This is a genomic window from Streptomyces sp. NPDC014864 (assembly GCF_043081525.1).
Classification (GTDB): Bacteria; Actinomycetota; Actinomycetes; order Streptomycetales; family Streptomycetaceae; genus Streptomyces.
This window is the reverse complement of record NZ_JBIBWT010000013.1, coordinates 1-56,840: the sequence shown is the minus strand read 5'-3', so window position 1 is coordinate 56,840 and position 56,840 is coordinate 1. Positions and strand designations below refer to the sequence as shown.

At 73.5% G+C, this 56,840-nt stretch carries 48 protein-coding genes (1 of these 48 running past the window's edge); 21 read left to right on the top strand and 27 right to left on the bottom strand.

Annotation, left to right across the window (positions count from 1 at the left end):
* Positions 1-845 carry the 3' portion of an aminoglycoside phosphotransferase family protein gene (locus tag ACF1A5_RS23150; RefSeq protein ID WP_392194757.1) on the top strand. 100 nt of this gene lie to the left of the window's left edge, so 845 of the gene's 945 nt are visible here — the last part of the coding sequence; its start codon lies off the left edge, out of view; the stop codon is at positions 843-845.
* Between the two features lie 338 nt (positions 846-1,183).
* On the opposite strand, the gene treZ is transcribed toward ACF1A5_RS23150, so the two are convergent.
* A complete protein-coding gene (treZ, locus tag ACF1A5_RS23145; RefSeq protein WP_392194756.1) occupies positions 1,184-2,938 on the bottom strand; it encodes a malto-oligosyltrehalose trehalohydrolase in 1,755 nt (584 codons plus the stop codon).
* Positions 2,939-3,110: 172 nt separating this feature from the next.
* Here treZ and ACF1A5_RS23140 point away from each other — a divergent pair, with 172 nt between their 5' ends.
* The 3 genes from ACF1A5_RS23140 to ACF1A5_RS23130 all read left to right on the top strand — a co-directional run bounded on the left by ACF1A5_RS23140 (position 3,111) and on the right by ACF1A5_RS23130 (position 5,736).
* Complete coding sequence (locus tag ACF1A5_RS23140; RefSeq protein WP_356184415.1) at positions 3,111-3,662, top strand: DUF1707 and FHA domain-containing protein; 552 nt, start codon at positions 3,111-3,113, stop codon at positions 3,660-3,662.
* Between the two features lie 287 nt (positions 3,663-3,949).
* The gene (locus tag ACF1A5_RS23135; RefSeq protein WP_392194755.1) at positions 3,950-5,314 is read left to right on the top strand and encodes a M14 family zinc carboxypeptidase; all 1,365 of its coding nucleotides are present in this window, start codon (positions 3,950-3,952) and stop codon (positions 5,312-5,314) included.
* Positions 5,311-5,736: an SSI family serine proteinase inhibitor gene (locus ACF1A5_RS23130; protein WP_392194754.1), complete on the top strand. Its 426-nt coding sequence runs from the start codon at positions 5,311-5,313 to the stop codon at positions 5,734-5,736. Before ACF1A5_RS23135 ends, ACF1A5_RS23130 begins: the two co-directional genes overlap by 4 nt.
* Before the next feature lie 141 nt (positions 5,737-5,877).
* Here ACF1A5_RS23130 and ACF1A5_RS23125 read toward each other — a convergent pair whose 3' ends face one another.
* From ACF1A5_RS23125 to glgX, 3 genes are all read right to left on the bottom strand, one after another.
* Entirely contained in the window at positions 5,878-7,128 is a 1,251-nt protein-coding gene (locus ACF1A5_RS23125) for a M14 family zinc carboxypeptidase (protein WP_392194753.1), read from the bottom strand.
* Between the two features lie 162 nt (positions 7,129-7,290).
* On the bottom strand, positions 7,291-9,666 hold the full coding sequence (gene treY, locus ACF1A5_RS23120) for a malto-oligosyltrehalose synthase (protein ID WP_392194752.1): 2,376 nt from the start codon (positions 9,664-9,666) through the stop codon (positions 7,291-7,293).
* A 151-nt stretch (positions 9,667-9,817) separates the two neighbouring features.
* Positions 9,818-11,935, bottom strand: a complete 2,118-nt coding sequence (gene glgX / locus ACF1A5_RS23115; protein ID WP_392194751.1) for a glycogen debranching protein GlgX — start codon at positions 11,933-11,935, stop codon at positions 9,818-9,820.
* Between the two features lie 830 nt (positions 11,936-12,765).
* Here glgX and ACF1A5_RS23110 point away from each other — a divergent pair.
* The gene (locus tag ACF1A5_RS23110; protein ID WP_392194750.1) at positions 12,766-14,004 is read left to right on the top strand and encodes an SAV2148 family HEPN domain-containing protein; all 1,239 of its coding nucleotides are present in this window, start codon (positions 12,766-12,768) and stop codon (positions 14,002-14,004) included.
* A gap of 104 nt (positions 14,005-14,108) precedes the next feature.
* On the top strand, positions 14,109-14,831 hold the full coding sequence (locus ACF1A5_RS23105) for a 3'-5' exonuclease (RefSeq protein ID WP_392194749.1): 723 nt from the start codon (positions 14,109-14,111) through the stop codon (positions 14,829-14,831).
* 69 nt (positions 14,832-14,900) lie between these two features.
* Here the strand turns inward: ACF1A5_RS23105 and ACF1A5_RS23100 are convergent, their stop codons facing one another.
* Together ACF1A5_RS23100 and ACF1A5_RS23095 are read right to left on the bottom strand one after the other, a co-directional pair.
* Positions 14,901-15,764 (bottom strand): phosphotransferase enzyme family protein, encoded by an 864-nt coding sequence (locus ACF1A5_RS23100; protein ID WP_392194748.1) that lies wholly within the window; start codon positions 15,762-15,764, stop codon positions 14,901-14,903.
* A gap of 335 nt (positions 15,765-16,099) precedes the next feature.
* The gene (locus ACF1A5_RS23095) at positions 16,100-18,349 is read right to left on the bottom strand and encodes an MMPL family transporter (protein WP_392194747.1); all 2,250 of its coding nucleotides are present in this window, start codon (positions 18,347-18,349) and stop codon (positions 16,100-16,102) included.
* A 381-nt stretch (positions 18,350-18,730) separates the two neighbouring features.
* Between ACF1A5_RS23095 and ACF1A5_RS23090 the strand changes: the two genes are divergently transcribed.
* A complete protein-coding gene (locus ACF1A5_RS23090; RefSeq protein ID WP_392194746.1) occupies positions 18,731-19,279 on the top strand; it encodes a DUF1697 domain-containing protein in 549 nt (182 codons plus the stop codon).
* A 115-nt stretch (positions 19,280-19,394) separates the two neighbouring features.
* Positions 19,395-20,012: a DsbA family protein gene (locus ACF1A5_RS23085; RefSeq protein ID WP_392194745.1), complete on the top strand. Its 618-nt coding sequence runs from the start codon at positions 19,395-19,397 to the stop codon at positions 20,010-20,012.
* A gap of 524 nt (positions 20,013-20,536) precedes the next feature.
* Here ACF1A5_RS23085 and ACF1A5_RS23080 read toward each other — a convergent pair.
* The 15 genes from ACF1A5_RS23080 to ACF1A5_RS23010 all read right to left on the bottom strand — a co-directional run bounded on the left by ACF1A5_RS23080 (position 20,537) and on the right by ACF1A5_RS23010 (position 35,528).
* Positions 20,537-21,286, bottom strand: a complete 750-nt coding sequence (locus ACF1A5_RS23080; RefSeq protein ID WP_392194744.1) for a sirohydrochlorin chelatase — start codon at positions 21,284-21,286, stop codon at positions 20,537-20,539.
* A gap of 6 nt (positions 21,287-21,292) precedes the next feature.
* Complete coding sequence (locus tag ACF1A5_RS23075; protein WP_392194743.1) at positions 21,293-22,177, bottom strand: ABC transporter permease; 885 nt, start codon at positions 22,175-22,177, stop codon at positions 21,293-21,295.
* Positions 22,164-22,943, bottom strand: a complete 780-nt coding sequence (locus tag ACF1A5_RS23070; RefSeq protein WP_392194742.1) for an ABC transporter ATP-binding protein — start codon at positions 22,941-22,943, stop codon at positions 22,164-22,166. Before ACF1A5_RS23070 ends, ACF1A5_RS23075 begins: the two co-directional genes overlap by 14 nt.
* A 35-nt stretch (positions 22,944-22,978) precedes the next feature.
* Positions 22,979-24,085, bottom strand: coding sequence for an aliphatic sulfonate ABC transporter substrate-binding protein (locus tag ACF1A5_RS23065; protein WP_392194741.1), 1,107 nt, complete (start codon positions 24,083-24,085; stop codon positions 22,979-22,981).
* Between the two features lie 225 nt (positions 24,086-24,310).
* Positions 24,311-25,666, bottom strand: coding sequence for a sulfate adenylyltransferase subunit 1 (locus ACF1A5_RS23060; RefSeq protein WP_392194740.1), 1,356 nt, complete (start codon positions 25,664-25,666; stop codon positions 24,311-24,313).
* A gap of 2 nt (positions 25,667-25,668) precedes the next feature.
* Positions 25,669-26,604 (bottom strand): sulfate adenylyltransferase subunit CysD, encoded by a 936-nt coding sequence (gene cysD / locus ACF1A5_RS23055; protein WP_392194739.1) that lies wholly within the window; start codon positions 26,602-26,604, stop codon positions 25,669-25,671.
* Positions 26,601-27,170 carry an adenylyl-sulfate kinase gene (gene cysC, locus ACF1A5_RS23050; protein WP_392194738.1) on the bottom strand — a complete coding sequence of 190 codons (570 nt, stop codon included), beginning with the start codon at positions 27,168-27,170 and terminating at the stop codon, positions 26,601-26,603. Before cysC ends, cysD begins: the two co-directional genes overlap by 4 nt.
* Before the next feature lie 2 nt (positions 27,171-27,172).
* Positions 27,173-27,883 carry a phosphoadenylyl-sulfate reductase gene (locus ACF1A5_RS23045; protein ID WP_392194737.1) on the bottom strand — a complete coding sequence of 237 codons (711 nt, stop codon included), beginning with the start codon at positions 27,881-27,883 and terminating at the stop codon, positions 27,173-27,175.
* Complete coding sequence (locus tag ACF1A5_RS23040) at positions 27,880-28,062, bottom strand: hypothetical protein (RefSeq protein ID WP_392194736.1); 183 nt, start codon at positions 28,060-28,062, stop codon at positions 27,880-27,882. The genes ACF1A5_RS23045 and ACF1A5_RS23040 overlap by 4 nt, the downstream gene beginning before the upstream one ends.
* The gene (locus ACF1A5_RS23035; protein ID WP_392194735.1) at positions 28,059-29,756 is read right to left on the bottom strand and encodes a nitrite/sulfite reductase; all 1,698 of its coding nucleotides are present in this window, start codon (positions 29,754-29,756) and stop codon (positions 28,059-28,061) included. Before ACF1A5_RS23035 ends, ACF1A5_RS23040 begins: the two co-directional genes overlap by 4 nt.
* 157 nt (positions 29,757-29,913) lie before the next feature.
* Complete coding sequence (locus ACF1A5_RS23030) at positions 29,914-29,997, bottom strand: putative leader peptide (protein WP_309486338.1); 84 nt, start codon at positions 29,995-29,997, stop codon at positions 29,914-29,916.
* Positions 29,998-30,124: 127 nt separating this feature from the next.
* Positions 30,125-30,697, bottom strand: coding sequence for a GNAT family N-acetyltransferase (locus ACF1A5_RS23025; RefSeq protein WP_392194734.1), 573 nt, complete (start codon positions 30,695-30,697; stop codon positions 30,125-30,127).
* Positions 30,698-30,774: 77 nt separating this feature from the next.
* Positions 30,775-32,109 carry a hypothetical protein gene (locus ACF1A5_RS23020; RefSeq protein WP_392194733.1) on the bottom strand — a complete coding sequence of 445 codons (1,335 nt, stop codon included), beginning with the start codon at positions 32,107-32,109 and terminating at the stop codon, positions 30,775-30,777.
* Positions 32,110-32,270: 161 nt separating this feature from the next.
* Positions 32,271-33,572 carry a GAF domain-containing protein gene (locus ACF1A5_RS23015; protein ID WP_392194732.1) on the bottom strand — a complete coding sequence of 434 codons (1,302 nt, stop codon included), beginning with the start codon at positions 33,570-33,572 and terminating at the stop codon, positions 32,271-32,273.
* A 321-nt stretch (positions 33,573-33,893) separates the two neighbouring features.
* Entirely contained in the window at positions 33,894-35,528 is a 1,635-nt protein-coding gene (locus ACF1A5_RS23010) for an acyl-CoA dehydrogenase family protein (RefSeq protein WP_392194731.1), read from the bottom strand.
* A 143-nt stretch (positions 35,529-35,671) separates the two neighbouring features.
* On the opposite strand from ACF1A5_RS23010, the gene ACF1A5_RS23005 reads away from it, so the two are divergent.
* Both ACF1A5_RS23005 and ACF1A5_RS23000 read left to right on the top strand, forming a co-directional pair.
* Positions 35,672-36,832 carry a YihY/virulence factor BrkB family protein gene (locus ACF1A5_RS23005; RefSeq protein ID WP_392194730.1) on the top strand — a complete coding sequence of 387 codons (1,161 nt, stop codon included), beginning with the start codon at positions 35,672-35,674 and terminating at the stop codon, positions 36,830-36,832.
* Positions 36,833-36,992: 160 nt separating this feature from the next.
* Positions 36,993-37,709, top strand: coding sequence for a helix-turn-helix domain-containing protein (locus ACF1A5_RS23000; RefSeq protein ID WP_392194729.1), 717 nt, complete (start codon positions 36,993-36,995; stop codon positions 37,707-37,709).
* On the opposite strand, the gene ACF1A5_RS22995 is transcribed toward ACF1A5_RS23000, so the two are convergent.
* The 3 genes from ACF1A5_RS22995 to ACF1A5_RS22985 all read right to left on the bottom strand — a co-directional run bounded on the left by ACF1A5_RS22995 (position 37,689) and on the right by ACF1A5_RS22985 (position 39,889).
* Positions 37,689-38,093 carry a VOC family protein gene (locus ACF1A5_RS22995; protein WP_392194728.1) on the bottom strand — a complete coding sequence of 135 codons (405 nt, stop codon included), beginning with the start codon at positions 38,091-38,093 and terminating at the stop codon, positions 37,689-37,691. The genes ACF1A5_RS23000 and ACF1A5_RS22995 overlap by 21 nt on opposite strands.
* Positions 38,094-38,151: 58 nt before the next feature.
* Complete coding sequence (locus tag ACF1A5_RS22990; protein ID WP_392194727.1) at positions 38,152-38,781, bottom strand: VOC family protein; 630 nt, start codon at positions 38,779-38,781, stop codon at positions 38,152-38,154.
* 130 nt (positions 38,782-38,911) lie between these two features.
* A complete protein-coding gene (locus tag ACF1A5_RS22985; RefSeq protein WP_392194889.1) occupies positions 38,912-39,889 on the bottom strand; it encodes a hydroxyacid dehydrogenase in 978 nt (325 codons plus the stop codon).
* 391 nt (positions 39,890-40,280) lie between these two features.
* On the opposite strand from ACF1A5_RS22985, the gene ACF1A5_RS22980 reads away from it, so the two are divergent.
* Complete coding sequence (locus ACF1A5_RS22980) at positions 40,281-41,861, top strand: carboxylesterase/lipase family protein (protein ID WP_392194726.1); 1,581 nt, start codon at positions 40,281-40,283, stop codon at positions 41,859-41,861.
* A gap of 129 nt (positions 41,862-41,990) precedes the next feature.
* On the opposite strand, the gene mmuM is transcribed toward ACF1A5_RS22980, so the two are convergent.
* Complete coding sequence (gene mmuM / locus ACF1A5_RS22975) at positions 41,991-42,917, bottom strand: homocysteine S-methyltransferase (RefSeq protein ID WP_392194725.1); 927 nt, start codon at positions 42,915-42,917, stop codon at positions 41,991-41,993.
* An 854-nt stretch (positions 42,918-43,771) separates the two neighbouring features.
* Here mmuM and ACF1A5_RS22970 point away from each other — a divergent pair.
* The 9 genes from ACF1A5_RS22970 (at position 43,772) to ACF1A5_RS22930 (ending at position 53,032) form a co-directional block, all read left to right on the top strand.
* Complete coding sequence (locus ACF1A5_RS22970) at positions 43,772-44,977, top strand: ATP-binding protein (RefSeq protein WP_392194724.1); 1,206 nt, start codon at positions 43,772-43,774, stop codon at positions 44,975-44,977.
* Positions 44,974-45,375: a roadblock/LC7 domain-containing protein gene (locus ACF1A5_RS22965; RefSeq protein WP_356184518.1), complete on the top strand. Its 402-nt coding sequence runs from the start codon at positions 44,974-44,976 to the stop codon at positions 45,373-45,375. Before ACF1A5_RS22970 ends, ACF1A5_RS22965 begins: the two co-directional genes overlap by 4 nt.
* Entirely contained in the window at positions 45,372-45,746 is a 375-nt protein-coding gene (locus ACF1A5_RS22960; RefSeq protein ID WP_392194723.1) for a DUF742 domain-containing protein, read from the top strand. The genes ACF1A5_RS22965 and ACF1A5_RS22960 overlap by 4 nt, the downstream gene beginning before the upstream one ends.
* Positions 45,721-46,323: an ATP/GTP-binding protein gene (locus ACF1A5_RS22955; RefSeq protein ID WP_392194722.1), complete on the top strand. Its 603-nt coding sequence runs from the start codon at positions 45,721-45,723 to the stop codon at positions 46,321-46,323. Before ACF1A5_RS22960 ends, ACF1A5_RS22955 begins: the two co-directional genes overlap by 26 nt.
* Positions 46,324-46,421: 98 nt before the next feature.
* Positions 46,422-47,723 carry a cytochrome P450 gene (locus tag ACF1A5_RS22950; protein ID WP_392194721.1) on the top strand — a complete coding sequence of 434 codons (1,302 nt, stop codon included), beginning with the start codon at positions 46,422-46,424 and terminating at the stop codon, positions 47,721-47,723.
* A gap of 102 nt (positions 47,724-47,825) precedes the next feature.
* Entirely contained in the window at positions 47,826-49,091 is a 1,266-nt protein-coding gene (locus ACF1A5_RS22945) for a cytochrome P450 (protein WP_392194720.1), read from the top strand.
* Positions 49,088-49,888 carry an enoyl-CoA hydratase/isomerase family protein gene (locus ACF1A5_RS22940; RefSeq protein ID WP_392194719.1) on the top strand — a complete coding sequence of 267 codons (801 nt, stop codon included), beginning with the start codon at positions 49,088-49,090 and terminating at the stop codon, positions 49,886-49,888. The genes ACF1A5_RS22945 and ACF1A5_RS22940 overlap by 4 nt, the downstream gene beginning before the upstream one ends.
* 157 nt (positions 49,889-50,045) lie before the next feature.
* Complete coding sequence (locus ACF1A5_RS22935; RefSeq protein WP_392194718.1) at positions 50,046-51,365, top strand: radical SAM protein; 1,320 nt, start codon at positions 50,046-50,048, stop codon at positions 51,363-51,365.
* Positions 51,366-51,565: 200 nt separating this feature from the next.
* Positions 51,566-53,032, top strand: coding sequence for a cellulose binding domain-containing protein (locus tag ACF1A5_RS22930; RefSeq protein WP_392194717.1), 1,467 nt, complete (start codon positions 51,566-51,568; stop codon positions 53,030-53,032).
* A 74-nt stretch (positions 53,033-53,106) separates the two neighbouring features.
* On the opposite strand, the gene ACF1A5_RS22925 is transcribed toward ACF1A5_RS22930, so the two are convergent.
* Both ACF1A5_RS22925 and ACF1A5_RS22920 read right to left on the bottom strand, forming a co-directional pair.
* Positions 53,107-54,888: a DEAD/DEAH box helicase gene (locus tag ACF1A5_RS22925; protein WP_392194716.1), complete on the bottom strand. Its 1,782-nt coding sequence runs from the start codon at positions 54,886-54,888 to the stop codon at positions 53,107-53,109.
* A gap of 88 nt (positions 54,889-54,976) precedes the next feature.
* Positions 54,977-55,180, bottom strand: coding sequence for a cold-shock protein (locus tag ACF1A5_RS22920; RefSeq protein WP_023544341.1), 204 nt, complete (start codon positions 55,178-55,180; stop codon positions 54,977-54,979).
* Between the two features lie 454 nt (positions 55,181-55,634).
* Between ACF1A5_RS22920 and rsgA the strand changes: the two genes are divergently transcribed.
* Entirely contained in the window at positions 55,635-56,750 is a 1,116-nt protein-coding gene (gene rsgA, locus ACF1A5_RS22915) for a ribosome small subunit-dependent GTPase A (protein ID WP_392194715.1), read from the top strand.
* The last annotated feature ends 90 nt before the right edge of the window (positions 56,751-56,840 follow it).

Sequence of the window (56,840 nt, the reverse complement as noted above, 5' to 3'; positions counted from 1 at the left end):
CCGTCGCCGAGGGCGGCGGGCACTCCACGTGGTGGGTCGGCGCCCGCCATGTGCTGCGGCTCGCCCCCGATCGCGAGGCCGCCGCGCGCCAGCGCCGCGAACTGCGCCTGCGCGACCTGGTCCGCCCGCACCTGCCCTTCGCCGTACCGGCGAGCGTCGCGCACGGCGAGTGGGCGCCGGGGCTGACGTACACGCTGGACACCAGGGTCGCCGGCGGCACGGCGGGGGACCACGAGGTCTCCGCCGTCGGCGAGGACGACCTGGCAGGGCTGTTCACGGGGCTGCGCGAGGTTCCCGCGCGCCAGGCGGAGACGCTCGGCGTCCCGCGTGTGGCGCCGCGCTCCCTGGAGGCGCTGCGCCGGATGGCGGTGCACGCCGCCGAGCGCCTCGGCGCCGCCGACGAGTTCGACCCGGCGCGGATGACCCAGCTCCCCCGGACCGCCGCGGCCCAGCTCGCCGCCCAGCCGGGCACCGCGGTGCTCATCCACCACGACCTCGGCGGCGATCACCTCGTGGTGAGCGCGGACGGCCGGGTGCGGGGCGTCCTGGACTGGACGGCGGCGGTCGTCGGGGACCCGGCCGAGGACATCGCGGGCCTCGCCCGCGCCGTCGGTTCCCCCGCCGCGGTACGCGCCGCCACCCTGGCGGGATACGGCGCCCGGCCGTGCCTGCGCGGTCTGTGGCTCGCCCGCTGCGACACCGTGATCCGCCTCGCCGACCGCCTGGAGGGCCGCGACGACACCCCACTGCCGCCGCTCAGGTCCCAGCTCCGCCACGCCTGGGAGGCGATCCTGCTCGAACGGGTGACGGAACTGCGGGAGGACGGCGGAAGCGAGCACTCCTGACCGCGCGGGTGACGGCGGGGACCCGGGCGCCCGGGGCGACAGGCGAAGCGGCGAAGGGCCGCGGGAGGCCCTGGGGTGCCGCGACGCCGTCGCGGGCCTGGTGGTCCTGCGGGTCGGGCGGAGTCCTTGCGGCCTGGTGGTCCTGGGGTCGGGCGGAGCCCCTGCGGCCTGGTGGTCCTGGGGTCGGGCGGAGCCCCTGCGGTCCGGTGCCCCTCCGGCCCCGTGAAAGCCCTCCGTCCCGGTCGGCCCCGCGATCCCCGGGGGAGGGGGCCCCGCGACACCCGTGGGAGGGCCCACGACCCCCGTGGGCGGCGCGAGGGCCGCGTCCGGCCCGCGGGTCAGCTTTGCAGCAGCACCACGCACGACTCCCCGGGCACGTGCAGCATCCCGGCCGCGTCCGGCGCCTCCACCTGGTCCCATGCCGCCAGCACGCGGGCCGGGTGGGTGCCCAGCGGGATCGCCGCCGGCTCCTTGCCCAGGTTGACCGCCACCCGCACGTCCCCCCGCCGGAAGGCGAGCCAGCGGGCCTCCTCGTCGTAGGCCACCTTGGTGTCCGCGAGGTCGGGATCGGTCAGGTCCGGCTGCTCGTGCCGCAGGGCGATCAGCCGCCGGTACCAGTCCAGCACGCGCGCGTGCGGCTCGCGGTCCGGCTCGGACCAGTCCAGGCAGGACCGGTCCCGGGTCGCCGGGTCCTGGGGGTCGGGCACGTCCTCCTCCGCCCAGCCGTGCGCGGCGAACTCCCGTCGCCGGCCCCGGCGCACCGCCTCCGCCAGCTCCGGGTCGGTGTGGTCCGTGAAGAACTGCCACGGCGTCCCCGCCGCCCACTCCTCACCCATGAACAGCATCGGCGTGAAGGGGGCCGTCAGGGTGAGCGCGGCCGCGCAGGCCAGCAGCCCGGGGGAGCCGGACAGGAGCATGGACAGGCGGTCCCCCTGGGCGCGGTTGCCGACCTGGTCGTGGGTCTGGCTGTAGCCGAGCAGCCGGTGTGCCGCCACCCGCGTACGGTCCAGCGCGCGGCCGTGGTGGCGGCCCCGGAAACTGGAGTACGTCCCGTCGTGGAAGTAGCCGCCGGTGAGCGTCTTGGCCAGCGCGGCGAACGGGGCGCGCCCGAAGTCGGCGTAGTAGCCCTGTCTCTCGCCGGTCAGGGCGGTGTGCGCGGCGTGGTGGAAGTCGTCGTTCCACTGGGCGTGCAGGCCGAGGCCGCCCTCCGCGCGCGGGGTGACCAGCCGCGGATCGTTGAGGTCCGACTCGGCGATCAGGAAGAGGGGGCGGCCGAGGTCGGCGGAGAGCGCGTCCACCGCCGTCGACAGCTCCTCCAGGAAGTGGCACGCGCGCGTGTCCACCAGCGCGTGCACCGCGTCCAGCCGCAGCCCGTCGATCCGGTACTCGCGCAGCCAGGCCAGCGCGCTGCCGAGGAGGAACGCGCGCACCTCGTCCGAGCCGGGCGCGTCCAGGTTGACCGCCGAGCCCCAGGGGGTGTGGTGCGTGTCGGTGAAGTACGGCCCGAACTCGGGCAGGTAGTTGCCCGACGGACCCAGGTGGTTGTGCACCACGTCCAGGACCACGCCCAGACCCAGCTCGTGCGCCCGGTCGACGAAGCGCTTCAGCCCCTCGGGGCCGCCGTACGGCTCGTGCACCGCCCACAGAGACACCCCCTCGTATCCCCAGCCGTGCCGGCCGGGGAACGGGCACACGGGCATCAACTCGACGTGCGTGACACCCAGTTCGGCCAGGTGCTCCAGCCGTGCGGCGGCCGCGTCGAAGGTGCCCTCGGGGGTGTACGTGCCGACGTGCAGCTCGTACAGCACGGCACCCGGCAGCGGGCGCCCGGACCAGCCCGCGGCCCGCCACGCGTAGCGCTCGTGGGCGACGACCGCGCTCAGCCCGTCCGGGCCGTCCGGCTGCCGCCGGGAGCGCGGATCGGGCAGCACGGGACCGTCGTCCACCGCGAACCCGTAGCGCGAGCCGTCGCGCGCGTCGGCCTCCCCGATCCACCAGCCCGGCCGTTCCGGATCGTGCTCCAACGCGCGCGTGACGTCGTCGCAATGGAGTGTCACTCGGCCGGCCTGCGGTGCCCACACCTCGAACTGCACGGACGGTTCCCCTTCGTCTGCTCACCGTGATGTAGCCCGTCCATGGTGCTTGAAACGAGATCAATCCGCCTGCGCATCCCCGCTTTTGCGGCGGGTGTCGTCGAAACCCCACACCCGGGGCGGTTTCCGCGTGTGCTGGACACCCGGGACGCGCTGGCGGACAATCGCCAGCGTGACGTCGTCCTCCGAGTTCTCCACCTACCCCGCGCGGTTGTCGGACGCGGAGCGCGACAAGGCGCTGCGGGTGCTCCGTGACGGCGTCGCCATGGGCAGGCTGTCGCACGACACGTTCGTCCGGCGCCTCGAGCTGGCCCTGGCCGCCCGCCGCTCGGACGAACTCGCCGCGCTCACCTCGGACCTGCGCGCCGAGGGCCGCGTCTCCCGTCTGGTGTTCGGCACCGTCGAGGCCGTCTCCGGCTTCACGGTACGGCTGCGCAGGTCCTGGCAGGCCGAACGGCTGCCCAAGCTGCTGCTGCCGCACCCCGGGACGGGCCACCCGCTGCGCATAGGCCGCGACCCCGCCAGCGGCCTGCGGCTGAACCACGACACGGTCTCGCGCGTGCACGCCGAACTGCGTCATCAGGGCGGGATGTGGGTCCTGCGGGACCTGGGCTCGACCAACGGCACGACCGTCAACGGGCGGCGCGTGATCGGCGCGGCCGTCGTCCGCGCGGGCGACCAGGTCGGCTTCGGGCGGGTCGCCTTCCGGCTAGCCGCCCCGTGAGCCTGCGGCGCCGTGAGCCACGCCGCTCCCTGAGCGCGGCCGGCCCCCGTATGCCGGGGGCCCTGAGCCAGGCCGCCACCCGAATCCCGCCGCTCGCTGAGCCGGGTCGCCCCCTCGGCCCCGCCGCTCCCGTGCCCGCCGCCGACCGCGCCGCTCCTCACCTCTGGCCCGTGCATCACCCAGCGCGGTTGGTCAAGTCCTTTTTCGGACGGCACTGTTGACGTACTCCACAAGTCGTGACTGACTGTGCTTACCTCCTGCACACCAGGTGAACCGACGGCACCACATTGTGGAGGTGTGCCCTGCCGCCCCTCCTCCGCTACCCGTCCGTCGACGAGCTGGGCGCCCGCGCGGCCGCACTCGTCGCCCGCAGCCCCGAGAAGGCCCGGCTGCGCCGCGTGGGCACCTCCCGCGCGGGGACGCCGATGTGGCTGCTCTCCGTCGGCCACGGCGACCGGCAGGCCCTCGTCGTCGCCGGGCCCCACGCCAACGAACCCGTGGGCGGGGCCACCGTCCTCCGGCTGGCCGAACGGGTCCTCGCCGAACCCGGCACCGGCGAGGACTCCGACGTCACCTGGAACCTGCTGCTCTGCCTGGACCCCGACGGCTCCCGCCGCAACGAGGGCTGGCTCACCGGCCCGTACAGCCTCGGCCGGTACTTCCGAAACTTCTTCCGCCCGGGTTTCCTCGAGCAGCCCGAGTGGCTGCCCGACGGCGCCGGTGCCGCCGCGCTGCCTGAGACCCGTACCCTGCTCGACCTCCAGGACGAACTGCGGCCCTTTCTGCAGTGCTCGCTGCACGGCGTGGACGTCGGCGGCGGCTTCGTCGAGCTGACCCGCGACCTGCCGGGCCTGCCGCAGCGCGTCGCGCACACCGCGGCCCGCCTCGGCATCCCGCTCGAACTCGGCGCCTACGACGCCCTGTACTGGCCCGGTCTGGGGCCCGCCGTCTACCGGATCCCGCCGCCGCGCCGGGGCGACCTGGCCGCCGCCATCACGGAGGCCGCCGTGGAGTCGACGTGGTTCCACCCGGTCCGGCACGGCACGGTGACCGCGGTGGTGGAGGCCCCCATGTGGGGCGTCGCCTCGGTGGCGGACGGCGCCCCGCACCCGGACCCGGACGCGGTGCTGCGCACCGTGAGCCGCGGCCTGCGCCACGACACACGGCTCCTGGAACGGCTGCTGGCGCGCATCCGGCCGCACCTGGCCGACACGCCGGACGCGGCCCGGCTGCTCGCTCCCGTGGACGACTATTTACTGGTCTGCCCCGGACTCGCCGACGCCTGGGACCCCGGCACCCTGGGCGGGGAGCGCCCGCTCCCGCCGCTGACCACCGCCCACCTGGCCGCCCTGCGCATCGCCGGGCGGCGGCTGGCCCTGCGCACCGCCGGGCTGCTGCACCGGCTCGTGCGCGGCGCCGGACGCGATCCGGCCGGCGCCCTGCCGGAGCTGGAGCGGCTCATCGAGGAGTGGTGCGCCGACTACCGCGACGGCTTCGGGGCACGCTGGATACCGGTCGCCCGGCAGGCCGAGTACCAGACCCGGGTGGTGCTCGCCGCCGCCCGGCTGGCCGGGCGGTTCCCGCACCCCTGCTCCCGTTCGGGTGAGTCGGACTGGGGTCCGCAGGCCGCCGTGCCGATACACCGGGAATGACATCCTTCACCAAGGCGACCGCGAAGCGGCTGCGGCGCGTCCTGCCGGCCGCGGCCGCCCTGCTCCTCGCCTGCCCGGCCCCGGCCCAGGCGGCGCACCGGCACTCCGGCCGGGGCGACTGGCTCTACGTCACGGTCACCCGCGGTGACGTCCGGGCCGGCGACACGCGCCGCGCGCTGCTGCTGTGCGACCCGCCCCGGGGCCACGTCCACGCGGCCGATGCCTGCTCGCAGCTCCGCTCGGCGCGGGGCGACATCCGTGGCATCCCGCGCCGGGCGGTGTTCTGCACGATGGTCTACGCACCCGTGACCGTCCACGCGCAGGGCCGCTGGCAGGGGCGGGCGGTCACCTACACGCAGACCTTCGCCAACACCTGCGAGATGAAGGCGCGTACGGGCGAGGTGTTCGCGCTGGAGCGGTGACGGCGGACCCACGGGCGGCCGCCGCACCCGCGCGCGTGACGGTCCCCCCGGGCCCTCGCGCCCGGCGGTCGCCGCCGGGCCGGCGCGCACGAAGACAGCCCCCGGGCCGCCCGATCGCGCGCCCGCGCCCGGCGGCCACCGTCAGGACGCCCGGTCGCGGGCGTGCCGTGCGGTGGCGAGGACCGTACGGCACTGGTGCTCTACCTGGTGCTCCAGCGGCACCCATCGGGCCCGGAAGCGCTGCGCGAACTCCTCGCTCCAGGACGCCACCAGCCGCTCCAGCCGCGGCGCGCCCGGGTCGCCGGCCTCCCGGAGCACGCGCCGCAGCATCGCCGCGGTGCGCAGGGGCAGCCGGCGGCCGAAGGCGTCCACGCTGCCGACGTACGCCCGCGTCGTGTCGGCCGGCGGAATGTGGACCCAGTCCGAGGCCAGGCCCGGCATCAGGCTCTGCACCCACATGGCGGCCCGGAGCAGCGGCCCGTCGGCCCCCGCCAGCCGGGGCAGCGCGTCGTTGAGCACCAGCCCCACCTCCCGCGCGTCCCGCAGCAGCCGGTGCGCCAGCCGCCGGATCGCCACCCCCGGAGCGGGATGCGGGGCGGGGTCGTCCACCAGGTCGCTCGCCCACATCGGCACCTCCACCACCGCGGTCAGACCGCCGTAGCGGTGCACGTGGTACCAGGTGCTGTGCCGCGCGTCGTCCGGCAGGCTCGGGTAGGCCGGATCCGAGCCGGGCTCCGGCATCACCCGCACCCCGGGCCCGGAGGCGGGCCAGCCCGCGGCGTCCGAGGCGCCCGTCTCGACCGGGATGCGCAGCTCGGCCGCCGACTTGGCGAACGGCTCCGCGAGTCCGGGCACGTCCCTCGTCAACTGCACCCAGCTGCCGCCCAGATCGGTGCCGTGCAGGGTGACCTGGAGGTAGGGCCGCAGCGCGTCGATGACCCCGGTCAGCGCGCGCGTCTCGGGCGGCAGCCGGTCGGGGGGAAGCACGGCGGGCGACCACTCCGGCTGCTCGGCCCCGGCAGGCCGGAAGAAGCCGAGGTGGTAGTCGAGCAGGCTGCGCGGGGCGGGCGTCACGTGCAGGCTCGCCCCGTCCGGGTCCGCGCACAGCAGGAAGTGCCAGGACGTGTCGGCCCGCAACCCCCAGTCCTCCAGGACGCGGTGGGCGAGCGCGAGCAGGGTGGAGCCGCCGGTGGGCTCGTTTGCGTGCGCCCCGGCGACCACCAGCACGGAGCGCCGGGCGTGGCCCACGGACAGCAGGTGCAGCGGCCGGCCCGCGCGGGAGAGGCCCACCTGCTCCAGGGAGCACAGGTCCGGCCGGTGTGCGGCCAACGCGCGTGCGGCGGAGACCAGTTCGGGAACGGTGGGGTAGCGCAGCTCCGGCAGGAGACTCACCCCCGATGTGTCCGACCGGCTTCGCATCCGCAGTACCCCACGGACTCGGTGAACTGTCAAGCACGCCCCGGGGAGCCGCCCGGGGGCGCCCGGTGGCACCCCCACCGGAACTCGACCTTCAGCCCTCGGACACGGCCCCCGGCCACGGCCTCCGGGCAGGCCTCAGGACCCGGCGGCCGCGGTCCCGCCCGCTTCGGCTCGCTCCAGCAGGGCCACCGGCAGGTGGGCGAAGAGGTCCGCCAGAGCGACCTGGCCCTCGAACTGGCGTTCCGGTGCCGAGGTGTCGGTCCACCGGCCCGGGGGAAGAGCCAGCCGGGTGTCGCGCCAGCCGCCCGCCTCCGCCAGCCGGAGCGACAGCCGGGTCACGGCCGTGATCGCCGCGCCGGACCGCACGAACGCCAGGCAGTGGTCCGCGGCCGGCCCCTCGGCGGGCAGCGGCGCGTACGTCGCCGACTCGCCGAAGACCTCCGGCCGCCGGGCACGCAGCCCCAGCGCCGCCGCGGTCACCGCCCCCTTCTCCCCGGGATCCACCGGCGGGAACCGCACCGGACGCCGGTTGTCCGGGTCCACCAGGGCCCGGTACTCCGCCTCCGTGCCCTGGTAGAGGTCCGGCACGCCCGGCATCGTGAGATGCACCAGCGCCGTCCCCAGCACGTTCGCCCGGATGTGCGGCTCCAGCGAGTTCCGGAAGTCCGCGACCCGCTCGCCCGGCGCCCCGCAGGGCCCCTCCGCGACGAACCGCGCCACCGCCTCCTCGTACGACGGCTCCTGCTCCGTCCAGCTGGTGAAGAGCCCCGCCTCGCGCGCGTGCTTCAGCAGGGCGGGCCCCACCCGCTCCGCGTCCGCCGGACCGAGCCCGAACACCGTCTGCCAGGCCGCCCACGCGAGCTGCCCGTCCGGCACGTCCTCCTCGTCGCGCGTCACCTCGGCGAGCAGCTCCGCCCAGCGCCCGGGGCACTCCGTCAGCACGGCCAGCGCCGCCCGGACGTCGGCGCTGCGCTTGGTGTCGTGGGTGGTCACCACCGTTCCGGTGGCGGGCCAGTCGCGCTGCACCCGCGCGCAGTACGCGTGGAAGTCCTCCGCGGACACCCCGGGGTGCCCGGGATCGCCGCCGACCTCGTTGGCGGCCAACAGCGGCACATAGCGGTAGAACGCCGTGTCCTCCAGGGCCTTCGCGCGCAGCGCGGACGAGGCCTGCGCGAACCGCGTCCGCAGCTCCGCGGCCTCGGCCCCCGCACCGGCCCGCCCGAGCAGGACCGCGCGCACCACGTCGACCGCCCCGCCCTCCTCCGGCACGGTGAACGCGAGCCGGGCCTCCCGCGCCGCGTCCGAGGTGACCACCCGGGCCGCGTCGACCGAGTCGTAGGGCCGGTACACCTCCATCCGGACGAGCAGCTCCCGCAGCGCGGTGCGCAGCGCCCAGGGCGCACGGTCGCGCAGCGCCGGGTCGGGCGAACCGGCGCACAGATGGCTCGCCACCCGGGTCAGCCGCTCCGTCTCGGCGGCCAGCTCGTGCGTGATCACCTGGTAGGCCGCCCGCCGCGCCGTCGCGTCCCAGTCGCCGCCCCGGTCCGTCTGCGGGGCCGCGAACCTCCGGTACGCGCCCGTCAGTTCCCGCGCCCCCGCCGGGTCGGTGAACAGGCCGTCGACGTGCCGGAGGGCGTCGTAGCCGGTGGTGCCCGCGACCGGCCAGGACACCGGCAGGTGCTCGTGGTCCGCGAGGATCTTCTCCACGACCGTCCAGCGGCCGCCGCTCGCCGCGTGCAGCCGGGCGAGATAGGTGTCCGGGTCGGCGAGGCCGTCCGGGTGATCGACGCGCAGCCCGTCGACGACGCCCTCGTGCAGCAGCTCCAGGATCTTGGCGTGGGTGGCCTCGAACACCTCCGGATCCTCCACCCGCACCCCGATCAGGTCGGAGATGCTGAAGAACCTCCGGTAGTTCAGCTCGGTGCGGGCCAGCCGCCACCACACGGGGCGGTACCACTGGGCGTCGAGCAACTGCGGCAGCGGCAGCTTGCCGGTGCCCTCGCGCAGCGGGAAGACATGGTCGTAGTAGCGCAGGACGTCGCCGTCGGCCTTCAGCTCGCCGATCTCCTCGCCGACCGGGCCGCCGAGCACCGGCAGCAGCACCTGGCCGCCCTGGGCCTCCCAGTCGATGTCGAACCACCGGGCGTACGGCGACGAGGGCCCCTCCCGCAGCACCTCCCACAGCGCCCGGTTGTGCCGCGGCGCCACCGCCATGTGGTTCGGCACGATGTCCACCACCAGGCCGAGGCCGTGCTCCCGCGCGGCGCGTGCCAGCGCGCGCAGCCCCTCCTCGCCGCCGAGCTCGCCGCGCACCCGGGCGTGGTCGACCACGTCGTAGCCGTGCGGGGAGCCGGGGACCGCCTCCAGGACGGGGGACAGGTGCAGGTGCGAGACGCCGAGCGAGGCCAGGTACGGCACGGCGGCGGCCGCGGCCGCGAACGGGAAGTCGGGCTGGAGCTGGAGCCGGTAGGTGGCGGTGGGCACGAGGGGGGCGGGGCGCTCCTGTGTCATGGAAGGTTACGTACCCGCCCCGCCGGCTTTCCTGTCACCCGCGAGCCCGCCCGGGCCCGGGGAGCCGCCCGCAGATCGGGGAACCCGCACGCGGACGCGGGGACCCGCCCGGGCCCGGCCTCTCGGCCGCCCGGGCGGGTCCCGGGTGTCGCTAGTTCGGCCGCTGGAGCACGGTCAGGCTGCGGTCCCTCAGGGGGATCCGCTCCCCGGCCTGCACCTTCGGCCCGGTGCCCGGCGGGACCGGGTCCGTGCGGGCGGTGTCGACCACCACCTGCCACTCGCGCCCGTGACCGATCGGCACGAGGAACTCCAGCGGCTCCGGCGCCGCGTTGAACATCAGCAGGAAGGAGTCGTCGCTGATGCGCTCCCCGCGCTGGCCCGGCTCCGAGATCGCGTTGCCGTTGAGGAACACCGTCAGCGCGGAGGCCTGCGCCGAGTCCCAGTCCTGCTGGGTCATCTCGGCCCCCTCGGGGGTGAACCAGGCGATGTCGGACAGGTCGTCGTGGGTGCCCTCCACCGGCCGCCCGTGGAAGAACCGGCGCCGGCGGAAGACCGGGTGCTCCTTGCGCAGCTCGGCCATCGCCCGGACGAAGTCCAGCATCTCGACGCCGTTCTTGTCGGGGTCCGGCCACCGCACCCAGGACAGCTCGTTGTCCTGGCAGTAGGCGTTGTTGTTGCCGCGCTGGGTGCGGGCGAACTCGTCGCCGTGGCTGATCATGGGCACGCCCTGGGAGAGCATGAGCGTGGCGAAGAAGTTGCGCATCTGGCGGGCGCGCAGCTCCAGGACGTCCTCGTCGTCGGTCTCGCCCTCGGTTCCGCAGTTCCAGGACCGGTTGTGGCTCTCACCGTCCCGGTTGTCCTCGCCGTTGGCCTCGTTGTGCTTGTCGTTGTAGGCCACCAGGTCGTGCAGGGTGAAGCCGTCGTGGCAGGTCACGAAGTTGATCGATGCCAGCGGGCGCCGGCCGTCGTCCTGGTAGAGGTCGGAGGAGCCGGTGAGCCGGGAGGCGAACTCCGCCAGCGCCCGCGGCTCGCCCCGCCACAGGTCCCGGACGGTGTCGCGGTACTTGCCGTTCCACTCCGTCCACAGCGGCGGGAAGTTCCCCACCTGGTAGCCGCCCTCGCCCACGTCCCACGGTTCGGCGATCAGCTTGACCTGCGAGACCACCGGGTCCTGCTGCACCAGGTCGAAGAACGACGACAGCCGGTCCACCTCGTGGAACTGCCGGGCCAGGGTCGCCGCCAGGTCGAAGCGGAAGCCGTCGACGTGCATCTCGGTGACCCAGTACCGCAGCGAGTCCATGATCAGCTGCAGCACGTGCGGGGACCGCATGAGCAGGGAGTTCCCGGTGCCGGTGGTGTCCATGTAGTACCGGGGGTCGTCCGTGAGCCGGTAGTACTGGGGGTTGTCGAGGCCCTTGAAGGACAGCGTCGGTCCCAGGTGGTTGCCCTCGGCGGTGTGGTTGTAGACCACGTCGAGGATGACCTCGATCCCGGCCTCGTGCAGCGCCCGGACCGCCGACTTGAACTCCAGGACCTGCTGACCGCGGTCGCCCCAGGAGGCGTACGCGTTGTGCGGTGCGAAGAAGCCGATCGTGTTGTAGCCCCAGTAGTTGTTCAGGCCCATGTCCACCAGGCGGTGGTCGTTGACGAACTGGTGCACCGGCATCAGCTCCAGCGCCGTGACCCCGAGCTCCGTCAGATGCTCGATGATCGCCGGATGGGCCAGGGCCGCGTAGGTGCCGCGCAGCTCCTCGGGCAGCCCCGGGTGCCGCATGGTGAGGCCCTTGACGTGAGCCTCGTAGATCACCGTCTCGTGGTACCCGCGGCGCGGTGGACGGTCGTCGCCCCAGTCGAAGTACGGGTTGACGACGACGGACGTCATCGTGTGCGGCGCCGAGTCCAGGTCGTTGCGCCGGTCGGGGTCGTCGAAGTGGTAGCCGTACACCTCCTCGCCCCAGTGGACCGAGCCGCTGATCGCACGCGCGTACGGGTCGAGCAGCAGCTTCGAGGAGTTGCAGCGCAGACCGCGCTCGGGAGCGTACGGCCCGTGCACCCGGAACCCGTACCGCTGCCCCGGCATGATGCCGGGCACGTACGCGTGCCGGACGAACGCGTCGCTCTCGCGCAGTTCCACCGCCGTTTCCGAGCCGTCGTCGTGCAGCAGACACAGCTCTACTCGGTCCGCGGCTTCGGTGAAGACCGCGAAGTTGGTACCGGCGCCGTCGTACGTGGCGCCGAGCGGATACGCCTCTCCAGGCCAGACCTGCATGGATCACGACTCTCTCAGGTGTGCGGCACCGCCGGTGGCGCCCTGCCTCCGAGTCTCCCCGAAAGCGAGGGAACCACCCATGACTTATGTCCCTCTTACCCGTCGACCAGTGCATACGCGGTATGGCGCGCTCTTGTCGACCGACCGGCGCATACACCCGTATGCCGAACCAGTGGGGCAATCGAGTACTCCCGTGACCGAAGGGGAGCAGGGGGAAGGGTGCGCGGAGCAGTGCACCGACATCTGGGCGAGGTGGTGTCCGGGACGGCCGTCGCGGTGGTGGGGGCCGCCGCGGCGGTGGCTGTCGGTCCGCCGGGCACGGCCGGCGCCGACGAGTCGGCCGGCACCCGGAGGACGCGGGCCGCCGGGGCGGGGGTCCCGGGGGCAGGACGCGGCCGCGCCCGGCGTGGTCGAGGCGACCCCCGGCCGAGGGCGCGAAGGGCACGGGCACCGATCCGCTCACCGGCGACGAGACCCGGCGGGCCGAGGCGGCGGCAAACGGCGGGCAGCAGGTGGCCGAGGGTGTGGACGTCGAGGGGCACCGCGGCCCGCAGCGCCTCGGCGCCGGGCTCGCCGCACCCGAGACGGACGAGCTGGGACGAGGACCAGCAGCCGACGCCGGTCCACCGGCAGGGCTTCGCCCTCGTCCGCGCGACGTCACCGCCATGAATCCGCTCACGCCGCACCAGCCGGCCGATCAGAACGGACATGCGGGAAAAGGCAGTTGAGAAACGAGCTGTCCATCCGGCTGCACCGCGGACCGCTCCCGGAGTACCCTTCCTTGATCGTTGGGACGGGGAGAGCTCGGGGGAGCGGAAGGCGGTGCACGGGTGGGCTCGGGAGGCCTGGAGCTGCCCCCTGGTGACGAAGGTCACGAGGGGAACTCCGCAGACGTCCCGCCCGGCGCGGTGTCCCTGGCCCGGCCGATGGACGCGGGTGCCATCGGGCCGGAGCTGGACTGGGACGCCGGCGCCTGGCGCGAGGTGCGCACGCGCGCCCAGCGGGCCGGCCGGGCCTACATCTGGCTGAACCTCGTCGAACAGCGGCTGCGCGCCGTCGTCTCCGCCGTGCTGCGGCCCGTCTACGAACCCGTCCACGGCGACGAGTGGGTGGTCGCCGCCGCCGGACCGGCCGGCCAGGAGTGGGTGCAACGCGCCGTCGCGGTCCGCGAAGTCAGCCGCCGCAAGGGCTACTTGCTCGACCCGGCCGACGACAACGTGATCAGCTTCCTCACGCTGCCGCAGCTGCGCGAGCTGATGGTGCAGCACTGGCCCTGCTTCGAGCCGTACATCGACGAGCGCCGGGACGTCGAACTCGCCCTGGACGAGCTGGAGGTCACCCGCAACGTCGTCTCACGCAACCGGGCCCTGTCGGAGGCGGTGCTGAACCAGGCCGAGCGGGCCTCGGCGCGGCTCCTGGAGATCCTCGGGACGGGCGGCGACGTGCCCTCCGCGCGGCGGCTGCCGGTCGACGCGGTGGAGGACCTGGTCGGCGACCGGTACGCGGACGTGGTCGCCGTGCACCCGGACCGGGTGCGGCTGCTGCGCCAGTTCCCCGCCGAGGACATCTTCGGCGGGGCGCGCCGCCTGGACGCCATCGGCATCGGCCTGAACCTGCTGGTGCAGAACTTCTCCGGCCGCCGCCTGGTGCGCCTTGCCGAGGCCGGCGGCCGGGTGCGGCTGCTGTTCCTCAACCCGGCCTCCAGCGCCGTCAAGCGGCGCGAGCGCGAACTCGGCCTCAAGCGCGGCGAGCTGAGCCGGTCCGTGGAGATGAACATCCTGCACATGCGCCGGGTGCGCTCACGGCTGCGCGACCCGGGCGCCTTCGAGATCCAGGTCTACGACGAGACCCCGCGCGCCACGGCCTATCTGGTCGACGGCGACGGCTCCGACGGCATCGCGGTCGTCCAGTCCTATCTGCGGCACAGCCGGGGCATGGAGGCGCCGGTGCTCGTGCTGCGCAACGGCAACCGGGTGGTCAAGTCGGACCAGGTGGACGAAGGCGGTCTTTTCTCCACCTATCGCGAGGAGTTCGAGCTGATGTGGGCGGATTCGCGCCCGGTGTCCTGACGCCGCCCCGGCCGCGGTGAGCGGAACGCGCTCCCCGGATTGTCAGTGGCGCGTGCGAGGGTGGAGATCACTGGGGGAGAGCACCACCGAGGAGGGGGGCCGCCATGGGCTGGCACCGGGAGCTGCTGATCGGCTTCGACCTGGAGACCACCGGGACGGATCCGCGCGAGGCGCGCATCGTCACGGGCGCCGTGATCGAGGTCAGGGGAGGGGAGCCGCTCGGGCACCGCGAGTGGCTCGCGGATCCGGGGGTCGACATCCCGGCCGACGCGGTCGCGGTGCACGGCATCAGCAACGAGCGGGCGGCCGCCGAGGGCCGCCCGGCCGACCAGGTGGCGGACGCCATCGCGGACGTCCTGGTGGGGTACTGGAAGACGGGCGTGCCGGTCGTGGCGTACAACGCGGCCTTCGACCTGACCCTGCTCTGCGCCGAACTGCGGCGCCACGGGCTGCCGTCGCTGCGCGACCGGCTGGGCGGCGCCGAGCCGAGCCCCGTCGTCGACCCGTACACCATAGACCGCTGGGCCGACCGCTACCGCCGCGGCAAGCGCACCCTCGAAGCGGTCTGCACGGAGTACGGCGTCGTCCTCGACACCGCCCACGACGCCTCGGCCGACGCCCTCGCCGCGGCCCGCCTGGCCTGCGCGATAGCCGCCCGCCACCCCAAGGTCGCCGCCCTCGGCCCGGCGGAGCTGCACCGCGGCCAGATCGAGTGGTACGCGCGGTGGGCGGCCGACTTCCAGGACTTCCTCCGCCGCAAGGGCGACCCGGACGCGGTGGTCGACGGCACCTGGCCGCTGCGGGAGTCGGCGGGCGAGACGGTCTGACCGCCTCCGGCCTCCGCGACCGACCGCCGAGGGCGGACCGCCGGTGGGCCGCGCGCCGCCGACGGTCGCTCAGAACGGGTACCAGCGCACCGTCTCGTCCCCGTCCCGCAGGGAGGCCACCCGGCGTTCGAACTCGGCCAGTGCCCCGGGGTTGGCCGGGGCGTGCTGGGCGACCCAGGCGCAGCTCGCCGTCTCGCGGGCACCACGCAGCACCGAGCAGCCCTCCCAGGCGCGCACGTCCCAGCCGTAGGCCGTGGTGAAGGCGTCGTACGCCTCGGCGGGCAGTCCGTAGCGGTCGCGGGAGAGGGCCATGACCACCAGGTCGTGCTCGCGCAGGTCGGCGGAGAAGGTCTCCAGGTCGACCAGGACCGGGCCGCCCGGCCCGACGTGCACATTGCGGGGCAGCGCGTCGCCGTGGATCGGGCCCGGCGGCAGGTGCGGGGTGAGCGCGGCCGCGGCGGCCGCGAAGCCGTCACGGCGCTCGCGCAGGTACGCCGCGTCCGCCGGGTCGATCGCGTCGCCCGCGAGCCGAAGCCAGCGTTCCACGCCGCCCAGCAGGTCCCGGGGCGGCAGGTCGAAGGGAGGCAGGGGGAGCGCGTGGACGACGCGCAACAGATGGGCCAGGTCGCCGGGTTCGGCGGGACGCACCGGATCGGCCAGCCGGTGCCAGACGGTCACCGGGTGCCCGTCGACGAGCAGTGCCTCGTCGACGGCCGCCCGCACCGCCGGGACGCCCGCACCGACCAGCCACACGGCGGTCCTCAGCTCGCGCCGGGCCCGGTCCAGCAGTTCGGCGTCGCGGCCCACCTTGACCACCAGGTCACCGGCGGCGAACACCGCGTTCTCGCCGAGCGCGAGGAGGCGCGCGTCCCGCACCGGGCCGGGCAGCACCCCCGCCGCGGCCAGTACGTCCCGCGCCCGTGCCTCGTCCATCGTCCGCCTCCGTGTCCGCGCCGGCCGGCGGCCGTCCGCTGTCGCGTGCGCCGCCCTGTGCGCTTCGCGGTGCACGGTGCGCGGGTCGCCGGGCTCCGTTCGTTCGAACGGCCAGTGTCCCATCCGGCGCGGTCGCGGCCCGCGCGCGGTGCCCCCAGGGCGGGGACGCCTCCCCGGCCGGGCGAAGACGGGTCCGTCGCGCGGTCGTGGCGCCGCGCCGCCCGCGGGGCGTGCGGGCGAGGGCCCGCCGGCTTCCCGAAGCCGACGGGCCGTGTGTTCGCGGAGCCTGCCCCCTGTCGCGGGGCCGGTCGACGTCCCGGTCGGGAGGCCGGGGATCAGACCCCCAGCCGCTCGCCCTCGGTGCGTGCGGGGGAGGCGGCGGCGACCGCCTCCGGCGCCTCGTCGTGCGTGAGGTCCGGCAGCCGGTGCAGCCACTTCGGCAGGTACCAGTTGCGCTCCCCGAGCAGGGCCATCACGGCGGGCAGCAGCACGCCCCGGATGACCGTCGCGTCGATGAGCACCGCGGCCGCCAGGCCCACGCCCATCTGCTTCATGGACTGCATGGACAGTGTCCCGAAGATCGCGAACACGGCGACCATGATGACCGCGGCGCTGGTGACGACCCCCGCCGTGGTGACCACGCCGTGCTGGATGGCGTCCTTCGTCGTCCGGCCGCGCAGCCGCGCCTCGCGGATCCGGGAGACCACGAACACGTGGTAGTCCATCGACAGGCCGAACAGGATCACGAAGAGGAACAGCGGCAGCCAGGTGACGATGGCGCCGACGCCCTCCGCGCCCACCAGGGACGCGCCCCAGCCGTGCTGGAAGACGGCGACGAGGATGCCGTACGCCGCGCCCACCGACAGCAGGTTCAGCACGATCGACGTGATCGCCACGGTCAGCGAGCGGAACGACACCAGCATCAGAAGGAAGGCGAAGACCACGACGAAGGCGAAGACCGGGACGACCGAGCCGACGAGCTGCTCGTTGAAGTCGTGCGAACCGGCGACCTGCCCGGTGATCGGCGCCCGCACCCCGTCGACCGCGCCGAGCGTCGCGGGCCGCACCTCGTCGCGCAGCTTCTCCAGGCTCGCGCCGGCCTTGTCGAAGTCGGAGCCGCCGACCAGCGGGACGTAGACGAAGGCGACGTTCCGCGCCGCGTACGTCCTGATCTCCACCGGGCCGCGCGAGGCACCCGAGGAGACCGCCCGCTCCTTGAACCGCGCCAGCGCCTGCTGGACCTCCGGCGCCTTGATGTCCCTCGCCTCGACGACCACCTGGGCCGGCTCGGAGCCGCCGGGGAAGGCGTCGTTGACCCGGTTGTACGTCTGCACGATGGGGAGCGAGTCGCCGAACTCCTGGTCCAGCGTGAGCTGCGAGGTCTTCATGCCCAGCGCCGGCGCCGCGACGGCGAGCAGCGCACCGACGGCCACGACGACCGAGACCACGGGCCGGGCCAGCACACCCCGCAGCACGGTGGTCCAGAACCGGCTCTCGCCGCTGCCGCCCCGGCGCCGCCGTCGCAGGAACGGGATACGGCCCTTCTCGACCCGCTCGCCCAGCAGCGACAGCAGCGCGGGCAGCACGGTGACCGAGCCGACCATCGCGACCGCCACCACCATCAGCGAGGCCAGACCCATGGCCTCGAACTCGGCGAGCCCGGTGAACAGCATCCCCGCCATCGCCACGCACACCGTGACACCGGAGACGACGATCGCCCGGCCGCTGGTCGCGGCGGCGATCCGCAGCGCCGTCCCCGCGTCCCGTCCGGCGTCCCGCTCCTCCCGCTCCCGGCGCAGGTAGAACAGGCAGTAGTCGACGCCGACCGCCATGCCGACCAGCAGCATCACGGAGTTCGCGGTGTCGCTCATCGGCTGCAGATGGCTCACGATGCCCATCAGGCCCATCGTCGCCATGATCGCCGTGACGGCGAGGGCCACCGGCAGCAGCGCGGCCACCAGCGCGCCGAAGGCGATCAGCAGAATGCCGAGGGCGACCGGCACCGCGGAGTACTCGGCCTGCTGGAAGTCGTCCCCGAACGCGTCGGAGTACTGCTTCCTCATGCTGGCGCCGCCGATCTCCTCGATCCGCAGCGAGCCGTGGTCCTTCTGGACACGCTCGACGGCCTTCAGCACCGGCTCGACACGCTCTCCGGCGGTGTCCGCCGCGCCCCGCATGTCGAACTGCACCAGCGCGCTGCGGCCGTCCTTCGAGATCGTCCTGGTGTCGTACGGCGACGTCACGTCCGTGACCCGCCCGGTGGCGCCGACCGCCGCGACGATGTCGGTGACGGCGGCCCGGAACTCCGGGTCGGTGGCCTTCGTCGTGCCGTTCCGGGCCTGGACCAGGACGCTCTCGCTCGCCGGCTGCTCGATCCCCGCGTCCTCGATGATCTTCGCCGCGGTGTGTGTCTCGCCCTTGAGCTGGTCGCTGTCCTTGACGTCCACCCGGCCCGCCGCCGAACCGAGTCCCATCGCCAGGACGACGAACACCACCCAGATGCCGACGGCCGCCCATCGGTGGCGTGCGCTCCAGCCGCCGGCCCGCGCGGCGAGGCCACGCACCCGCGCTTCCTGGTTCCCCATGACGGCCTGCCCCCTCGTGCGCGGTGACGGCCCCCTGCCGCCACCTTCCGCTTCGACGGTAGGGGCGGCAGGCGCACGTCTCGTCGTGCTGCCCGGTGAAGTGCCGCGACCGCGGCTACTCCTCCCGGACCCCGGCTCCTCCGCACCGGGGAGGACGGCGGCCCCTTACAACTACCGTGGGTTCTAGGGGGTGATGCTCAGGGTGTCCGTTCCGCCGGGAGGGCTCGGCTTTCGGAAGCGGAAACCTTGTTGAACACGTCACAGCCGCGTGTAGGAGTTGATCCACACGCCGGGATCCGCAAGGGTTTCTTTCGTCCGGCCACGGCCGGTGGCCGTCGTGCCCGCCCCCACGGGGCACGACGGCCGCTCTATGGTGGGGGCATGACGAGGTATGCGGCGCTGCTGCGCGGGATCAACGTCGGCGGCAGCAGGAAGCTCCCGATGGCCGAGCTGCGCGCCCTCATGGACGGTCTCGGCTACGCCGGGGTCGGCACCTACCTCCAGAGCGGCCAGGCCGTCTTCGCCACCGGGCACGGCGACGAGGAGTCGCTCGCCGCCGAGCTGGCGTCGGCAGTCGAGAAGCGGTTCGGTTTCACGGTGGACGTGATCGTGCGCGACCACGCCTATCTGCGGGCCGTCGCCGAGGCCTGCCCGTTCCCGGCCGCCGGGCTGGAGGGGAGGCAGCTGCACGTCACGTACTTCTCCCGGCCCGTCGAGGCGGCCCGCTTCGCGGAGATCGACCCCGGCAGCCATCTCCCCGAGGAGTTCCGCCTCGGCGACCGGGCCCTGTACCTCTACGCCCCCGACGGCCTCGGCCGTTCCAAACTCGCCGAGCAGCTGTCGCGACCCCGGCTCACCAAGGGGCTGATCGCCACCACGCGGAACTGGAACACCGTGCTCAAGCTGATCGAGCTGACCGCCGGGGAGTGACCGCGGGGCGCCGGTCGAGGAGTCGCCCCGCCCAGCGCGGGCGACCGGGTGGACCAGGGAAAAGGCCGCGGATTGGGCCGGGAGGGTGCGCCAGTGCGCCGCTAGCCTCGCGGACATGACGACCACCTCGCCCACCCGTGTCGACTTCTACTTCGACCCCGCCTGCCCCTTCGCCTGGATCACCTCCCGCTGGCTGCTGGAGGTCGAGCGCGAGCGCCCGCTCGACCTCCGGTTCCACGCGATGAGTCTCTACCTGCACAACATCGGCAACGAACTGCCCGACTGGTACCGGACATTGGTCGACAAGTCCCTCGGCCCGGTGCGGGTCGCGGTGGCCGCCGCGGCACAGCACGGCGAGAAGGTGCTGCGCGACCTCTACACGGCGTTCGGCACCCGCATCCACGAGGGCGCGAGGGAGGACTTCGACGCGGTGGTCGCCGAGTCCCTCGCCGAACTCGGACTCCCGGCCGAACTCGCCCGCGCCGCCCACGACTCGTCGTACGACGACGCCGTGCGCCGCAGCCACGAGGCCGGTGTCGAGCCCGACTCGGGCGGCTACGTGGGCACGCCCACCCTCCATGTCGACGGGACGGTGTGGTTCGGCCCGGTGCTGGGCGCCGTCCCGCGGGGTGCCCGCGCGGCCGAACTCTTCGACAGCTTTCGGGTGTTGGCGAGCTGCCCCGACCTCTTCGAACTCAAGCGCACCCGCACCGGCGCTCTGCGGTTCGACTGACGGCCGAAAATCGACCCTGGCGAACGCTTTGTGGTGACACATGAGCCGGTCGTGACGCTGAAGCAGAAGCCGACCACGGCACGCCGGCCTTCGGCGGGCGGTGGCCGGCCGTCCGCGGACCGGCACCACGGGGGAGTGCCGGGCCGCGGACACCTCCCGTCTTCCCGGCCCGGGACAGCCCGCCCGGCCCGTACGCCTCCGGCGCGGGCCGCCTGGCTCCCGCGCCTGCGGGACAACCCGCCCGGCTCCCGCGCCGCCGGGGCGGTCCGCCCGGCCCCCGTGCCTGCGGGGCGACCCGCCCGGCTCCCAGGCCTCCGGAACAGCCCGGCCCCCGGCCCTCCGGGGTGGTCTGCCGGGTTCCCGTTCCTGCGGGATGGCCCGCCCGGCTCCCGTGCCTGCGGGCGGTCTGCCTGGCTCCCGGGTCTCCGGAACAGCCCGGCCCCCGTGCCTGCGGGCGGTCTGCCTGGTTCCCGTGCCTGCGGGATGGCCCGTCAGGAGCCAGGAGCCAGGAGCCGGGTCTGACCTCAGGCGCCCAGGGCGGTCAGGGTCGGCCTGCGCGCCGCGTCGTAGCGTTCCAGCAGCACCCGTGCCACCTCCGGAGCCGGGCCCAGCACCTCGGCCAGGACGTCCGCCCGCGCCTCGGCCGCGCCCCGCGCGATGCGGTCCGGCAGAAAGCCCGGCGCGAGGACGTACGGCGCGACCGCGACCCGCGCGCAGCCCAGCGCCCGCAGTTCCCGCACCGCGTCCTCGGTGCGGGGCAGGGACGCGGAGGCGAACGCGGGCCGCACGGCGCACCAACCGGTGTGCCGCCACTCCCGCGCGATGTCTGCGATCACCGCGCTCGCCTCCGGGTCGGTGGACCCCGCCGAGGCCAGCACGACCCCGGTCGAGGACTTCTCGGCGGGGTCCAGCCCCGCCTCGTACAGGCGCTGCTCCAGGGCCCCGATCAGCAGCGGCGACGGGCCGAGGACCTCCGCCTGCCGGATCCGCAGCCGCGAGGGCGCCTCCCGCAGCACCGCCGGGATGTCCGCCTTCGCGTGGAAGGCGCGGGTCAGCAGCAGCGGCAGGGCCACGACGTCCCGCACTCCTTCCGCCGCCAGCGACCCCAGCACCGCCGGCACGGACGGGACGTTGAAGTCCAGGAAACCGGTCTCCACGCGCAGGCCGGGCCGTATCCGGCGCACCCTCTCGACGAGGGCGTGCACGGTCGCGGCATGGCGCGCGTCGCGGCTGCCGTGGGCGACGACCACGAGGACGGGGGACGGGTGGCGCATGGGAGTTCAGCCCTTGACGAGGAGTCCGCGGCTGCGCAGCACCCACCGCTCCAGCGGACTGAAGATCAGCAGGTCGATGGCGATGCCGACGATCAGGATGAGCAGGATGGCCTCGAAGACCATGGCCATGTCGCTGGCGTTGCGGCCGTTCTCCAGCAACTGGCCGAGGCCCACGCCGAGGTCCGGGAAGGAGGCGATGATCTCCGCCGCCATCAGCGAGCGCCAGGCGAACGCCCAGCCCTGCTTCAGACCGGCCACATAGCCGGGCAGCGCGGCGGGCAGCGTGATGTGCCAGGTGCCCTTCAGACCGGACGCCCCCATGGTGCGGCCCGCCCGCAGGAACAGCGGCGGCACCTGGTCGACGCCGGAGACCAGGCCGTTGGCGATCGAGGGGACCGCGCCGAGCAGGATCACCGCGTACATCATCGAATTGTCCAGGCCGAGCCAGATCACGGCCGGGGGCACCCACGCCACCGACGGCAGCGACTGCAGACCGGACAGGATCGGGCCGATGGCCGCGCGCACGAACCTCACCCGGGCCACCAGCAGGCCCAGGGGGGTGCCGATGAGCAGGGCGAAGAAGAAGCCCAGCAGACCGCGCGAGACGCTGGTCCAGATGAAGCCGAGCAGGGTGCCCTGCAGCCACGCCTCCCGGACCGTGTGCCACACCGCGGCCGGTGAGGGCAGCTTGGTCGGGTCCGCGACGATCCTGAGGGTGATCAGCCCCTGCCACACCGCGAGGACCACCACGACGGCGATCACCGGCGGCAGGATCTTGTGCACGAAGGTGTGCCGGAACGGCGGGCGGCCCGCCGTGCTGGTCTCCAGCGCGTCGAGGCCCGCCTCGACGCTCGCCGCGTCCTGGGCCGTCCTGGTCTCAGTGCTGGCCATGGCGCCGGATCTCCCCCCGCAGTACTTCGGTGATCTCGATGGACAGTTCGGCCACCGGCGCGTCCTCGATGCGCCGCGGCTGCGGGATGTCGACCGTCCACTCGCGGGCCACCCGGCCCGGCCGGGAGGACAGCAGCACGACGCGCTGCGCGAGCCGTACCGCCTCGCGTACGTTGTGCGTCACGAACAGGACGGACAGGCCCGTCTCCTGCCAGATCCGGGTCAGCTCGTCGTGCAGCACGTCCCGGGTGATGGCGTCCAGCGCGGCGAAGGGCTCGTCCATCAGCAGCAGGCCGCTCTCCTGCGCGAGGGCGCGCGCCATCGCCACACGCTGGCGCATCCCGCCCGACAGCTCGTGCACCCGCTTGCCGTACGCGCCCTTCAGCCGGACGAGTTCGAGCAGCTCCTCGGCCTTGCCGCGCCGGTCGGACCGGGGAACCCCCCTGAGTTTCAGGGCGAGCTCGATGTTCTTGCCCGCGGTCAGCCACGGGAACAGGGCGTGCTCCTGGAACATCAGCGCCGGACGCCCGTCCGTCGTGATGGAGCCGGTGGTGGGCCGGTCCAGGCCCGCCACCAGGTTCAGCAGCGTGGACTTGCCGCAGCCCGAGGCCCCCAGGAGGGTGACGAACTCGCCGGGCGCGACATCGAGGCTGATGTCGTCCAGGACGAGCTGCTGCCCACCCGGTCCCGCGAAGGACTTCGAGACATGCTCAAGGCGAGCCGCGTGCGCGACGGACTCGTCGGCCTTGGCGAGGATCGTGGCCATGGTCGTCACCTCCTGTAAGGGGTCGGGGTCGTGGGTCAGCGCGTGCCGAGACCGGCGTCGGACACGGTGCTCCGGCCCGCGCCCTCGAGGACCTTGTTGAGGATCGTGAGGTCGTAGATCCCCTTCAGCTCGGGCTCGGCCAGCAGACCGGCCTTGGCCGCGTGCTCCGCCTCGGTGCCGAGGGTCGAGGCCAGCGGGTCGTCGGTGATCTGGATCGACTTCCACGCGGGGTCCAGGACGTTCGCGGGCAGCGCCTTGCCGGAGTCCGCCTCCAGCTGCCTGTTCGCGGCGGCCTTCGCCCGGTCGGGGTTGGCCTCGATCCACTTGTTGGTCGCGACGGAGGCCCTCAGCACGGCCTCGACGGCCTTCGGATGCCGCGCGAGGAACTTCTGCGACACGATGATGTTCGTGATCACGAACTTCCTGCCGGGCCACAGCGAGGACTCGTCGAGCAGCACCCTGCCGCCCTCGGCGACCAGCTTGGACGCGGTGGGCTCGGGCACCCAGGCGCCGTCGATCGAGCCGGACCTGAAGGCGTCCGGGGTCACCTTGTTGTCGCTGCGGACGACGGTGACCTCGCCCTTGCCGCTCTGGGGGTCCACCTTCCAGCCCTGGCCGGACGCCCAGTCGAGGAACGCGACGTCCTGCGTGTTGCCGAGCTGGGGCGTGGCGATCCGCTTGCCCTCGACGTCCTTCAGGGATGTGATCTTCTTCGGGTTCACGACCAGCTTCACACCGCCGGACGCCGAACCCCCGATGATCTTCAGGTTCTTGCCGCCCGACTTGGCGTAGCCGTTGATCGCGGGGGAGGGGCCGATCCAGCCGATGTCTATGGAGCCGGCGTTGAGGGCCTCGATCTCGGAGGGGCCGGCGTTGAAGGTGGCGTACTGGGCCTTGGTGGCGCCGAGTTCCTTCTGGAAGATGCCCTGCTCACGTCCGACGAGCGCGGTCGCGTGGGTCAGGTTGCCGAAGTAGCCGATCTTCACGGAGTCGAGGCCGTCGACCTTCTTCGCCCCGGCGGCGACCTGCTGGCGGGAGGAGTCGTCCTTGGCCTCGGAACCGTAGCCGCAGGCGGCCAGGGTGAGCAGCGGCAGCGCGGCGATCACCGCGAGGGTACGGCGGAGCGAGGGTGTGGCAGGCACGGGAGGGTGTCCTCTCGGAGGCCCGGCGGTCACGGTCTCTCAGGTCGTGGCCGGGAGGTCGGCACAGGGTTTTCGTCGCTTCCTGTGGGGGGACGGGGCGCGCAGGCGGTGCGCGTACGTCATCGCGCACATCGCGCCACTCCGCCCTGCCCGCTTCCGAGGGCGCCGCTACCGACCCGGCCGCCCTCCTTCGCGAACGTCGTGTAGAAATCGGTGGAGTTCATCTCAGAAGTCCCACCCGTCGTCCTCGGCCTCGTCCCGGACCGGCTCCGGCGCGGCGAACGACTCGCCGACCATGCCCGCGGTCAGCGTGGTGCCGTCGCTCGGGTCGATCAGGATGAACGAGCCGGTGCGGCGCGAGTCGGCGTAGGAGTCGACCGGCAGCGGCTCGGCGGTGCGGATCTTCACCCGGCCGATGTCGTTGGCCGCGAGCTGTCCCGGGTGCGGGTGCAGGGACAGGTCGTCGAGGGTGAGGCGGGAGGGGATGTCCTTGACGATCGCCTTGACCGTGCGGGTGCCGTGCTTGAGCAGCACCCGGTGGCCGACGGTCAGCGGCTGGTCGGCGACGTGGCAGACGGTCGCCTCCACGTCCTGCGTGGTCGCGGGCGCGTCCTTGCTCGGCACGATCAGGTCGCCGCGCGAGACGTCGATGTCGTCCTCCAGCTGGACGGTCACCGACTGCGTCGTCCAGGCCACGTCGACCGGCTCACCGAGCAGGTCGATGCCGCTGATCCGCGAGGTGCGCCCCGAGGGCAGGACCGTGACCCGCTCGCCGACCCGGAAGCTGCCGGCGGCGATCTGGCCCGCGTAGCCCCGGTAGTCCGGCAGTTCGGCGGTCTGCGGGCGGATCACGTACTGCACGGGCAGACGCGCGTGGCAGTGCGCCAGGTCGTGGCTGACCGGCACGGTCTCCAGGTGTTCGAGGACGGTGGGGCCGCCGTACCAGTCCATGGTCGCGGACGCCTCCACCACGTTGTCCCCGGCGAGCGCGGAGATCGGGATCGCGGTGACCTCCGGGACGCCCAGTTCGGTCGCGTACGCCGTGAACTCCTCGGCGATCTCGGCGAACACGGACTCCTGGTAGCCGACCAGGTCCATCTTGTTCACGGCGAGGACGACGTGCGGGACGCGCAGCAGGGCGGCGATCGCGGCGTGCCGGCGGGTCTGCTCGACCACGCCGTTGCGGGCGTCGACCAGGACCACCGTCAGCTCGGCCGTCGAGGCGCCGGTGACCATGTTCCGGGTGTACTGCACATGGCCCGGGGTGTCGGCGAGGATGAACCGGCGCCGCGCGGTGGCGAAGTAGCGGTAGGCCACGTCGATGGTGATGCCCTGCTCCCGCTCGGCGCGCAGGCCGTCCGTGAGGAGCGCGAGGTCCGGGCCCTGCTGCCCGCGGCCGGCCGAGGCGCGCTCCACGGCCTCCAGCTGGTCGGTCAGGACCGACTTGGAGTCGTGCAGCAGACGGCCGACCAGGGTCGACTTGCCGTCGTCCACGGAGCCCGCGGTGGCGAACCGCAGCAGGGTGGTCTCCGACAGCTGCTCGACCGACAGCGGCTCGGTGGGTTCGGTGGTGCTGGTCATGGCTAGAAGTACCCCTCGCGCTTGCGGTCTTCCATCGCGGCCTCGGAGAGCTTGTCGTCGGCGCGGGTCGCCCCGCGCTCGGTCAGCCGGGACGCGGCGATCTCGGCGATGACCGCCTCCAGCGTCACCGCGTCGGAGTCGACCGCGCCCGTGCACGACATGTCACCGACGGTCCGGTAGCGCACCTGGCGCTTCTCCACGGTCTCGCCGTCCTTCGGGCCGCCCCACTCGCCCGCCGTCAGCCACATCCCCGACCGCCGGAACACCTCCCGCTCGTGCGCGAAGTAGATCTCCGGCAGCTCGATGCCCTCCCGGGCGATGTACTGCCAGACGTCCAGCTCGGTCCAGTTGGACAGCGGGAAGACCCGCACGTGCTCTCCGGGCGCGTGCCGCCCGTTGTAGAGGTTCCACAGCTCGGGACGCTGGCGCCGGGGGTCCCACTGGGAGAACTCGTCGCGCAGCGAGAACACCCGCTCCTTGGCGCGCGCCTTCTCCTCGTCGCGGCGGCCGCCGCCGAAGACCGCGTCGAACCGCTCGCTCTGGATCCTCTCCGTCAGCGGCAGCGTCTGCAGCGGGTTGCGGGTGCCGTCGGGGCGCTCCTTGAGCACACCGCGGTCGATGTAGTCCTGCACGGAGGCCACGTGCAGCCGCAGGCCGTGCCGGGCCACCGCGCGGTCGCGGTAGTCGATGACCTCGGGGAAGTTGTGCCCGGTGTCGACGTGCAGCAGCGCGAACGGCACCGGAGCGGGCGTGAACGCCTTCAGCGCCAGGTGCAGCATGAGGATGGAGTCCTTGCCGCCGGAGAAGAGGATCACCGGGTTCTCGAACTCCCCCGCGACCTCGCGGAAGATGTGCACCGCCTCGGACTCCAGGGCGTCGAGGTGGGAGAGTGCGTACGGGCTCCGGGTGGCGTCCTGGAGCTCGGTGGCGGTCGTCATGCCAGTCCCCTTTCGCTGAGAAGGGCGTACACCGACGCCGCGGACTCCTGCACGCTCTGGTGCTGCGACTCGATCCGCAGATCGGGCGACTCGGGCTCCTCGTACGGGTCGTCGACCCCGGTCAGGCCGGTCAGCTCGCCCGCGGCCTGCCGGGCGTACAGGCCCTTCACATCGCGCACGGAGCACACCTCCACCGGGGTCGCCACGTGCACCTCCAGGTAGGCCGTCCCGTTGGTCTCGTGCCGCTTGCGCACCGCGTCGCGGCTGTCCGCGTACGGCGCGATCACCGGTACCAGCGCGGTCACGCCGTTGCGGGCGAGGAGTTCGGCGACGAAGCCGATGCGCTGGACGTTGGTGTGCCGGTCCTCACGGCTGAAGCCGAGGCCCGCGGAGATGAACTCGCGGATCTCGTCGCCGTCGAGCACCTCGACGCGGTGGCCCTCCGCGCGCAGCCGGCCGGCCAGCTCGTGCGCGATGGTGGTCTTGCCGGCACTCGGCAGACCCGTGAGCCAGACGGTGGCTCCGGTGGTCACGTGGGACTCCTGATTCGTAGAGAGCTCGGTCATGGTCAGCCGTGCAGCCCGCACTCGGTCTTGGCGCGTCCCGCCCAGCGGCCGGCGCGCGCGTCCTCGCCCTCCAGCACCCGCCGGGTGCAGGGGGCGCAGCCGACGGAGGCGTACCCGTCCATCAGCAACGGGTTGGTGAGCACGCCGTGTTCGGCGACGTAGGCGTCCACGTCGGCCTGGCTCCAGCGGGCGATGGGCGAGATCTTGACCTTGCGCCGCCTGTCGTCCCAGCCGACGACCGGGGTGTCCGCCCGGGTCGGGGACTCGTCGCGGCGCAGCCCGGTCGCCCAGGCCCGGTAGCCCGCGAGCCCCTCCTCCAGCGGCCGCACCTTGCGCAGCCGGCAGCACAGGTCGGGGTCGCGGTCGTGCAGCTCCGGGCCGAACTCGGCGTCCTGCTCGGCGACCGTCTGCCGCGGGGTGAGCGTGATGACGTTGACGTCCATCACGGCCTCCACCGCGTCACGGGTGCCGATGGTCTCCGGGAAGTGGTAGCCGGTGTCCAGGAACACCACGTCCACGCCCGGCAGGGCACGGGAGGCGAGATGGGCGACCACCGCGTCCTCCATGGACGAGGTGACACAGAACCGCCTGCCGAAGGTCCGCGCCGCCCACTGCAGGATCTCCAGCGCGGAAGCGTCCTCCAGCTCCCGCCCGGCCTGCTCGGCCAGCGCCTTCAGGTCCTGTTCGGTGGGTTCTTCCTGAGTGGTCGTCATATCCGCTCGTCCCCTCGGTCGTCGGCCCGCTTCAGACCCCGAGCCAGCAGCCCCAGGAACTTCAGCCGGAAGGCCCGGTTGCACGCCGCGCATTCCCACGCGCCGTGGCCCTCCTCGCTCGGCCGCAGGTCCTCCTCGCCGCAGTAGGGGCAGTGGAAGGGCACCGCACGCTCGTTCACGACAGCGCCTCCTCGGACGCGCGGGCGGCCCAGGCGGCGAAGCGCTCGCCGTCCTCGCGCTCCGCCTGGTAGCGCCTGAGGACGCGCTCGACGTAGTCGGGCAGCTCCTCCGAAGTGACCTTCAGACCGCGGACCTTGCGGCCGAACCCGGCCTCCAGGCCCAGCGCGCCGCCCAGGTGCACCTGGAAGCCCTCGACCTGCTCGCCCTTGTCGTCGACGACGAGCTGGCCCTTGAGACCGATGTCCGCGACCTGGATACGGGCGCAGGCGTTCGGGCAGCCGTTGAGGTTGATGGTGATCGGCTCGTCGAAGTCCGGCAGGCGGCGCTCCAGTTCGTCGATCAGGTGGGAGCCGCGGGCCTTGGTCTCGACGATGGCGAGCTTGCAGAACTCGATGCCGGTGCAGGCCATGGTGCCGCGCCGGAACGAGGACGGCCGGGCGGTCAGGTCCAGCGCCTCCAGGCCGTCGACCAGGGAGTCGACCTGCTCCTCCGCGACGTCGAGGACGATCATCTTCTGCTCGACGGTGGTGCGGATCCGTCCGGAGCCGTGCGACTCGGCCAGGTCGGCGATCTTCGTCAGGGTGGCGCCGTCGACACGGCCGACCCGCGGGGCGAAACCGACGTAGAACCGGCCGTCGCGCTGACGGTGCACGCCGATGTGGTCGCGCCACCGCTGCACGGGCTGCTCGGGGGCGGGACCGTCGGTCAGCTTCCGCCGCAGGTACTCGTCCTCCAGCACCTGGCGGAACTTCTCGGCACCCCAGTCGGCGACGAGGAACTTCAGCCGGGCCCGGTTGCGCAGCCGGCGGTAGCCGTAGTCGCGGAAGATCGACAGCACGCCCTCGTAGACGTCCGGGACCTCGTCCAGCGGTACCCAGGCGCCCAGCCGCACGCCCAGCTTGGGGTTGGTGGACAGGCCGCCGCCGACCCACAGGTCGAAGCCCGGCCCGTGCTCGGGGTGGCGGACGCCGACGAACGCGACGTCGTTGATCTCGTGGACCACGTCCAGCACGGGCGAACCCGAGATGGCCGTCTTGAACTTCCGCGGAAGGTTCGAGTACGCCGGGTTGCCGAGCACCCGGCGCTTCATCTCCTCCAGCGCTGGGGTGCCGTCGATGATCTCGTCCTCGGCGATGCCGGCGACCGGGGAGGCGATCATCACGCGGGGGGTGTCGCCGCAGGCCGTGACCGTGGACAGCCCCACGGCCTCCAGCCGGTTCCAGATCTCGGGCACGTCCTCGATACGGATCCAGTGGTACTGCACGTTCTGCCGGTCGGTGATGTCGGCGGTGCCACGCGCGAACTCCTGCGAGATCTCGCCGATCACCCGCAGCTGGCGCGTAGTCAGCGCGCCGCCGTCGACGCGGACCCGCAGCATGAAGTAGCGGTCGTCCAGCTCCTCCGGCTCCAGGACCGCGGTCTTGCCGCCGTCGATCCCGGGCTTGCGCTGGGTGTAGAGGCCCCACCAGCGCATCCGGCCGCGCAGGTCGCTGGGGTCGATCGAGTCGAAGCCGCGCTTGGAGTAGATCGTCTCAATACGTGTCCGCACATTGAGACCGTCGTCGTCCTTCTTGACCTGCTCGTTGCCGTTGAGCGGGGTGAAGTGGCCCACGGCCCACTGACCCTCGCCACGGTGACGGCTCACCTTGCGGCGCGGAGTCGCGGCGGCGGGCTTCTGCGGAGTGGCGGCCATGGCTGATACGTCCTTCGGGACTTCGGAACAGGCAGGAAACGGCCCTGACCTGCACGGATGTACGCAGGGGGTACCCGCGTGCGTCAGTGCGCGGCAGGCGGCGGAAGTGAGGGGATCGGCGTCGCTGGACCCGGGGCGGAAGGCCTCCGGGGTCGGATCAGCTCGCCGGACAGATGGCGCTGGACATGCGGCCGAGGTCGACGTGCCGTCGACTCACCAAGGCGATTCCAGTTCCAGACATGACGGCAGCGTGGCACGGAGATCTGGACTCAGTCCAGCTTTATCCATCATGCGGACACCCTTGTCCTGGAATGCGAGACAAGGGTGTCCTCGGTCACAGGGCGCGGTCGCGGCCCGGTTCGCGCAGGTCAGACCGGGTACGCCCCGGGCCAGGGGCCCGGAGTGTCTGCCTCCGCTTCCTCCTCGACCTGGGTGTCGAACAGCTTGAACCCGCGCCGCTCGTAGTTGTCCATCGCGTGCTCGCCGTCCTTGCTGCACGTGTGCACCCAGACGCGCTTGGTCGGCGCGAGCCCCGGCCACCGGTCGGCGAGGTCCCAGGCGCGGCCGGCGCCGTACGACAGCAGGTGCCCGCCGATCCGGCGGCCCCGGAAGGCGGGGATCAGCCCGAAGTAGACGATCTCGACGACCCCGTCGTCCTGCGCCTCCAGCTCGATGTACCCGGCCGGCGTGCCCCGGTCGTACGCCACCCATGTCTCGACACCCGGCCGCTCCAGATGCTCCCGCCACCGCGCGTACGACCAGCCGAGCCGGTCCGTCCAGCGGATGTCGCCGCCCACCGACGCGTACAGGAACCGGCTGAACTCTGGTGAGGGCACCTCGGAGCGGACGATCCGGACGTCTCCCTCGGGCGCGGCGGCGGGAAGGAGGTCGCTCGGGGCGGTCTGCTCCAGGGACCAGGTGGTCACGGCGATGTTCGTCATGCCGGTCAGGGAATCACCCGCCCCCGGCGGCTGTCGATCGAAGGTGACCCCCGTCGCAGCGCGCTCCACGGGGACGGCTATCGCAGCGCGCGCTCCACGGAGGACAGCGGCACGGCGAACAGCGTCCGCCCCGACAGCGACCAGACCTCACCGGTGCCCTGCCAGTAGGACAGGGACCCGGTGCCGTCGCCCCAGCAGCGGTGGGTGTCCTCGGAGCCGCACGTGGCCGCCTTCGCGCCCCGCACGTCCTGCCGCCACAGTGTGCCGTGCCCGCCCGGGGAGCCGGGGACCCGCTTCAGGTACCAGCCGGGACGCGCGGACGGGCCGGTCCGGTACGACAGCACGCCCCGCACCCCGTCCGCCTTCGACTCGTACGCCTCGTCCGCGGCCACCGTTCCGGCGGAGTCCGCGGCCAGGAGGCCGGAGCGCGCCGGGTCCCGGCTGAAGGGGTACCGCCACAGACGCGTGGGCCGCTCGCTGCCCCGGGGCCCGGCCTCGCTCGCGACCAGGCTGTCCGGCGCGGAGCTGCGGTCCAGGGACAGGCTGTCGGGACAGGGGGCGCCCGGCACCGCCCGGTCGCATCCCGCGCCGACCGGGCGGTACGAGGCGACGGCGGGCAGCACCCAGCGGTAACCGTGCGCCGACCATCCGCCGGGCACCTTGCCGACCGCGTCCCCGGCGACGGTGGCGCGCTGGATGCGGTGCAGGTCGAAGACGTAGAGCGCGTCCCGCTCGGCGCCCGAGGCGGTGACCAGGAGCTTGTCCTGGTACCAGACCATGCCGGACACCCGCGAGACGAGCCCCCGGAAGTCGCGCCCGCCGTCGACCGGGACGGCGAGCAGGGCCCAGGTGTAGCTGAGGCGGGCCGGGTCGTTCGCGTCGACGAAGGCCACCCGGGCCAGCCCGCGGTCAGCGTCCGGGCCGCCACCGCGGGTCCAGCCGGAGAGGATCACCCGGTTCGTCCCCCACGCGCCGTCGTCGTCGGCGTCGCCCGAGGTGGTCAGCGACTCCGGCTGCCACAGGCTCGTGGTCGCGTCGGCGGGGTCCCAGCAGTACGTGCGGGTGGGCTCGGGCACGACCGGCAGCGCCTTCCGCTCCTCGCGGGTGCAGTCGGCCGCGTCACGCAGCGTGCGGTCGGCGGCGCCCAGCACCGCGCCGACGCCGACCGGCCGGCCCATCGCCGCGGCCAGCCGGTCCAGGGACCGCTGCGGCACCCGCTGCTCGGTCAGCCGCAGCCGGCCGAGGTCGGCGGGGGAGGTGAGCGCCCTCAGGGCCCCGGGGTTGTCCTCGACCGTGGCCTGCGAGGCGCTGATCAGCGTGGCGGCGGCGGTGAGGGCGAGGGCCGTCCCGGACAGGACGGCGCGCAGTGCCCTGCCCCGCCGGCGCCGGCGGTGTCGGCCGCGATGTTTCATGGACAACCTCCCGAGGCGGGCCAACTGCGCCGCAAGGTCCGTGCGTTGACCAAGGAGCAGGTGGGGCGACCCAGAGGCGATGCTACGGCAGTCCGGGGCGCCACAGGCCTAAGACCCTGCAAATATGCGGAAGATGTCACCTAAAGGCCATCCGTACTCCCTCACGCGAACCTCTCACGGCACCCGGCCCCCTCACGCCCGTTCCGTACCGTCCGTGCCGTCGAGTGCGGCAGCAGGTCGCGCGGATCCTCCGGCAGCGCCACCTCGACCTCCGCGTCCTGGCCGAACCGGTACGGACGGTGCTCCAGGAACGCCCCTAGATAGCGTCGTACCCGGGACATCTCGGCGCGCACCGTCACCCTGCGGGCCGGATCACCGAAGACGTCCTCGGCCAGCTCCGCCGCGCTGCGGCCGGCGCGGTGCACCGCGAGCAGATACAACAACTCGGCGTGCCGGGGACTCAATTCGTGGTTCCAGGAGCCCGCACCGCCGGAGACCGCCACCGACCAGCGGCGCGGCCGCGCCAGATCCAGCGCGATCCGGGCCGCGCCCTGCCCGGCCGGCTCCTCGCCGGTCCGCACCAGCCAGCCGCCCGCCAGCGGCTCCAGGCGGCACAGGCCGACCGCGGGCAGCCACCGGCGACCCGCCGACGGCGACTTGGGCAGCACGATCCGCGGGGTGTACGGCATCCCCGCCACCGCCGCCGTCCAGCCGTCCCGGTCCACCACCGCCGCCCGGCCGCCCAGCCGGGCCAGCACCGGCGCCGCCACCGCGCGCAGCCGCTCCAGCGAGGCGAGATGTCGCTCCCGCAGCCTCGCCTCGGCCAGCTTGGCCACCGAGTCGACCCAGGCCAGCGTCGCCGGGTGCATGGTCTCCAGCGGGCCGCTGACGTCCACCACACCGAGCAGCCGGCCGTCCCGTGGGTCCGTGATCGGGGCGCCGGCGCAGGTCCAGGCCGCGTGCGAGCGGACGAAGTGCTCGGAGGCGAAGACCTGCACGGGTCTGCGCACCACCGCCGGGGTGCCCACGCCGTTGGTGCCCACGACGTCCTCCCCCCAGTCCGCGCCCAGTTCAAAACCCAGCCCGTCGGCCCGGCGCAGCACCGACGGGCTGCCCTCCCGCCACAGCACCCGGCCGTCCGCGTCCGCGACCACCATGATGTGGTGGGCGACGTCCGCCACCGACAGCAGACCCTGGCGCAGCACCGGCAGCACCGGCCTGAGCGGCGAGGTCTCCCGGCGCCGCTCCACCTCCTCGCGGGTGAGCAGCCCGGCGCGGAAGTCGCGGTCGGGATCGACCCCGCCGCGCAGCATGCGCTCCCAGGACTGCCCGATCACCGGCCGCGGAGGCATCCGCGTGCGCTGCCCGGCGAGCGCCGCGGAGCGCACCTCGCTGAGCATCCGTGCCGCCAGCGCCGTATCGGTGGCGGCGAGCTGCGTCACGTCCCTCGGCGCTTTCGCCACTGGGTCCTCCCGGAGACGGGGCCACGGGCAGCCGGTGCCGGCGGTCCGTTCCGGCCATGGACCGGCGCCCTCCCGGCTGTCCGGTTCATAGTGCCGCTCTCCGGTGGCGGAAGGGCACAGTCCGGTCACGGCACCAGGAAGTTGCAACCCCTTGCAACCCTGGTGGACGGACCCGTGCTGTTTGAAACTTGTGCGACGTCGCCCCGTGCGGCGTCCGTGGCCTCGAACGGGCCGGATCAGCGGGGGTGGTGCCGTGTCGGCGCAGCACCACCCCCGCGTCCCCTCCGGGGCACCGTGAGAAGACCGGGTGGCCGGTCTCCTTCAGGACACCGGCCGCGCCCGTTCCACCACCGAGGCCAGGTCCAGCGTGTGCGGCAGGGTCCCGAAGGCCGACCCCCAGTCGCCGCCCAGACGCGAGGCGCAGAAGGCGTCCGCAACCGCCGACGGCGCGTGCTGCACGAGCAGGGCCCCCTGGAGCACCAGCGCCAGCCGCTCCACCAGGCGCCGGGCCCGCCCCTCGACGCCGTCCAGGTCGGCCAGTTCGGTGAGCAGGTTCTTGATCGCCCCGTCCAGGCGGTGGTCGGCGCCGCGCGCCCGGCCGACCTCCCGCAGACAGGCGTCGAGCGCCGCCGGCTCGCGCCGCAACGCCCGCAGCACGTCCAGCGCCTGGATGTTGCCGGCCCCCTCCCAGACGGAGTTGAGCGGCGACTCCCGCACCAGCCGGGCCATGCCCCATTCCTCGACGTACCCGTTGCCGCCCAGGCACTCGGAGGCCTCCACCGCGACCGGCGCGCACCGCTTGGTCACCCAGTACTTGGCCGCCGGGACCGCCAGCCGCAGGAAGGCCCGCTCCTGCTCGCCGCCGTCGTCGTAGGCGGCGGCGAGGCGCAGCGCCAGCGTCGTCGCGGCCTCCGACTCCAGCGCCAGGTCGGCCAGCACGTTGCGCATCAGCGGCTTGTCCACCAGCGGGCCGCCGAAGGCCGCGCGGTGGGTGCAGTGGTGGACCGCCTGTGCGACGGCCTGCCGCATCAGCCCCGCCGAGCCGAGGGCGCAGTCGAGGCGGGTCGCCGCCACCATCTCGATGATGGTGCGCACCCCGCGCCCCTCCTCGCCGACCCGGCGCGCCCAGGTGCCGTCGAACTCGACCTCTGCGGAGGCGTTGGACCGGTTGCCCAGCTTGTCCTTGAGCCGCTGGATCAGGAACACGTTCCGCGTGCCGTCCTCCAGCACCCGCGGGACCAGGAAGCAGGTCAGCCCTCCCGGGGCCTGCGCCAGCACCAGGAAGGCGTCCGACATCGGCGCCGAGCAGAACCACTTGTGCCCGGTCAGCTCGTATGCGCCGTCCTCGGCGAGCGGCCGCGCGGCGGTGGCGTTGGCCCGTACGTCGCTGCCGCCCTGCTTCTCGGTCATGCCCATCCCGAAGAGGACCCCGGCCTTGTGCCGGGCGGGCCGCAGCTCCCGGTCGTAGATCATCGACGTCAGCCGCGGCTCCCACTCGGCGGCCAGCTCCGGGTCGGTGCGCAGCGCGGGCACCGCCGCGTGCGTCATCGACAGCGGACAGCCGTTGCCCGCCTCGACCTGCGTCCAGACCACGAAGGCGGCCGCCCGCCGCACATGCCCGGCCGGCCGGTCCCACGCCGCCGTGAGGCCCGCCGAGACACCCTTGCCGAGCAGCCGGTGCCAGGCCGGGTGGAACTCGACCTCGTTGATGCGACGCCCGTAGCGGTCGTGGGTGCGCAGGCGCGGCGGGTTCTCGTTGGCCTGCGTCCCCCACTCCTGCAGCTGCGTCGAGCCCGCGGCCCGGCCGAGCGCCGACAGCTCGCCGCGCACCTCGTCCAGCAGGTCCGCCCCGACATGCCGCCCGACGGCCTCGGCGAGGGCGCGGTCGGTGGTGAAGACGTCGTGGCCGGACAGGGGCGGCGCCTGGTTGGTCACGGTATGAGTGCTGGCTGCCATGGAACGGAACCTACCCCGTGGTACGGCGCCGGTCACCAGACGGGCGCCACGGGCGGCCCGCCCCCGCCCGCGCCCGGTGTCCTGCCTGGTCGACGCCACCGGGGGGTGGGTACCGCCGGACGGGACGGAGATACCTTTGGGTCGTGCAGCCAGCAAGCGAAACCCCCGACGGTCCCTCCGGCCGACTCCACCGGGCACGGGCCCTCTACCGGAACGTGTCCAAACGCAGGACCGCCTGGCTGCTGCTGAAGGACACCGTCAACTCGTGCATGGAGTACCGGATCCTCGGCCTCGCCGCCGAGGCCGCCTTCTTCTCCCTGCTCTCCGTGCCGCCGCTGCTGCTCAGCCTGATCGCCCTGCTCTTCTACGTCGACGCCTGGACCGGCGCCGACACCATCGGCAGCCTGGAGCGCAACATCCTCGACGCCTCCCGCACGGTCCTGTCCGACCAGGGCGTCAAGGAGATCACCCAGCCGATCCTGCGCGACGTCATGAAGGGCGGCCGGCCCGACGTGATCTCGATCGGCTTCCTGCTCGCCCTGTGGTCGGGCTCCCGCGCGGTGAACGTCTTCATCGACACCATCACCGTGATGTACGGCCTCGACGGCGTCCGGGGCATCGTGAAGACCCGGATGCTGTCCTTCGGGCTGTTCGTCGTGGCCCTGCTGGTCGGCTCGATCGCGCTGCCGCTGATGGTGGCGGGCCCGGACGCGGTGGTGCGGATCGTGCCGTGGTCGACGACCCTCGTGCAGATCCTGTACTGGCCCGTCGTGATCGTCCTGTCCATCGCCTTCCTGACCACGCTCTACCACGTCTCCGTGCCGGTGCGCTCCCCGTGGATCGAGGACGTGCCCGGCGCCCTGGTCGCCCTGGCCATGTGGGTGGTGTGCAGCTTCCTGCTGCGCATCTACCTCACGAGCACCGTCGAGGGCCCCACCATCTACGGCTCGCTGGCCGCGCCCGTCGCGGTGCTGCTGTGGATCGGGGTGTCCGCGTTCGCCGTGCTCGTCGGGGCGGCGGTGAACGCGGCCATCGACCGGGTCTGGCCGGCCGCCGCCACGGCCGCCGCCCGCGCGGCCAACGAGCGGGTCCGCGAGGCGCAGATCACCGAGTACGTGGCCCGCGCCGCCGCGGCCCGCGAGGCAGACCCCGACGACCCCGACATGCCCTCCGAGTTCCCGGAGCGCTGGTCCCGCTTCCTGCCGCCGGAGGACCTGTCGGCGCGGCTGCGCACCCATGTGAAGAGCACCCATGTGAAGAGTCCGCACAAGGACGACCCGGACGGATCCGCCCACGGGAAGTGACGGGCGCGGATCTCCCGACGGCCGGGGTTCGCCGACGAGCGGGGTTCGCCTACGAGCGGGGTCGGCCGGCGTGCGGCGCCCGTGGCCGGATGCCGCACGGCCGTACCGCGGCGCCCCGGGCGCCGACGGACGTCCGCACCCCGGGCGTAGCCTGGCGGGCGTGGCAGGGGAGGTACTCGGGCAGGCGTCCGGATACGCGGAACGGCCGTCCCGGCTGGCCGGCGCGGTGGTGTGGACGAACGTCCCCGCCGCCGGGGCGCTGCCGGTGCTCCCCGACGGGTGCATGGACCTGCTGTGGAGCGAGGGGCGGCTGCTCGTCGCCGGGCCGGACACGCGTGCCCACGACCCCGGGGACACCCCCGCGCGCTGGGTCGGCGTGCGGTTCTTCCCCGGCACCGCGCCCGCCCTCCTCGGCGTGCCGGCCCACGAGCTGCGCGACCGGCGCGTCGAGCTGGCCGACCTCTGGCCCGCCGCGGTCGTACGGCGGCTGGGCGGACGGATCGACGCGGCGCCCGACCCGGCGGCCGCGCTCGAAGAGGTGGCCCTGTGGCGCGCCGCCGAGGCGGACCCGCCCGACCCGCTGACGGCACGGATCGTCGCCGCCCTGGACGCGGGCCGTCCGGTCGCCGCGACCGCCGACGAACTCGGCCTCGGCGTACGCCAGTTGCACCGCCGCTCGCGCGACGCCTTCGGCTACGGCCCCAAGACGCTGGCCCGCGTGCTGCGCCTGCAACGGGTTCTGGCCTCGGCCCGCACCGGAGTACCTCTCGCGGAGACGGCGCTCCGGGCCGGGTTCGCGGACCAGGCCCATCTGGCCCGCGACGTCAGGGAGCTGGCGGGGATGCCGCTCGGGCGGCTACTGGCCGGCCGGGGGTAGCGCGGCGAACAGGTCGACGCCGTTGCCGTCCGGGTCGTGCACCACCGCGTAGCGCATCCCCCAGAAGGCGTCCCAAGGCTTCAGCTCCCCGTGGTATCCGGCGCCGACCAGGTCCTCGTACACGGCGTCCACGTCGGCGGGCGTGTCGCACCGGAACGCCAGGGAGATCCGGCCGCCCCCGGCCGGCGGCCGCCAGGCGGGGTGGAAGGAGCGGACGGTGTCCTCGGTGTCCAGCGCGAGCGTCGCGCCGCCGGGCAGCGCGGCCTCGACGTGCGGCTCTTCCTCGGCCCCCTCGGGGAAGACGAGTCCGAGCCTGCGGTAGAAGGCGAGGGAGGCCGCCAGGTCGGTGGCGACCAGGCCGATCACGGCGAATCGTGGAGTCATGGCGCCACCGTAGGCACCTCCGTGGGCGCCGGTCTTGAAGGAATCGGACACGGACCGCTCAGCCGAAGGTCACCGCCCCCCGCGGCGTGTCCACCGTGAAGGAGAACCCGGCCGGGCCCTCCGTGAGCCGCAGCCCGGCGTCCACGGCGGACAGCAGCGGGCGCAGCTCCTTCGGGTCGGGGGCGGTGGCGGACAGCTCAAGCAGCGGAGTGACGGGCAGTCCCGAGGCGGTCGGATGGGTGGAGGGACCCCAGTCGATGAGGAAGGGCACCAGCCCGGAGGGATGTCCGGCGCCGTCGGTCAGCCGCCACCGCAGCAGGACGCCGTCGGGGCGGCGTCGGCTCATCTCCCGTACCTCGCCCGGGTCGTAGCCCCGGCTCCGGGCGCGGGCGACGGCGGCGTCCAGGTCGGGCGGGCTGATCGCCCAGGTGATCGTCCGCGCCGAGGCGAGCCCGTCCACCCCGAAGGGGGGCGGGCCGGGCGGCACGGGCTGCTCGGGGTCCGGGCCCAGGATCTCCAGATAGCGGGAACCGCCCAGGCAGACCAGGTGGTTGCGGGTGCCGAGCCCGACATGGACACCGCCGGCAGCCGGGGTCACACCGGTGAGCCGGGTGAACTCGGCGACGGTGGCCGCCAGATCGGGGGTCGCGAGGACCAGGTGGTCCAGCGTCGCGGGAATGGCGTTCATCCCGGCTCAGGCTACGCGGCCCAGGCCCGTCCGGCGCCGGGAACGGCGGACCGGCGGAGGACGACCGGGACCGCAACGGCCGGGCCCCGGGCGGCCGTTGTACGGCTCTGCGCTTCCGTCCGGGGCGGGGTCAGGCGAGCCGGGCCAGATCGGCACGGCGCACCTCGCAGGCCGGCGGCAGGCCCGAGGCCAGGCGTTCCAGCTCCTCGGCGACGGCCCGCCCGAGACGCTCCAGCTCGTTGCCGAGCGAGCCGGCGATGTGCGGGGTGAGGAAGACGTTCGGCAGGGTGTGGAGCGGGGAGCCCGCGGGCAGCGGCTCGGGCTCGGTGACGTCCAGGATCGCCCGCAGACGGCCGGAGACCAGCTCGTCGGTGAGGGCGTCGTGGTCGACGAGGGCGCCCCGGCCCGTGTTGACCAGGACGCCGCCGTCCGGGATCAGCGCGAGCCGTGCCCGGTCGAGCATCCGGCGGGTCTCGGGCAGGTCGGGCGCGTGCAGGCTGACGATGTCGCTGCGGCGCAGCAGGTCCTCCAGTGGAAGCGGCTCGGCGCCCAGCGCGGCGGCCTCGGGGGCGTCCACCCAGGGGTCGTGGAGCAGCACCTCGAAGTCGTGCGGCCGCAGCAGCTCCAGCAGGCGGCGGCCCACCCGCGAGGCTCCGACGATCCCGATCCGGCGGCCGGCGTTGCCGAGGCCGGCCGTCTCGGCGGCCGAGGGGTGGGCGTGGGTCGCGCGGTAGCGGTCGCGCAGGGCGAAGGCGTCCTTCCCGGCGAGCAGGATCATCGCGAGCGTGTACTCCGCGACCGGCACCGCGTTGGCGGCCGCGGCACTGGAGACGGCGACCCCGCGCTCCCACACGGCCTCGCTGATCAGCGGGCGGACGGAGCCCGCGGCATGGAGGACTGCCCGCAGCCGGGGCGCCGCGGTCAGCGCGTCCGCGCCGATACGCGGACAGCCCCAGCCGGTGATCAGCACCTCGGCGCCGGCGAGCGCCGACGCGGCGGCGGGGTCGGCGAAGTCCCGCACGACGAGCGCGGGATCGAGCCGCGCCGAACGCCGCAACCGGGCCATGAGAGGGGGCGGGAAGAGCCGGGGGAGGTGCACCGGATCCATGGCGAGGACGGCCTCGAGCAGACGGTCCTTCGGCGGTCGATCCCTGGGCGGCCGGCCGCCGGCCACCTGGCCGCCGGCCGCCCGGTCGCCGGCCGCCCGGTCGCCGGCCGCCCGGTCGCCGGCTGTCTGGTTGCCGGGCGCCTGGTCTCTGGGCATGTCTCTCCTGAGGCCGCGCGGCGGGGTGGAGCGGTCGGGAAGCGCTCTCCGGCGGCGCCTGTCGACCGTAGGGGGCACCCCCGGGGAGGGGCAATGGCCCGGCGGCCGGTACGTGGTCCCCGTACTCCGATCGGCGGTGCTCGTGGCGCCGCGCACGGGAACAGCGGGGGACGATGGAGTGCTCTGACGGTACGGGGCGCAGCGAGCGCGGCGCGGCGAAGGGCTGGTGGGGCGTATGACGGCAGGCCGGACGGATCCCGTGGTCAGGACGCCGTACGGGGCGGTGCGCGGCCGGTACGAGCGCGACGTGGCGGTGTTCCGGGGCATCCCGTACGCCGCGCCGCCGGTCGGCCCCCGCCGGTTCCGGCCACCCGTGCCGCCCGAGCCCTGGGACGGCGTGCGCGACGCCGGCTCCTTCGGCCCGACCGCGCCGAAACCGCCGTACTCGGCCGCCTTCGCCCCGTACCTGTCCGACCCGGAGGTCCCGGGTGACGACTGCCTCAATCTCAACGTCTGGACGCCGCGGCCGGATCCGGGCGCGCGGCTGCCCGTCATGGTGTGGCTGCACGGCGGGGCGCTGACCCGCGGCTCCTCGGCCGTGCCCGTGTACGACGGGCACGCCTTCGCCCGGGACGGCGTCGTCCTGGTCTCGGTCAACTACCGCCTGGGCGTGGAGGGTTTCGGTCTCTTCCCGGACGCGCCCGCCAACCCGGGCCTGCGCGACCAGCTCGCCGCGCTCCTCTGGGCGCACGAGTCGATCGAGGCCTTCGGCGGCGACCCCGGCCGCGTCACCCTCTTCGGCCAGTCCGCCGGGGCCATCAGCATCGGCGCGCTGATCGCCGCCCCGCAGACGCAGGGGCTGGTCCGGCGGGCCGTCCTGCAGAGCGGCCCGCCGGAGGCCTCCGACCGCGACAAGGTGCGGCGGATGGTGCGCCGCATGGCGGCCCGGCTGAAGGTCCCCGCCACGGCCGAGGCCTTCGCCGCCGTCGACCGCGACCTGCTGCTGCGCACCCAGGCCGAGGTCGGCCGGCTGAGCAGCCCCGTGCTCGGCGGGCCCGCGTTCGGCGTGGTCACCGACGGCGACCTCGTCCCCGGCGACCCCTTGGCCGCGCTGACGGAGGGCGGGGCGGCGAGCGGCGTCGAGCTGCTCCTGGGGTGGACCCGGGACGAGTACCGGCTGTGGCTGGTGCCGGGCGGCCTGCTGGAGCGCGTCGACCGGCTCGGCCCGGTCGCCCTGGCCGGGGCCATGGCCCGCTGCCACTGCGGGCACGAGGTGGTCCGCGGCTACCGCGCCCTGCATCCGGGAGCGGGCACCGCCGAGATCGTCGGCCAGATGGTCACCGACCACCTGCTGCGCCGCCCGCTGCACCGCCTGGCCGACGCCCGCCCCGGCTCCTGCCACGTGTACGAGTTCGCCTGGCCCTCGCTGCGGCCCGACCTCGGCGCCTGCCACGCCCTGGAGCTCGGCTTCGTCTTCGACACCGGCCACGTCCCGGAGTCCCGCAGACTCGCCGGCGAGGGCGCCCCGCAGGAACTGGCCGACGCGATGCACGCCGCCTGGGTGCGGTTCGCCGCCGAGGGGGACCCGGGCTGGGAGGCGTGGGACGCGGCCCACCCGGTACGGATCTTCGGCGACGGGCCGCCGTACACGGCCCTGGGCCCCCGCGACGCGGACCTCGCCCTGTGGACGGTGGGCGCCCCTGCCGGTGACACCCCACCCGCCCCCGCCCCGCCGGCCACCACCGCGGCCCGAACGGCGGAACTCCGCGCGGTCGTACGACGCCTCAGACGCTCGGGCGGCGTCGGCAGACCCTGAGCTGGCCTCGCGGACCGGCTCCCCGCCGGGCCGGTGCCGTGGTCGTGCCCCCGGCCGGCGCGAGCCCCTCCGCCGGCCCCGGAGTGTGGCCCTTCGCCGGGTCCGGAGGCCCTCCCTGCAGGACCGCGGTCACCCCTCCGCCAAAGTCCGGGCCACCTCGCTGATCGCGTGGGGGCCCACTCGGCAGCAGCCGCCGATCAGGCGGGCCCCGGAGGCGCGCCAGGCCCGTACCTGTGCGGGGGTGAAGGTGGCGCGCCCCTGCCAGGTTCGGGCCTCGGCGTTCCAGGTCTCGCCGCTGTTGGGGTAGACGACGACCGGCTTGCCGGTGACCCGGGCGGCCGTCGCCACCGCGGCGTCCGCGTCGCGCGGGGCGCAGCAGTTCACGCCGACCGCGATCACCTCGTCCCTCCCGGCGGCCAGGGCGAACGCCTCGCGCAGCGGCTGCCCGGCCCGGGTCCGGTCGCCCGCGACGGTGTACGACAGCCAGACCGGCACCCCCAGCCCGCGCACCGCCCGCAGCAGTGCCTCGGCCTCGTCGGTGTCCGGGACCGTCTCCAGCGCGAGCACGTCGGGCCGGGCGGCGGCCAGCACCTCCAGCCGGGGCCGGTGGAAGCGCTCCAGCTCCGCGACCGTGAGCCCGTAGCGGCCCCGGTACTCCGAGCCGTCCGCGAGCATCGCCCCGTACGGTCCGGCCGACGCCGCCGTCCACAGCGGCCGGCGCACGCCACGCGCCCGTGCCCGTCGGGCCGCCTCCCGTGCCGATTCCACGCTCAGCGCCATGAGTTCGGCGGCCCGCTGACGGCCGATCCCGCGCCTGGCGAACCCTTCGAACGTGGCCTGGTAGCTGGCCGTGATCGCCACGTCCGCGCCCGCCTCGAAGTACGCGAGGTGCGCCTCGGTGACGGCCTCCGGCCGCTCGTCGAGCAGCCGCGCCGACCACAGCTCGTCGCCCAGATCGTGCCCGGCCGCCTCCAACTGGTTCGACAGCCCGCCGTCGAGTACGACGGTCCCGGCGGCGAGCGCCTCGGCGAGAGCGGGGGAGGTGTCTCTGGTCATGTCACGACGCTAACCGACGGGCCGGCGCGGGGCCGGGCGCGTGGAGCCGGGCAATCCGGAGCCCGGGGTCCGCTCCCGGCGCGCGCGACGCCGACGGAACGTCTGACGACTCCGGAGCGGGTGGCGCGTCCGCCACGGACGACGACTTCGCAATGTACGGCCCGGACGGAACGTACGACGTGAACGGGACGAGCGCGTGGGCCAGGAAGGCCGCCGTCGGCGAGGACAGCTCCTCGGCCCGGGACCGCGGCTGCCTCTTCCCGGTCGATGACCGTGAACCTGCGCACACCAACTGGTCTACGTTTCAAAGGTTGTTGAGGAAAACGTTCATCTTTTCCGTGAACGGCCGTTCCGCCTCCGTGCGTTACACTCGGCACCGAGCCGATCGCCGGGAACTCCCGGTGTCAGGCCGTGCGTTGGTGGTCCAAGGCAAGACGTCCCGCTTCCTGCGGGGAGATGCAGGTGCAAGGCCTGCTCGGCGCTCGACACCGAGCCCCGGCCCGCGTTGTGCGGGCCGGGGCTCGTGCGTTGCGGGGCCGCGGGACCGTGACCGCCGTATGGCCGTACGGTTCTGTCCGCATGGCGCGCGGGGGGCCTCGGCGTGTGGTTTTTGTTACGGTCCACAATTCCCGTACGCCGCAGGCCCGTTGGGCATATGCGGCTGATAAGATCATTCCACTTTTCGGTAGGCTGACGGCGTGTCATGAACGCCTACGGGGGACAGTGTCGAAGGCCCCATCGCTAAGGAGTGATTTCTGGTCCGCCTGTAGGTCCGCGGCCGCTCGGGGCCTGGCTCCGCCGTCCGCACCGTTGGGCTGCCCGCTCCCGGCGCGATGCGACTTGAAGAGAGTCTCATGACGTCATTGATCCAGGATCCACTGCTGTGGATCTTGCTTGTGGTGCTCGCCGCTGCGGTCGTCGCAGTGCTGCGCGCCCGGAGAACCAACATGGCGCTCCGAAGAACGAAGAACGACCTGGAGACCGGACTGGGCCGCGCCCACGCCGAACTCGGCCAGGCGCGGACGCACGTGGCCGCGCTCGGCACCCAGCACGAGCTGGACCTCGCGGACGTCCGGGCCGACGCGGAGTCGTCGACCAAGGCGGTGCTGAAGTCCGCCATGGGCACCCTGCAGTCCCTCGCCGAGGAACAGCAGGTCCTGCTGGACAATCTGCTCAAGAAGTACGGTGACGACACCGAGGTCCTGGCCGACCTGATGTCGGTCGACCACACCGGCAGCCAGTTCGGCCGCCGGGCCAAGGGCATCTCGGTGCTGTGCGGCGGCTGGCTGGGCCGGCGCGACGGCGCCGCCACCGTCTACGACGTCGCCCGCAGCGCCCAGGGCAGGATCAAGGACTTCGACCGCGTCGGCGTCCACTCGCAGGTCAACGTCTCCATCACCAGCAAGGCCGTGGAACCGATCGCGGTCGTCCTGGCCGAGCTGCTGGACAACGCGACGAACTACAGCGCCCCCGGCACCCCGGTCGAGGTCAACATCCAGGCCGTCCCCACGGGCGTGTGCTTCATCGTGGACGACGCCGGCCTCGGCATGGACCAGGAGACCAAGGACCGGGCGCAGGTCCTGCTGTCCGCCGACGGACCGGTCGACATCACCCGTCTCGGCGACCCGCCCCGCTTCGGCTTCGCCGTGTGCGGGATGCTCGCCGCCCGGTACGGCTTCGCCGTCTCCGTCGGCTCGGTGTCCCCGTACGGCGGCGTGCGTGCAGTGATCCGCGTGCCCGAAACTCTCCTCGCCGCCGGAGGTCCCGCGCCCGTGGCCGAAGCCCAGGAACCCGCCGGCCAGGAGCCCGCCCCGCAGCGACTGGCGCCGGTGCCGGTGGGCCCCTCTCACGTGGTGGGCACCACCTCCGGTGGTCTGCCCAAGCGCCGGCGCCGCCAGGGTCCCATCTCGGTGGTGCCCGCGCCCGCCGCCGCGGCCTCCGCCGACGACCCGGCGGACGAGCCGGACAGCGAGGTGACGGCCTCGCGGCTCGGCGCCTTCGCGCGCGGAACACAGCTCGGGCGGACCTCGAACACCACGGAAGGACCTGACCACCAGTGAACACCGACCTGTCGTGGGTGCTGAACGACGTGCTCGAGGTACGTGGAGCCCGCCACGCGGTCCTCGTCTCGGGCGACGGCCTGCTGCTGCAGCGCTCGGACGACATCACCCGCGACGACGCGGAGACGAACGCCGCGGCGATGAGCTCCATGCAGTCGCTCAGCCGCGCCGTCGCCGGGTTCGTGGGTGCCGGGCACGGCGTCTGGAAGCAGACGCTGCTGGAGTACGACGGCGGCTGGATCTTCCTGATCGCCGCGGGCCAGGGCGCCTACCTGGCCGTCTCGACCGCTCTTGACGTCGACATGGAGGCGGTGTCCTTCCGGATGCAGAAGACGGTGGCTGCCCTGAGCAAGGCGATGAGTGTGGCGCCCCGCTCGGACAACGGTGCCGGCGCATGACGACGCCCGGCGAGGAAGCGTCCGTCACCAGCGACTTCGTTCGCTCCTACGTCATCACCGGCGGCCGGAGCCTGCCGGCCTCCGATGACCTCGCCCTGCACACCCTGGTCACCCTGGCCCCCGAGCGGACCCTTCCGCTGGGAGCCGGCCCCGAGGTGCGGGCGATCTGGGACCTGTGCGCGGGCGGCTACCTGTCGGTCGCCGAAGTGGCCGGCCACCTGGGCCTGCCGGTAGGGGTGGCAAGACTGCTGCTGACCGACTTATTCGAGCAGGGGCACCTCCTGCGCCGAGCCGAGCCGCCCGGGGCCCAGAACGTTGACAGAGCGATCCTCGAGAAGGTTCTCCATGGACTCCACTCCTTCATCGGCTGAGACGGCCGCTGGATCCATCTACGTCTCCAGTGCGGTGACCAACGCCGCCAAGATCCTGGTCGTAGGGCACTTCGCCGTGGGCAAGACGACCTTCATCGGCTCGCTGTCGGAGATCACCCCGCTGCGCACCGAGGAGAAGATGACGCAGGCGTCCGTCCACGTGGACGACCTGCGCGGCATCACGGGCAAGAAGACCACCACCGTCGCCCTGGACTTCGGCCGGCTGACGCTCAGCGACGAACTGGTCCTGTACCTGTTCGGCACGCCGGGACAGCAGCGCTTCATGCAGCTGTGGGAGGACATGGCGCGCGGGGCGCTGGGAGCGCTGCTCCTGGTGGACCCCGCCCGGCTGGAGGAGACCTTCCCCGTCATCGACCTCGTCGAGGGCTACGGGCTCGAGTACGCCATCGCCGTCAACACCTTCGACCCGGACAAGGTGTACGAGGAGGCGGAGGTGCGCGAGGCTCTCGACCTGCTCCCCGACACCCCCGTCGTCTACTGCGACGCCCGCGACCGCAAGTCCTCCGGAGGGGCGCTGATCGCGCTGGTCCGCCACCTGCTCGCTCGCGCAGCCTGACACGCTCACTCCCCGCCCGGTCCCTCGGGGCCCGGTGCCAGCAAAGGAATCCCATGGACCCTCAGACAGTCCCCGCCCCAGCAGGCGGCAGATGCCCCATGCACGACGCCGCGTTCGCCGCCGACCCGCAGGCGGTCTACGACCGGCTGCGCGCCCACGGCGCGGCCGGCCCGGTCGAACTCGCCCCCGGCGTGGACGCCACCCTGGTCGTCGGCCACGAGACGGCGCTGCGCGTCCTGCAGAACTCCACGCTCTTCGCCCGGGACGCCCGCCGCTGGAAGGCCCTCAACGAGGGACGCGTCAGCCTGGAGAGCCCGGTGCTGCCGATGATGGCGTACCGGCCCAACTGCCTTTTCACGGACGGGGCCGTGCACCTCAGGCTGCGCAAGGCCGTCACCGACAGCCTCGCCAAGCTCAACATCACCCGCATCCGCCGGGACGTCGAGCCGATCGCCGACTACCTCATCGACCAGTTCAGCGAGCGGGGCCGCGCGGACCTCCTCAACGACTACGCCAAGCTTCTGCCGCTGCTGCTCTTCAACAAGATCTTCGGCTGCCCGGCGGACATCGGTGACACCCTGACCAGCTCCATATCGGCGCTGTTCGACCTCAAGGACGTCATGCGCGCCAACGAGGAGCTCACCGCCTGCCTCATGGAGCTGATCGCGCTCAAGCGCCGCCAGCCGGGCGACGACGTCACCTCCTGGCTCATCCAGCACCCGGCCGGGCTCACCGACGAGGAGCTCAAGGACCAGCTCGTCATGCTGATGGGCGCCGGCGTCGAACCCGAGCGCAACCTGATCGGCAACGCCCTGCTCCTGCTCCTGGCGCCGGGCACGGCGGGCCGCGACAGCGGCATGCTGATCGAGGAGGCGCTCGACCACGTCCTGTGGAACCAGACGCCGATCGCCAACTACGCCACCCACTACCCGGTGCAGGACGTCGACCTCGGCGGCCACGTCGCGGAGGCCAACACCCCGGTCGTCATCAGCTTCGCCGCCGCCAACAGCGACCCGGCGCTGGCCGAGGCCCGCCGCACCCACAGCAAGGGCGCCCACCTGGCCTGGGGAGCCGGCCCGCACGCCTGCCCGGCCAAGGACCCCGCGCGGGTCATCGCGACCACCGCGGTCGAAAGGCTCCTCAACGCCCTGCCCGACATGATGCTGGCCGTACCCGAGGAGCAACTCCAGTGGCGTCCGGGCCCGTTCCACCGGGCCCTGGTCGCGCTGCCGGTCGCCTTCAGCCCGGCGCCGGCCACCCGGATGGTGTCCGCGCTGCGCAACACCACGGCGTCCGCGGCGGAGCAACCGCTGCCCACCGCCCCCGCCACGACGGCCAGCCGGCAGCCCGCGCGGCGCAAGGGCTTCTGGAGCAACTTCCTGGATATTTTCCGGGTTTGATGCACGGCATGTGACGGGAGCAACACACAGAGGCGCATGACGGAGGAGAGGGGAAGGGTAGATTCCGGCGGTAACGGTAGCGTCCAGCCGAAGGAGCCATGCGTGACCGCCGTTGGCGAGATACGCGGTACCACCATCGACCGCCGATCCGTCATTTCCCTCCTCCGTCGGCTGCGTTCCGACGAAGGGCAGGCCAACCCCCTCCCGCTCTGGGCCAAATTGCGTGCCCTGGGTGACGTCGTGCCCGCCCCCTGGGGCGGTTACCTGGTGACCGGATTCGAGGCCTGCAGCCAGGTCCTGCGCGGCCGGAACTGGCTGGTGCCGGACTTCGCCTGGCAGGAACGTCATCCCGACAACCAGCGCTGGCGGGCCGTGGCCACGCGCGAGATGACACGAACGCTGCCCCGCCTCAACGGGACCGCTCACACGTGTCAACGGCGGGCGCTGGGCAACCCCTTCGACCGCCGGACCCTCGAAGCCCTCGGGCCCCTGATCGCCGCCCAGACCTCGCCGCTCCTGGACGACCTGGAGGCCCGGCTGCGCACCCACGGCGAGGCCGACTTCGTCCGCACGGTCAGCGAGTGGCTGCCGGTGCGCACCGCCGGTCAGTGGCTGGACATCCCGGCCGAGCACCACGCGTACATGCTCGACTTCACCCACCGTCAGGTGTACGCCCAGGAGTTGCTGCCCACCAGGAGCGAGCTGGCGATCTCGGCCGAGGCCACCCTGGAGATGCGGTCCTTCTTCACCGCGCTCGTCCGGCGGCGTCGCGCGCACCCCGGCGAGGACGCACTCACCGGCTGGATCCACTACTTCGACGCCCTGTATCCCGACGACCGCGCCACAGCGGACCGGGAACTGTACGCCCTCACCATGTTCGTCGCCATGGCCTCCCTGGAGACCACCGCGACCCTGCTGACCAGCGCCGTGTGGCTCATCACCCAGGGCCCGGCCACGCTCGACCGGCTGCGCCGCCACCCCGAGCACATCGACGACGCGGTCGAGGAGGTGATGCGCTACGACCCGCCCGTGCACCTCAACACCCGTGTAGCCGCCGACGACACGGTCCTCGCCGGGGTCCCCATCGCTCGGGACACCATGGTCCACGTCCTGTACGGCGCCGCGAACCACGACCCGCGCCGCAACGAGGACCCGCACGTCTTCGACGTCCTCCGCAACGGCAGCCACCTGACCTTCGGCGGCGGCGCCCACTACTGCCTCGGAGCGGCCCTCGCCCGCCTGGAGGTCAAGGTGCTGCTGACCCTGCTGCTGGAACGCTTCCCCACGCTCCGGCCGACCGCCCCGCCCACCTACGCGGCCGGCCGGATGGTCTTCCGACGGATCACCTCCCTGAAAGTGACGACATGACCCCCCGGCCCCTCGGCACGCTCCCGGCACTCCCGGAAGACCGCATATTCAAGACCCTGCGCACCCACCGGCAGGGTCCCGTCCTCACCGTCGAACTCCACGTCCCCGAGCAGGGCAACGTCGTCACCGACGCCATGCTGGACGACCTCCTGGAGGTCCTCCACGAGCAGGACCCGGCGGTGCGGGTGGTCGTCCTCGCCGGCGCCGGCGACGACTTCAGCCTCGGCGGGGACCGCGCCGAGTTCGCCCAGCACCTCTCCCACGACCCCGGCGCCGGCGGTGTCCGGGTGTCCGGCGCCAAGGCGCGCCGCGTGTGCGACGCGCTCGGCGGGAACCCCGCCGTCACCATCGCCCGCCTGCACGGCAAGGTCGTGGGAGCGGGGCTCGCCCTGGCGCTCGCCTGCGACCTGCGGGTCGCCGCCGACGACGCGACGTTCCGGCTGCCCGAGCTCGCCCTGGGGCTGCCCTCGGCTTGGGGCGGTGTGCTGCCGCGCCTGGTCAGCGAGGCGGGTGCCGCCCGTGCCCGTGAACTGGTCCTCACCGGGCGTTCGTTCACCGCTCAGGAGGCCGTTCACCTGTCGGTGCTGCAGAGGGCCGTCCCGGCCCATGAGCTGGACGCGGCGGTCGCGGCCTGGGCCGGGCCCGTCGTCCGGCGCCCGGCCGCGGCCCTGCGCGTCACCAAGACGCTGTTCCACTCGCTGTCCGCGGCGACCCGCATGGCCGACGTCTCCGCCCTGGACGCGGAGCTGATGGCGGCGGTGGTGTCCGAGCTCCACCACGCCCGCGCGGCCGACTGACCGCCGCTCTCCCGGCGCAGGGGCCCGCCCGCACGGTCCCCTCGGGGCCGGGCGGTGCGGGGCCGGTCGGGCGGCCGCGGGGGGACCCGGCAGGCCGGGCGCTCGGGCGGGGGCATACCGTGAGGAGTCGTACGTCCGAGCCAGGAGGAGAGACGGGATGGGCAGCCGCACCGCGCTGGTCGAGGATCTGATGGAGCGCTTCCCGCACGTGCCGCGGGAGGCCGTCTTCAAGGAGGACCTGCTCAGGGGCGGTGTGGCCTTCGACCCGTCCGCCCTCAGCGACAACGACGACGGGGACGTCAAGCCGAAGTCGTACTTCATCTTCTCCTTCGACCACGGCACCCTGCCCGAGCTGGGCGAGGCCGCGCTGCGCCGGCCGCCGGAGGAGATCATCCTCACGGGCGGCCCCTACGACCTGCGGCGCACCGTCGTCTCCGTACGGGTGAATCCGGCCTCCCCGTACCGGGTGGCCGCCGACGGGGAGGGTCTGCTCGGGCTCTACCTCGACGGCAAGCGGATCGCCGACGTCGGCGTCCCGCCCATGCCCGAGTACTACCGGCACACCCTGTCCAACGGGAAGTCCGTGATGGAGGTCGCCCCGACCATCCAGTGGGGCTACCTGATCTACCTCACCGTCTTCCGGGTCTGCCAGTACTTCGGCGCCAAGGAGGAGTGCCAGTACTGCGACATCAACCACAACTGGCGCCAGCACAAGGCCGCCGGACGCCCCTACACCGGCGTCAAGGACGTGGACGAGGTCCTGGAGGCGCTGGAGATCATCGACCGGTACGACACCCAGAAGGCGTCCACCGCCTACACCCTGACCGGCGGCGCGATCACCAAGACGGTCGGCGGCCGCGACGAGGCCGACTTCTACGGCCGGTACGCCAAGGCCATCGAGGAGCGCTTCCCCGGCCGCTGGATCGGCAAGGTCGTCGCCCAGGCGCTGCCGAAGGACGACGTGCAGCGGTTCAAGGACTACGGCGTGCAGATCTACCACCCCAACTACGAGGTGTGGGACCGCCGCCTGTTCGAGCTGTACTGCCCCGGCAAGGAACGCTACGTCGGCCGGGACGAGTGGCACCGCCGCATCCTGGACTCCGCCGAGGTGTTCGGCCCGCGCAACGTGATCCCCAACTTCGTCGCGGGCGTGGAGATGGCCGAGCCCTTCGGCTTCACGAGCGTCGACGAGGCCATCGCCTCCACCACCGAGGGCCTGCGCTTCTTCATGTCGCACGGCATCACGCCCCGGTTCACGACCTGGTGCCCGGAGCCGACGACACCGCTGGGCAAGGCGAATCCGCAGGGCGCACCGCTGGAGTACCACATCCGGCTGCTGGAGGCCTACCGCGCCACGATGGACGACTTCGGCCTGTCCTCGCCCCCCGGCTACGGCCCGCCCGGGCCCGGCCGCGCGGTGTTCTCCGTCAGTTCCTTCATGGACAGTCTCCAGGCGCAGGATCCGACGAAGGTGTAGGTTTCCCGCGACCGTGAGTCGGGCGCTCCGTTCGTCCGTACTACGGAGCGGAGTTGAGGGGCGCCGGGCGCGTCACGCACATCTGAATACGCCGCTTGTCAGTCGCGCCGCCGACGTGAAAGGCTCGGGCCCTTCCGCAAGGCTTCCCAACTCCTATATGAGCAGTGCGAGTTGGCCTCGACCGTGGATGCAGGAGACCCATGCCCGACCTGCCGAGCTCCAAGGACGCCACCGAGGCAGCGCTGTTCGCCGAGTGCTGGGACGCGGTGCTCTCCTACGCGGATCTGTGCACGGCCGGCTCCTCCGCGGCGCGGCAACTGGCCACCGAGGCCTTCGCGCTGGGCATGCGCGAGGTCCGCGCCGCCGACTCCGGACCCTCCCGGGGGCGTCGGCTGCCGGCGATGCCGCTGCTGCTGACCGCGGTGCGCGCCACCGCCGCCTCCTGGGAGTCCGGCGGCCTCGGGCACAAGCTCGACCCCGACCTGCGGCTGTGGCTCAACTCCGACAAGGCCGCCCGCCACACCGGCCCGCCGCTGCACCGCCCGCTCGCGCTGCGCGGCCTGCGCGACCTGCAGGAGCCCGACGCGGCGCTGCTGTGGCTCGCCGAGGTGGAGGCCCTGCCGCTGCCCGTCGTGGCCCGCCGGCTCGGCCTCGACCCGCGGACCGCGGCCGACGAACTCGACCAGGTCCGGTCCCTGTTCCGGGACCGCTGCCACCGCGCCCATCTCGACACCCCGATGGACGCGCAGTGCCGCAGCTACGCCCGGCTGCTGGACGCGGTCACGCGTTCGCCCGCCGCCGAGGCGCCCGGCGACCTCTCCCGGCACCTCGCCACCTGTGTCGAGTGCGCCGAGGCCGCCGCCTGCCTCCGAATACATGGCGGAGGGCTGCCCGCGGCCCTCGCCGGCGGGGTGATCGGCTGGGGCGGCCTCGCCCACCTCGAACGCCGCCGGGCCGCGGCGACGCGGCCCGGCGCCCCGACCCCCACGCCCCGGGACGCCGGGACCGGGGAGCCCCACGAGGCCGCGGCCCGGGCCCAGGTGGTGCGGGGCGGGCTGCTCGCCGCGGCGGTGCTGCTGTCGGCGCTGGCGCTGGCCGTGTCGATGATGCCGTTCGGCGGCTCCGCGCCCGACACCGCGCGCGGCGACGACGACCGCCGGCCGGTCGCCGCCCCCGGTCTCTCACTGCCGTCCCCGAGCCCTACGCGGTCCGCCTCCGCCACCCCCTCGCACGGTCCGTCGGCGAGCCGCACCGGGACCAGGTCCCGCCCGGGGAACCCCGACCCGGAGCCCCAGGGCACGACCGCCTCCACCGCGAGCGGCGGCCCGTCCGGCCCGGCGCCGGGCGAACCGGCCGGCTGCCGCGTCCACTACGACGTCGTCAGCCAGTGGCCCGACGGCTTCGAGGCCGCCGTCACCGTCACCACCGCCCGCGCCCTCGACGCCTGGCGCGTGGCCTGGACCTACCGCGACGGCCAGCGGGTCGGCCAGATGTGGGACGCGACCGTGGCCCAGGACGGCTCCCGCGTCACCGCCACCGCCGCCGACTACAACCGGTCCGTCCCCGCGCACGGCCGGCTCTCCTTCGGCTTCATCGCGTCCTGGCAGGACGAGAACTCCCCACCGGACGACTTCACGCTCAACGGGCACGCCTGCGCGGTCGCCTGAGCACCGGGAGCCCCGGCCGCCACCACGTGCCCCGCCCCGGACCGCCCGGCCGGGGCAGAACGCCGGCACCGACGCTACGCCGCGCCCCGCTTGCCGTTCTTGCCGCCCGGGGTCCGGCCGTGAGGTGATCCATCGCCCGAGGTGCGGCGGCCGCCCCGGCGGTCGGCTCCGCCGCCGGCGCCGGCGGCGCCGCCCGCGGCTCCGCCGGCCGCTGCTCCTCGGCGGGATCCGCGGGGGTTCTTGCCGGAGGCAGCGCCGTTCGCCGCGTCGGCCGCGGCCCGGCGGCCGGAGCCGCGGCCGTCCGCGCCGGTGGCACCCGTGGCTCCGGCGGATCCCGTCCGCCGGACGGAACCGCGCCCGCCGGTCGCGGACGAGGCACCTGCCGCCGCCGTCCCGGCCGCGGCCCGGCGGTCCGCACCCCGGCCACCACCCGTCGCGGTGGCAGCGCCTGCCGCCGCTCCGGACCCGCCACCGCTGCGGGGCCGGCGGCCGGACCGCCCGCCGCGCTCGGCGCCGCTCTTCCGGTCCGGACGGGACGCGGTCGGTGTCGCGGGCTGGGGGATCTCGACGACGACGGGCACGCCGGAGGGCTCACGGGCGCCCGTGATGGTGGCCAGTTCCGCGTCGCTCGACTTGACACGGGCCGTCCGGGGGCGGATGCCCGCGTCCGACATGAGCCGGGTGACGTCCCGCTTCTGCTCGGGCAGGACCAGTGTGACCACGCTGCCGGAGCCGCCGGCGCGGGCCGTGCGTCCGCCCCGGTGGAGGTAGTCCTTGTGGTCGGCGGGGGGATCGACGTTCACGACGAGGTCGAGGTCGTCGATGTGTATGCCCCGGGCCGCGACGTTCGTAGCCACCAGCGCGGTGACCTGTCCGTTCTTGAACTGGTCCAGCGTGCGGTTGCGCTGCGGCTGGGAGCGGCCCCCGTGCAGTGCCGCCGCGCGTACACCGACGGCCAGGAGCCGCTTGGTGAGCCGGTCGGCCGACCTCTTGGTGTCGAGGAAGAGGATGACCCGGCCGTCACGGGCCGCGATGCGCGTGGTGACCGCCTTCTTGTCGGTCTCGTCCTGGACGTGGAGCACGTGGTGCTCCATGGTGGTCACCGCTCCCGCGGACGGGTCGACGGAGTGCACCACGGGGTCGGTCAGGAACCGCTGCACCAGGCGGTCGATGTTGCGGTCCAGGGTGGCCGAGAAGAGCATGCGCTGTCCGTCGGGACGCACTTGCTGGATCAGCTTGGTGATCTGCGGCAGGAAGCCCATGTCGGTCATCTGGTCGGCTTCGTCCAGCACCGTGATGCGTACGCCGCCGAGCACGCAGTCCCCGCGTTCCACGAGGTCGTTGAGCCGGCCGGGAGTCGCCACGAGCACCTCGGCGCCGCGCCGGAGCGCACCGGCCTGCTTGGTGATGGACAGTCCGCCGACCACGGTGGCCAGCCGGAGGTTCACCGCCGTCGCGTAGGGGGTCAGCGCGTCCGTCACCTGCTGGGCGAGTTCACGGGTGGGCACCAGCACGAGGGCGAGGGGCGCCTTGGGCTCCGCGCGCAGTCCGGCCGTACGGGCCAGGAGCGCGAGCCCGAACGCCAGCGTCTTGCCGGAGCCGGTGCGTCCCCGTCCCAGCAGGTCACGGCCGGCGAGCGAGTTGGGGAGCGTGGCGGCCTGGATGGGGAAGGGCGCGGTGACGCCCTGCGCGGTGAGGGTCTTCAGCAGCCCCGCGGGCATGTCCAGGCCGGCGAAGTCCTCGACGGCGGGAAGCGCGGGTGTCGTGCTTTCCGGCAGCCGGAATTCCCTGGACGGCGACACGGACGGTGGGGGTGACGAGGCGCGCCGGTTCGGCTTCTGCGGCCTGCGGGACATGCGGTTTCTCTGCCTTCCTGGAAACAGCGCAAACCGGGGTCCGCACCATGGCGGTGCGGACCCCGGTGAGCGGATACGCGTCCGGCGATCAGGCGGGGACGATGTTCTCCGCCTGCGGGCCCTTCTGGCCCTGCGTGACGTCGAAGGAGACCCGCTGGCCCTCCTGGAGCTCACGGAAGCCCTGGGTGGCGATGTTCGAGTAGTGGGCGAACACGTCCGGGCCGCCGCCGTCCTGCTGGATGAAGCCGAAACCCTTTTCGGCGTTGAACCACTTCACGGTTCCCTGTGCCATGACCTTCTCCGTTCTGTAGGCAGAGGCCCCACCCGGAGATGCCGGAAAAAACTAATGCGCCTGAAGGAGAAACATTCCCGTCAGGCGCACATAGGTTCATGGGTACCACAACTGCAACTCGAAGATCCTAGCACAGCTCGACGTCCCGTGGCGGATCCGCGAGGCGCCCCCAGGGCGGGCTCCTCACCGCCCGGGCCCCGGAAAAACCTGAGCCCGCGAAAAAGCGGTGGCACCTGGGCGGAGGGCCCCTCTAGGGTGAGGACCGCTTCTCGCGGCGGCCTTCGGCTGCCGCTGTCGGCCGTACGAGGAAGAGGAGGTGTGACCGATGACTGTCTTTGTGATGGGCCCTGCCCGCGACCAGCAGTTCACTCACTCCACCTCCGTGGCCTCCGGCTGACCTTTCCCATCGCGCGGACTCGCGCGGCGCCGGGGCCGCCCTTGTGAAGGGTTCCCGTTGCATCTCTCCTCTCCTTCGGCTTCCTCGGTTCCGTCGCACCCCCTCGCCGTGTACGGCTGGGACGCGGGCTGGGAAGCGGAGTTCGCCGCCCATGCCGAGCAGGGCCTCCTGCCCGGCCGTGTCGTACGGGTCGACCGTGGCCTCTGCGACGTCGTCACCCCGGCCGGTGACGTCCGCGCCGACACCGAGTTCGTCGTCCCCCGCGACCCGACGAAGGTCGTGTGCACGGGGGACTGGGTCGCCCTCGACCCCGAAGGCGGCGACCCGCGGTACGTACGGACGGTGCTGCCGCGCCGTACCGCCTTCGTGCGCTCCACCTCCTCCAAGCGGTCCGAGGGGCAGATCCTCGCCGCCAACGTCGACCACGCGCTCGTCGCCCTGTCGCTGGCCGTCGACCTCGACCTCGGCCGCGTCGAGCGCTTCCTCGCCCTGGCCTGGGAGTCCGGGGCACAGCCGCTGGTCGTGCTGACCAAGGCCGACCTCGTGCCGGACCCGGTGGGGCTGGCGTATCTCGTCCAGGACGTGGAGACCGCGGCGCCCGGCGTGCCGGTGCTGCCGGTCAGCGCCACGACCGGGACCGGGCTCGACGCCGTGGCCGCCGTCGTCTCCGGCGGCACGTCGGTGCTGCTCGGGCAGTCCGGCACGGGCAAGTCGACCCTCGCCAACGTGCTGCTCGGCGAGGACGTCATGCGCGTCCACGCCGCGCGGGACGTCGACGGCAAGGGCCGGCACACGACCACCACCCGCAACCTGCTCGCCCTGCCGGGCGGCGGCGTGCTGATCGACACCCCCGGACTGCGGGGCGTCGGTCTGTGGGACGCCGGGAGCGGGGTGGGCCAGGTGTTCTCCGAGATCGAGGAACTGGCCGAGCGGTGCCGCTTCCACGACTGCGCGCACGCCGGGGAGCCCGGCTGTGCCGTGCTGGCCGCCATCGACACCGGTGACCTGCCGGAACGGCGGCTGGCGAGCTACCGCAAGCTCATGCGGGAGAACCAGCGGATCGTGGCCAAGACCGACGCCCGGCTGCGCGCCGAGATCCGGCGCGACTGGAAGCGCCGGGGCGCCGAGGGCCGCGCGGCGATGGACGCGAAGCGGGGGAGGTGGCGGCCCTAGGTCGTGTCTTCAATTGATCTTGAGTGGTGGATCATGGTCGGGTGATACGTCGCCATGAACTGTCCGATGAGGAGTGGGAGTTCCTCCGTC

Bases quoted from the DNA above. Each gene is read 5' to 3' on its own strand.
- ACF1A5_RS22990 (WP_392194727.1), bottom strand. From the start codon at position 38,781: ATGAACGCCATTCCCGCGACGCTGGACCACCTGGTCCTCGCGACCCCC.
- ACF1A5_RS23030 (WP_309486338.1), bottom strand. From the start codon at position 29,997: ATGTCTGGAACTGGAATCGCCTTGGTGAGTCGACGGCACGTCGACCTC.
- glgX (WP_392194751.1), bottom strand. From the start codon at position 11,935: ATGCAGGTCTGGCCTGGAGAGGCGTATCCGCTCGGCGCCACGTACGAC.
- treY (WP_392194752.1), bottom strand. From the start codon at position 9,666: ATGACACAGGAGCGCCCCGCCCCCCTCGTGCCCACCGCCACCTACCGG.
- ACF1A5_RS23100 (WP_392194748.1), bottom strand. From the start codon at position 15,764: ATGGACGAGGCACGGGCGCGGGACGTACTGGCCGCGGCGGGGGTGCTG.
- ACF1A5_RS22980 (WP_392194726.1), top strand. From the start codon at position 40,281: ATGACGGCAGGCCGGACGGATCCCGTGGTCAGGACGCCGTACGGGGCG.
- ACF1A5_RS22960 (WP_392194723.1), top strand. From the start codon at position 45,372: ATGACGACGCCCGGCGAGGAAGCGTCCGTCACCAGCGACTTCGTTCGC.
- ACF1A5_RS22985 (WP_392194889.1), bottom strand. From the start codon at position 39,889: ATGGATCCGGTGCACCTCCCCCGGCTCTTCCCGCCCCCTCTCATGGCC.
- ACF1A5_RS23045 (WP_392194737.1), bottom strand. From the start codon at position 27,883: ATGACGACCACTCAGGAAGAACCCACCGAACAGGACCTGAAGGCGCTG.
- ACF1A5_RS23080 (WP_392194744.1), bottom strand. From the start codon at position 21,286: ATGCGCCACCCGTCCCCCGTCCTCGTGGTCGTCGCCCACGGCAGCCGC.
- ACF1A5_RS22935 (WP_392194718.1), top strand. From the start codon at position 50,046: ATGGGCAGCCGCACCGCGCTGGTCGAGGATCTGATGGAGCGCTTCCCG.
- ACF1A5_RS22995 (WP_392194728.1), bottom strand. From the start codon at position 38,093: ATGACTCCACGATTCGCCGTGATCGGCCTGGTCGCCACCGACCTGGCG.
- ACF1A5_RS23085 (WP_392194745.1), top strand. From the start codon at position 19,395: ATGACGACCACCTCGCCCACCCGTGTCGACTTCTACTTCGACCCCGCC.
- ACF1A5_RS23060 (WP_392194740.1), bottom strand. From the start codon at position 25,666: ATGACCAGCACCACCGAACCCACCGAGCCGCTGTCGGTCGAGCAGCTG.
- ACF1A5_RS23105 (WP_392194749.1), top strand. From the start codon at position 14,109: ATGGGCTGGCACCGGGAGCTGCTGATCGGCTTCGACCTGGAGACCACC.
- ACF1A5_RS22970 (WP_392194724.1), top strand. From the start codon at position 43,772: ATGACGTCATTGATCCAGGATCCACTGCTGTGGATCTTGCTTGTGGTG.
- mmuM (WP_392194725.1), bottom strand. From the start codon at position 42,917: ATGACCAGAGACACCTCCCCCGCTCTCGCCGAGGCGCTCGCCGCCGGG.
- ACF1A5_RS22920 (WP_023544341.1), bottom strand. From the start codon at position 55,180: ATGGCACAGGGAACCGTGAAGTGGTTCAACGCCGAAAAGGGTTTCGGC.
- ACF1A5_RS23025 (WP_392194734.1), bottom strand. From the start codon at position 30,697: ATGACGAACATCGCCGTGACCACCTGGTCCCTGGAGCAGACCGCCCCG.
- ACF1A5_RS23090 (WP_392194746.1), top strand. From the start codon at position 18,731: ATGACGAGGTATGCGGCGCTGCTGCGCGGGATCAACGTCGGCGGCAGC.
- ACF1A5_RS22955 (WP_392194722.1), top strand. From the start codon at position 45,721: ATGGACTCCACTCCTTCATCGGCTGAGACGGCCGCTGGATCCATCTAC.
- ACF1A5_RS23075 (WP_392194743.1), bottom strand. From the start codon at position 22,177: ATGGCCAGCACTGAGACCAGGACGGCCCAGGACGCGGCGAGCGTCGAG.
- ACF1A5_RS23095 (WP_392194747.1), bottom strand. From the start codon at position 18,349: ATGGGGAACCAGGAAGCGCGGGTGCGTGGCCTCGCCGCGCGGGCCGGC.
- ACF1A5_RS23020 (WP_392194733.1), bottom strand. From the start codon at position 32,109: ATGAAACATCGCGGCCGACACCGCCGGCGCCGGCGGGGCAGGGCACTG.
- cysD (WP_392194739.1), bottom strand. From the start codon at position 26,604: ATGACGACCGCCACCGAGCTCCAGGACGCCACCCGGAGCCCGTACGCA.
- ACF1A5_RS23130 (WP_392194754.1), top strand. From the start codon at position 5,311: ATGACATCCTTCACCAAGGCGACCGCGAAGCGGCTGCGGCGCGTCCTG.
- ACF1A5_RS23070 (WP_392194742.1), bottom strand. From the start codon at position 22,943: ATGGCCACGATCCTCGCCAAGGCCGACGAGTCCGTCGCGCACGCGGCT.
- cysC (WP_392194738.1), bottom strand. From the start codon at position 27,170: ATGACCGAGCTCTCTACGAATCAGGAGTCCCACGTGACCACCGGAGCC.
- ACF1A5_RS23035 (WP_392194735.1), bottom strand. From the start codon at position 29,756: ATGGCCGCCACTCCGCAGAAGCCCGCCGCCGCGACTCCGCGCCGCAAG.
- ACF1A5_RS22950 (WP_392194721.1), top strand. From the start codon at position 46,422: ATGCACGACGCCGCGTTCGCCGCCGACCCGCAGGCGGTCTACGACCGG.
- ACF1A5_RS22925 (WP_392194716.1), bottom strand. From the start codon at position 54,888: ATGTCCCGCAGGCCGCAGAAGCCGAACCGGCGCGCCTCGTCACCCCCA.
- ACF1A5_RS23010 (WP_392194731.1), bottom strand. From the start codon at position 35,528: ATGGCAGCCAGCACTCATACCGTGACCAACCAGGCGCCGCCCCTGTCC.
- ACF1A5_RS22940 (WP_392194719.1), top strand. From the start codon at position 49,088: ATGACCCCCCGGCCCCTCGGCACGCTCCCGGCACTCCCGGAAGACCGC.
- ACF1A5_RS22930 (WP_392194717.1), top strand. From the start codon at position 51,566: ATGCCCGACCTGCCGAGCTCCAAGGACGCCACCGAGGCAGCGCTGTTC.